Origin of the sequence: Gordonia malaquae NBRC 108250 (genome assembly GCF_000344135.1) — a bacterium.
GTDB lineage: Bacteria > Actinomycetota > Actinomycetes > Mycobacteriales > Mycobacteriaceae > Gordonia > Gordonia malaquae.
In genome coordinates this window covers 1-56897 of sequence record NZ_BAOP01000002.1, presented here as the reverse complement: position 1 = coordinate 56897, position 56897 = coordinate 1, and the positions used below count along the sequence as shown (strand labels likewise).

Sequence of the window (56897 nt, the reverse complement as noted above, 5' to 3'; positions counted from 1 at the left end):
CGACAACGCCCAGTTCCTCACCGCCTACCGCCGTGCGGACCTGTACTTCCCCGACCGCACGATGAAGCGCCTCGTGACCGATCCTCGCTGGACGTTCGGCCCGACTCCGCAGGCGAGCGACCTGGTGACCCTGCTGATGCGCGGCCCGTCGCCCGATCTGTCAGGCGCCGTCGGCACCGGCGCGGACAAGGGGGCGACCCTGGCGGCGCCGGTCACGACCGACTCGGACTCGGTCACCGTCGACCTCGGGAACGTCGCCGACACGGACACCGGCAACCGGACGGTCCTCGCGGCGCAGATCGTGTGGACCCTGGACGCCGCCGGGATCAGTGGCACGTACAACATCAACGCCGACGGTGCGCCTCTCGTGGCCGACCAGGACGGCGGTTGGCGGACCGCCGACGTCAGGTCCTTCGAACCCGATGCCGAACAGACCACACAGCCCGTGCTTCATCTCATTCGCAACGGAGCGCTGGTGAGGTCGACCGGACAGCGTTACGTGACCGTTCCGGGACCGCTCGGCACGGCGCGCGATGTCCGCCTCGCCGCCATCACCGGCGATCTGAGCCGGACGACAGCCGTCGTTCAACGTGGGGATCGGCAATTCTTGGTGGAGGGGCCGTACGGTGCGTCGACCGCGGACGTGACCTCGGGCAGAACGATCACGTCACCGTCGTTCGGGGCGGGCGGCGCCATCGGCTATGCGATCGTCGACGGCCGACCGGTCCAGTGGTCACGCGATGCCAACGGTGTCGCCAGGTCTGGTCTCATCGATGTGCGCGCGGTCTCCGACGCCGCGCCCGGGGAGATCACGTCGATGAACGTGGCGCCCGACGGAGTGCGCGTGGCGCTTGTCGTCGGCGGCAGGCCGATGCTGGCGGTGGTGTCGACCAACGAGCGGGGTGTGCCGTCGTTGACCGGGGTCCGGCCCGCGGCCATCGACATCGACACTCCCGTTCTTGACGTCACGTGGGCCACGTCGAGTGTGCTGTACGTGATCCGCAGCGGCGACGACACGCCGGTGATGCGGATCTCGATCGCGGGCGGTGCGTCGTCAGGTCTTGTCGGAGGCAATCTGAAGCCTCCGCTGAGCGCGATCGCGGCGTCGTCCCGCAGTGTCTTCGTCACGGACTCCCAGGGGGTGCTGCAACTCGGCACGGACTCGTCACGCCCGGACCAGTACTGGACGAGCGTCGGGACGTCGATCCCGGCGGGCACGGTCCCGGTGGTTCCCGCGGGCTGACCGACCGATCCCGCCTGTGGACACCGAGCCTGACATTTCGGGTCCGGTCGGTCATGCTGCAGGGATGGGTTGGCCTGCGAGCCGGGTGCGGCAGATCGCGCTGGCGGTCGGAGATCTCGCTGTGCCTCTGGTGTGCGGTGGCTGCGGCAGGCCCGGCACACAGTGGTGCCCGCGCTGCGCGGCCGCGCTCGTCGACGCGCCGCGGGCGGTGCACCCGCGGTGTGAACTCGATGTCCCGGCATGGTCTGTCGGTCGGTACGACGGCCCGCTCCGCGCCGCGATCCTCGCGCTCAAAGAGCACGGCAGGCGCGACCTCGCGCCGATACTCGGCGACGCCCTCGCGTCCGCGCTGATCGTGCTCGCCGACTGGGGCGAGCTCTCCGGGAGCGGTGCACTGGTGTTGGTGCCCGCACCGACCCGGGCCGCGTCGGCCCGTCGGCGCGGCGGAGACCCGGTCACCCTCACCGCGGAGGGCGCGGTGAGTCGCCTCGGCGACCGCGTGCATGTGACCGCACTGCTTCGCAGCGGCCACTTCACTCGCGATTCCGCGGGGCTGAGTGCCGGGGCGCGGTCGTCCAATCTCGCGGGTGCGGTGACTCTGACCGGCCGACCGCCGCGGGCCATGCGAGAGGGGCGAACGGTCACGGTGCTCGTGGACGACGTCCTCACCACCGGAGCGACTGCGGCCGCGTCGGTCCGTGTGCTGCGTCGTGCCGGAGTCCACGTGGCCGCCGTTGTCGTCTTGGCGAATGCATAAGGGCCGACGTTCGGCTAAAACGTGGCCGGGCGGGGAGTTTGCGGATACCTTCGGAAGTGGCAGTGATGAACGTGAGATGCCGGGAGGTGAACACTCGCTGACATAGCAGCGACACTGCCGCGCGCACGGGTTTCACGCAGCGGATCCTGCAGTGCGCCAAGCGAATTGGTATCCCATCTCGGGCGCTGGTCCGATGGGAGCTATCTGAGGAGGAACACGATATGACGGTTGTTCACCGCAAAGGTCAGCGCGAGCCCAAGGGCCCGGAACCTCAGAGTCGAGAAGAACTGGCGGCCGCCTTCACGCCGCCGGCGAACTCCACCGACGCAGGCGAACTCGCCGAGCCTCGAGCCGATGTCTCCTGGAACGGCAGGAACGTGGAGATTCCCGATCACTTCCGCAGTTACCTCGGCGACAAACTCTCCCGCCTCGAACATTTCGACGACTCGATCTACCGGTTCGACGTCGTCCTCTTCCACGAACCGAACCGGCGCCAGGCCAAGCAGAGTCAGGTCGTGGAAGTCACAGGCATCGGACGCGGACCGATCGTCCGCGCACAGGGCAGCGGTGAGAACTTCTACGCCGCCACCGAACTCGCCTTCGACAAACTCCACAAGCGACTGCGTCGCTCCAAGCGGCGCAAGCAGGTCCGCAAGGACGGACAGCGTCGGGCCACCTCGCTCGCCGAGGCCACCGCGGACGCACTGCCGCCGTTGCCCGAGGTGACATCAGTGAACGGCGTCGACCCGTGGGACGACGGACTCGACGGTCACCAGCCGGGGCAGGTGGTTCGCGTCAAGGATCACCCCGCCGTCCCGATGAGCGTGGACGACGCGCTCTACGAGATGGAACTCGTCGGACACGATTTCTTCCTGTTCCACGACTCCGAGACCGATAAGGCGTCGGTGGTCTACCGTCGTCACGCCTTCGACTACGGCCTCATCCGACTCGCGTAAACCGCGCGCTCACTCTGCCGCCCCCGCCGATCGGCGGGGGCGGCAGAGTGCTGTTCCGGTGACGTGTGCCATGCCTTCGGGTGTCCGCTGCGTATCATGGGACCAGGTCTGTCCGGTCCACCGTCCGACGGCGGGTGGGGCCGACGGAGAACTCGACCGCCTATCAAGAGGATTACCGTTGCTCAACAAGCTGCTCCGACTCGGCGAAGGCCGTCTGGTCAAGCGACTGGATTCGTACGCGACGAGCGTGGAAGCGCTCTCCGACGAGATGGAAGCCCTCAGCGATGACGAACTGCGCGGCAAGACCGAGGAGTTCCGCGGTCGGCTCGAGAAGGGTGAGACTCTCGACGATCTTCTCCTCGAAGCCTTCGCAGTGGCCCGCGAGGCGGCCTGGCGTGTCCTGGACCAGAAGCACTTCCACGTGCAGATCATGGGTGGCGCGGCGCTGCACTTTGGCAACATCGCCGAGATGAAGACGGGTGAGGGCAAGACCCTCACCTGTGTGCTGCCGGCCTACCTGAACGCACTGTCGGGCAAGGGCGTCCACGTGGTCACCGTCAACGACTACCTCGCCAAGCGTGACGCCGAGTGGATGGGCCGCGTGCACCGCTTCCTCGGCCTCGAGACGGCCGTCATCCTCACCGGGATGTCGCCCGATCAGCGTCGGGTCGCGTACGCCGCCGACATCACGTACGGCACGAACAACGAGTTCGGCTTCGACTACCTGCGCGACAACATGGCGCACTCGCTCGACGACCTCGTGCAGCGCGGGCACAATTTCGCCGTCGTGGACGAGGTCGACTCGATCCTCGTCGACGAGGCCCGTACGCCGCTCATCATCTCCGGCCCCGCAGACTCGTCGAGCAAGTGGTACGGCGAGTTCGCTCGCATCGCGCCGCTGCTGGAGAAGGACGTCCACTACGAGGTGGACATCAAGAAGAAGACCGTCGGCGTCCACGAGGCGGGTGTCGCATTCGTCGAAGACCGTCTCGGCATCGACAATCTCTACGAGCCCGAGAACTCGCAACTCGTCGGCTACCTGAACAACGCGATCAAGGTGAAGGAACTCTTCCACCGCGACAAGGACTACATCGTCCGCAACGGCGACGTGATGATCGTCGACGAGTTCACCGGACGTGTCCTCGACGGCCGCCGCTTCAACGAAGGACTGCACCAGGCGATCGAGGCGAAGGAGGGCGTGGAGATCAAGGCCGAGAACCAGACCCTCGCCACGATCACGCTGCAGAACTACTTCCGCCTGTACGACACTCTGTCCGGCATGACCGGTACCGCCGAGACCGAGGCCGCCGAGTTCCAGCAGATCTACAAGCTGGGCGTGGTGACGATCCCGACGAACCGCGTGATGGCCCGCAAGGACCGCGCGGACCTCATCTACAAGACCGAAGAGGCCAAGTTCGACGCCGTCGTCGACGACGTCGTCGAACGCCACCGCGAAGGCCAGCCCGTGCTGATCGGCACGACGAGCGTCGAGCGGTCCGAGTACCTGTCGCGCAAACTCGCCGAAGCGGGGGTCGACCATTCGGTCCTGAACGCCAAGTTCCACGAGCAGGAAGCGCAGATCGTCGCCGAGGCGGGCCGCCTGAACGCCGTCACGGTCGCGACGAACATGGCGGGTCGAGGAACGGACGTCGTTCTCGGCGGCAACCCGGACGTCATCGCCGACACGCGCCTGCGCAAGGCCGGACTCGATCCTGTCACCACGCCGGAGGAGTACGAGGCGGCGTGGGACGAGGCGATCGACATCGCCCGCAAGGCCGCGGCGTCGGAGGCCGACGAGGTGCGTGAGGCAGGCGGCCTGTACGTGCTCGGCACGGAGCGCCATGAGTCGCGCCGCATCGACAACCAGCTGCGTGGGCGTTCCGGCCGCCAGGGCGACCCGGGCGAGTCCCGCTTCTACCTGTCGCTCGGCGACGAGCTCATGCGTCGCTTCAACGGCGCCGCGCTCGAGACCATCATGAACCGCGTCAATCTGCCCGAAGACGTGCCGATCGAGGCGAAGATGGTCACCCGAGCCATCCGCAGCGCTCAGACGCAGGTCGAGGAGCAGAACTTCGAGATCCGCAAGAACGTCCTCAAGTACGACGAGGTCATGAACTCGCAGCGCAAGGTGATCTACGGTGAGCGGCGTGAGATCCTCGAGGGCGAGGATCACCGCGAACAGATCCGCACGATGGTCGGTGACGTCGTCGGCGCGTACGCCGACGGTGCGACGGCCGAAGGATACGCCGAGGACTGGGATCTCGAGACCCTGTGGACGGCGCTCAAGGAGCTGTACCCGATCACGCTCGACTACAAGGACGTCGTCGGTGAGACCGACGAAGGCGACCGCGACGACATCTCGCGCGACGAACTGCGTGAGAAGCTCGTCGACGACGCGCTCGCGGCCTACGACAAGCGCGTCGAGGAGATCGTGGGCGTCGCAGGCGACTCCGGCATGGCCGACCTCGAGCGTTCGGTGCTGCTGTCGGTCCTCGACCGCAAGTGGCGCGATCACCTCTACGAGATGGACTATCTCCGCGAGGGCATCCACCTGCGGTCGATGGCGCAGCGCGACCCGGTGGTCGAGTACCAGCGCGAAGGCTACGACATGTTCACCGCGATGCTCGACGCGATGAAGGAGGAGACGGTTTCGATCCTCTTCAATGCTCGGGTGGAACTGCAGGCGCCCGCGCCGGCCCTCGGAACGTCGGTCAGCGACATGCTGTCCGGATTCGGCGGAGGAGACGACGCCGACGACGAGGAGGCTCGCACCTTCAGCGGTCCGGGCGAGGACGGTGTCGCCGAGATCCTGTCGCAGGCACAGGAACTCGCCGGTGCGGCGCCCGCACCGGCCGCTCCTTCGACGCCCGCCGCGGGCAGCCGCCGTGAGCGTCGCGAGGCCGAGCGCCGCGGTCGTCGTCGCAAGTAACGAATGTCAGGTGATGCCCGGCAGCGGAACTGTCCGCTGCCGGGCATTACTGTTAGTGCATGAGTGGAGGACTGGCGGCACTGCTGGACGACATCGCGGTGTTGGCGAAGATGGCGGCGGCATCGGTCGACGACGTCGCGGCGGCAACCGGCAAGGCGAGTGCGAAGGCGGTCGGCGTCGTCGTGGACGACACCGCGGTCACACCGCGTTACGTGCACGGTGTCCGGCCGTCGCGTGAACTGCCGATCATCGGGAAGATCGCCAAGGGTTCGCTCCGCAACAAACTGCTGATCATCCTGCCGGTCGCGCTGATCCTGAGTCAGTTCGTCCCGTGGCTGCTCACTCCGATCCTGATGCTCGGCGGAACATACCTCTGCTACGAGGGGGCCGAGAAGATCTGGGAGCTGGTCTCCGGTCACGGCAAAGCCGAGTCGACCACCGACGAAGTCGGAGCCGATCAGGAGAAGACCGTGGTCAGCGGTGCGATCCGAACCGACTTCATCCTGTCGGCCGAGATCATGGTCATCGCCCTCAACGAGGTGTCCGATGAGCCGTTCGTGATGCGCACCGTCGTCCTCGCGGTGGTCGCGATCCTCATCACGATCCTCGTCTACGGCGTCGTCGGCGTGATCGTGAAGATGGACGACGTCGGCCTCGCCCTCGCCAAGCGGGAGACCTCAGCGGTCGCCGCCACCGGGCGCGGCCTCGTCCGGGCGATGCCCGTCGTGCTGTCGACGTTGAGCGCGGTCGGCATCGTCGCGATGTGCTGGGTGGGCGGCCACATCGTCCTGGTCGGCGCCGATGAGCTCGGCTGGACGTCGCCGTACGGCATCGTCCATCACATCGAAGTGTGGTTCCACGATCTGATTCCGGCGATCGGGAGCGTGATCGGATGGATCGCGAACACCGCGTCGTCGGCGATCTTCGGTGTCGTCTGGGGCGGCCTGGTGGTCGCCGTTGTCCACGGCATCCCGTGGCCGTGGCGTCGTACCGCGCACTGACCGGTCTTGCCGCGGCGCGTCGCGGAACTCTGCACGGCGTGTCGTGCGTCCAACCTTGTATGAACACCATCGAGTTGCGGCCCGCCCCGGAGTCGTCGGGGCCGAGTGCCACGGCGACGCCCGCCCAGGTCGCGCAGTCTGCCCGTGTGGCAGTGATCGGCGCGGTCCAGCGCATACTCGAGGTGCTCGACGGTCGGCGGCCGTGCGAGCACGTCTCGGCAACCGTGTCGGCGGAGGTGTTCGGGCAGGTCGCCGTCGCGCTCAAGAAGCGGGAGGCGCAGACGGCGCGGGCCCCTGCCCGTGGTGTGGCGGTTCGACTCCGACGTGTGCACCTGCAGATGCGGTCCGCACGAGCCGCCGAGTTCTTCGGGACCGTGGAACGCGGCGGTCGGATGCACGCCGTCGCCGGCCGGGTGGAGCTTCGGCCGCTGCTGCTGCCCGGACGGATGCGTCGTCCCGAAGTGCACTGGGTGCTCACCGAATTCGGCCTGATCTGAGGCTCGCTACACTCAATCGCATCATGGTGAAACGACTGTCGGCGGAAGACGCGATGTACTACTTCCTCGACGGGTCGGGGACCAGCGCGCACATGGGTTCGCTGCTGGTGGTCGATCCGTCGGCGGCGGCCGATGGAGCTCGGCTCAACTACCATTCCCTGGTGTCGCTCGTGGAGCGCAGGCTCCAATTGATGCCGCGCTACCGCCAGGTCGTCAAAGAGGTCGCGCTCGGGCTCGGGCGGCCGCTGTGGGTGGACGACCCGGACTTCGACGTCAACTTTCACGTTCGACTCTCGGCACTGCCGAACCCTGGTTCGATGGGACAGCTTCAGGAGCTGATCGCGCGGATCATGTCGCGTCCGCTCGGCCGGGAGCGGCCGTTGTGGGAGATGTACCTGATCGAGGGGCTGTCGGGTGGGCGCGTCGCGGTGCTCACGAAGTCGCATCGCTGCCTGGTCGCGGGGGAGGCGAATCGGGAGATCGGCGAGGTCGTGTGCGACACGGGCGTCGTGCCGCCGGAACTGGCCGAAGACCTGTGGATGCCGGGGTCGCCGCCCGGTCAGGCATCCATGACTGTCGGAGCCCTCGCCGACGCGATGGCGCGCCCCGGTGAACTCGTCGACTCCCTGCTCCGCGGCAACGGCCCAGTGGCCGACATCTGGTCGGTCGCCGACAAATCCGCTCGATTCGTGGCGTCCACCGTCCAACAGGTCGTCAACACTGCGCCCGACAGCCCGTTGAACTCGGTGACGACGTCGTCGCGGCTGTTCGCGTGCGCGCAGGTCTCGCGCCGAGACTGCATGAAGATCGCGACCCGGTTCGACTGCACGTTCAACGACGTCGTGCTCGCGGTGCTCGCCGGCGTCCTGCGCAGATGGACGCTGTCGACGAAAGACACTGTGACGCACGGCGAGACGATCCGGGTGATCGTCCCGCTTCGGGCGCGAGAAGCGGACGTCGCCACGACCGGCCCGGGGCACTGGGTCCCCGAGTACGAGCCTGAGTTCGTCACCGATCTCCCGATCGGCGAGGACTCGCCCGCTGTCCGGCTCATGCAGGTGGCCGGGCTCGCCGACCGCTACTCGGGCTCCACACGCAGACTCGCACCGGAGATGAAGCCGTTGCTCCCCGAGCTGGGGATGGTGCCGTTCGCGGATTTCTCGACGCGGGCGTTCTCCCAGATCTTTCAGCGGACGTACAACGTGCCGATCTCCATGAGCGACTCGGTGTCACAGCGCTATCTCGCCGGTCACCCGGTGGAGGAGATCTACACGATCCCGACCCTCGCGGCGCAGCGCGCGATGGCGATCAGTGTCAATGAGTACGGTGGGGCGGTGCAGTTCGGCTTCGTCGCCGACCGCGCGGTGGTGTCCGATCTGCCTGCGATGGCAGGCTACACCGCTGAATCGCTCGACGAGCTGCTGACCAGCGGCCTTCCCCAGGATTGATGAGGAGTACCGATGCGGGTGTATCTGCCGGCGACGCTGGCCATGATCGTGGACCTGACCGCGGGTGACGACGGGTTCACGCCGGTCGGCGGAACCGGCTTCGCGGTGACGCCGTCACTGCGGGAGGCCTACACGTCCGGCGACGACGAAGAGCTCGGCGAAGTCGCGCTCCGCGAAGCGGCTCGCGCGTCGCTGCGACTGCTGTCGTCGGAGGACACCGGTGATGCGCCGCTGCCCGCGCGTCGCGTCGTGGTGGTCGCTGACGCGGACGCCACCGTGCGGCCGGACCTCGACGACGCCGTTGTGCGCTTGTCCGCGCCTGTCGCCGTCGGCGACATCGTCGCCGTGCACATCGACGGCGCCGCAGCTGAGCCCGCAGTTGTCGCCGCGGTCGCCGCCGTCGACGCGGCCGATCTCGGCGACGAGGACGCGGAACTGACGATCGGAGACGTTGAAGACCACGACCTCGGTTGGTACGCGACACAGGAACTTCCGTTCCTCCTTGAACTCCTCTGACAGAAGCGGACAGAAACTGACCGCATAGTTCGTCACACTGAGTGGGAACCTCAACAGGGGCCACCACAACTCAGGAGGACGCCATGTATGCACCCGCTCAGGACAACGAGATCACCGGACTGGCCAACTACATCGATCAGCAACTCGACGCCATCCGTGCAGCGGCTTTCGGTCTCACCGAAGAGCAGGCCTGGGCGACGCCGTGCCGGAGTGCTCTCTCGGTGGCGGGAATCATCAAGCACGCCGAGTACGGCATGCGCGGCGGGGTGAACCGACTGACGTCCGGCCCCAGCGACTACGCTCTCGACGAGGCTGGATTCGCCGCCTACCTGGGGAGTTTCACCGCGGCCGACGGCGAGTCGGCGTCCGACGTCATCGCTCGCTTCGACGCCACGCGAGCGGAGTACCTCGACGTCGTCCGCAGCGTAGACCCCGATGCGGACTCGGTCGAGCCGCCCGCGCCGTGGGACGGGGTCTTCGACGCTCGCCCGATCAAGGTCCGGTACTACCTGGCGCACCAGGTGGAGGAGTACGCGCGCCACGCAGGCCACGCCGACATAATCCGCGAGCAGATCGACGGCCAACCGGTTCCCGGGCTGGTGCTGTCGCTGGCCGGTGCTCCGGCCAACGACTTCTTCGCTCCATTCCATGCAGCGCCCGGAACGCTGCTGTCGTGACGTCCGTTCGCCCTCTGCGCGTCGAACCGCTAACCTACGGGAGCGTAAGTTAGGAGTTCCGGGGGACCGGAACCGGTAGAGGAGACGAACATGGGCTGGCGGGAACGTTTCGAGGCACCGGTCGCGGGAGTCGCGGGCGGAAAAGGCGGGAACTGGGTGCGGGCCGCGGTTGCGCGCGTGACCACGCCGCTGCTGCCGGACGACTATCTCCACCTGGTGAATCCGCTGTGGTCGGCCCGCGAGCTGCGCGGCCGCGTGGTCTCCGTGACGCCGGTGACCTCGGACAGTGCGACGATCGTGATCGCTCCCGGCTGGGGCTTCTCGTTCGACTATCACCCGGGGCAATACATCGGGATCGGCGTGCAGAAGGGCGGTCGTTGGGCGTGGCGGTCGTACTCGCTCACCTCGGAGCCGGACAGCTCGGTGGCCGACCGTACGGTGGCGATCACCGTCAAGGCGATGCCGGAGGGCTTCCTGTCGTCGCATCTCGTGAGCGGTCTGACGCCGGGCACGGTGGTCCGGCTCGCCGCTCCAGCCGGTGAATTCGTCCTGCCCGACCCGCTCCCGGAGAAGCTGCTCTTCGCGACGGCCGGCAGTGGCATCACCCCGATCATCTCGATGCTGCGGACGATGGCCCGTCGTGGTCAGCGGGTGGACGCGGTGCTGGTGCATTCGGCGCCGGAGGAGTCGGACGTCTTGTTCGCCGATGAACTCCGCGGCTACGCCGACGCCGGGCTCATCGACCTGAAGCTCCGACTGACCCGGACCGACGGGCGCGTGGACGCGACCGCATTCGACGATCTGGTGCCGGACTGGGCGGAGCGTCAGACGTGGGCGTGCGGGCCGAGTGGATTCGTCGACATGCTGACCGGACTCTTCCACGACGGCGGCCGCGAGGATCGACTGCACGTGGAGCGCTTCGCGCTGGAACGCGGCGCCGCGGGTGCGCAGGGCGGCACTGTCACCTTCGGGCGTGGTGGTAAGACGATCGAGGTCGACGGCGCGTCGACTCTGCTTGAGGCGGGCGAAGAAGCGGGCGTGCTGATGCCGTTCGGCTGTCGAATGGGAATCTGCCAGAGCTGTGTCGTGATGCTCGACAAGGGATGTGTTCGCGACCTCCGAACGGGTGTGGAACACGTTGAAGGGGAACGGATTCAGACGTGCGTCAGTGCGGCTGCGGGGGACTGCACGCTCGACGTGTGACACGTCACTGGACAACTTACGGACGCGTAACCTACGATTGCGTAAGTTAGTTTCCATCACGAGAGGAGTTGCCGTGGCCATCGCCGACGTACCCGAGTACGCGCACCTGACCGACGCCGACGTGGAGGCGCTGCAGGCCGAACTCGACGCCATTCGCGCCGACATCGAAGCCGACCGCGGTGAACGCGACGCGCGCTACCTGCGCAACACGATCCGTTTCCAGCGTGGTCTCGAGTTCACCGGACGCCTCCTCACGGTCGGCGCCCGCAAGCGTTCGCTGTGGTGGGCCGGCGCCGCGACCCTCGGCGTTGCGAAGATCGTCGAGAACATGGAACTCGGCCACAACGTGATGCACGGCCAGTGGGACTGGATGAACGACCCGGAGGTCCACTCGACCTCGTGGGAGTGGGACAACACGGGCCCCAGTGCCCATTGGAAGCACACGCACAACTTTGTGCACCACAAGTACACGAACGTGCTCGGCATGGACGACGACGTGGGCTACGGCCTCCTCCGCGTGACGCGCGACCAGCGGTGGCGGCCGTTCTACCTGGGCAACCTCGTGTACAACACAGCGTTGGCGCTGTTCTTCGAATACGGTGTGGCCGCGCAGCACCTCGAACTCGGCAAGAAGCGCAAGACTCCCGAGGCCAAGGCAGAGCTCAAGCGGAACTTGCGCGACGTGGGCCGCAAGATCGGTCGACAGGCGGGTAAGGACTACGTGCTGTTCCCGGCGCTCGTCGGGCTGGCGACCCGCTCGCCCGAGGCTGCTCGGAAGACCGCGACTGCCAATCTGCTCGCCAACGTCATCCGCAATGTGTGGACCAATGCCGTCATCTTCTGTGGTCACTTCCCGGACGGTGCGGAGAAGTTCACCAAGGCCGACATGGACAACGAGACGCAGGGTCAGTGGTACCTGCGGCAGATGCTTGGCAGCGCCAACTTCCGATCGGGTCCGGTTCTCGCGTTCATGAGCGGAAACCTGTCGTACCAGATCGAGCACCACCTGTTCCCGGACCTGCCGAGCAACCGGCTCGCGGAGATCTCCGTTCGAGTGCAGGCGATCTGTGCCGAGTACGACCTCCCGTACACGACGGGCTCGTTCCCGGTTCAGTACGCGAAATCGTGGCGAACGATCGCGAAGCTGTCGCTCCCGAACAAGTATCTTTCCGCTACCAGCGATGATGCGCCGGAGACTGCGTCGGAGCGCCGGTTCCGGGCGGACGGTCAGCCTCGACTGGTGTCGTCCATCGATGAGGCGACAGGACGACGTCGTGGACTCAAGACGGCGATCGTGGACAGCCGCGCGCGCCGCAAGGACCGTACCAGCGCATAATGGGGCCTGATGGCGATCTCGGATATCAATGAGTATGCACACCTGACCGACGCGGACGTCGAGGCGCTCGGCGCCGAACTCGACGCTCTGCGCCGGGAGGTGGAATCGAGTCTCGGCGAGCGCGACGCGCGCTACCTGCGACGCACGATTGCGGCCCAGCGCGGGTTGGAGTTCCTCGGGCGAGTCGCGCTTCTCGGAAGTCACCGTCGGTCACTGTGGTGGCTCGGCACCGGCGCGCTGTCGGCGGCCAAGATCATCGAGAACATGGAACTCGGCCACAACGTGATGCACGGCCAGTGGGACTGGATGAACGATCCCGAGGTGCACTCCACGACGTGGGAGTGGGACATGGTGTGCGCGTCGCCGCATTGGAAGCACTCGCACAACTACATTCACCACAAGTACACGAACGTGCTCGGCATGGATCACGACGTGGGCTACAAGATCCTGCGCGTGACCCGCGACGAGCCGTGGGAGCCGCGTCGCGCGTTCCAGCCGTTCTTCAACATCATGCTGGCCACGACCTTCGAGTGGGGCATCGCCCTCCACGACCTCGAGCTCAAGGAGGTCATCGCCGGCCGCAAGCCGATGGAGACCGCGCGTCCGGAGATCCGCAAGTTCGTGCACAAGGCCGGTCGCCAGATGGCCAAGGACTACGTGCTGTTCCCCGCGGCGTCGGGCCCGAACTTCGTGCACACGTTGAAGGCGAATCTCGCCGCGAACTTCATTCGGAACCTGTGGGCGTACGTCGTGATCTTCTGTGGTCATTTCCCCGACGGAGCCGAGAAGTTCACGATGGAGACGCTGGAGAACGAGACGCAGGGACAGTGGTACCTGCGGCAGATGCTCGGCAGCGCGAACTTCGAGGCAGGGCCGGCGCTGGCGTTCATGAGCGGCAACCTATCGTACCAGATCGAGCACCACTTGTTCCCGGATCTGCCGAGCAACCGATACGCCGACATGTCGGTGCGAGTCCGCGAACTCTGCGACAAGTACGACCTCCCGTACAACACCGGGTCGTTCACCATGCAGTACCTGCGGACGCTGCGCACGATCAACAAGCTGGCCTTGCCCGACTGGATGCTCACCGCGACCACCGACGACGCTCCGGAGACGGCGTCCGAGCGTCGTTTCGACTCGATTCAGCCTCGTGCTCGCGGTCTGCGGACCGCGATCGCGACCCTCAAGGAACGTCGTCGCGCCGCTAAGGCGTGAGGGCCGGGCAGTGTCAGTCGTCGACGTCCGCGTCGAGTGACGCGAGGACGAGTCGGCGGAGTGCGGGAAGCGCTGCGGCGGGGTCGGTCCCGTCCTCGATCGCGGAGGCGATCACCTCGTTGAAGCCGGAGACGAGGAACATCGCGGCGATCGGAGTCGCGGATTCGCCGTCGATGTGCGATGTGACCAGGTCGGCGAACCGCGTGAGCATCTCGCGCCGCTGACGCATCCCGGCTGCGCCGAGCGCGGGAAGCTCGCGGTGCAAGGACAGAGTGATGCCCGGTGCGGCAGCCGCGACCGTGACGAAGGTTCGCAGCGCGCGTTCCACCCGGTCGTCGAGCGGAGCGTCGGCCACCGCGTCGAATGCGGCTCCGACCGCATCGACCATCGTCGTGTTGATGTGATCGGCGAGGGCGAGATAGCAGGAATCGCGATCCGGGAAGCTCTCGTAGAACGTCCGACGTGAGACCCGTGCCCGACGAACGATGTCGGCGACGGTGGTCGCGGAGTAGCCGCTCTCCTCGACTTCGGCGGCGAGCGCTTCGAGGATTCGCATGCGGTTGTCTGTCATCGGGACATGAGACTACCCGCCGTCGGGGCTCGAGTGCCGGATCACTTCGATCTCGCCGCCCCTGCCCGGGGAGTAGGTGACGCCGCGGAACCGCGTGGGTTCGCGCCGGGCCGTCGTCGGAGCGAGGTCGACCCCGCGGAGGACTTCACGGAGAACGATGTCCATCTCGGCCTGCGCGAACGACGCGCCGATGCATCGGCGCAGGCCGCCGCCGAACGGGATCCAGGTGGACGGGTCCACGCGTGAACCGACGTACCGATCGGGGTCGAAGTCGCCTGGCCGTTCGTGATTGGCTGCGTCGTCGTGGATGGATCGTGCGTCGACCACGATCGTCTGGCCCTCGTCGATCAGGTAGTCGCCGAGAGGGAACGGCGCCATCGCGCGCCGGAGGGTCTGCTGAACGATGGGCCGGGTGCGCTGCACCTCGGCGAGGGTGGCCGCGCGGAGGTCGTCCGAGTCGCCGGAACGTGCCTCGACTTGAAGCCGTCGCAGGAGGTCTGGGTGCCGAGTGATGCGCTCGAGCGTCCACGCCAGCGTTCCGGCCGTGGTCTCGTATCCGGCGATCACCAGTGCCAGCAGATTGTCGACGAGTTCGTCACGAGACAGCGGTAGCCCGTCGGCGTTGCGGGCGGCCACCAGTATCGACAGGATGTCAGAGCGTTCACGTCCCGCGTCGAGATCGTGCCGAGCCTGCTCGGCCAGCTCGTCGATGACCGCGGCGTGCTTGCGTCGGAACCGGGTGAGCGATCCGCCGGGGGAAGAAGCGGCCGAAGTCCCGCTGGAGGAACGTACTGAGAGCGAGTGCCTGCCCTACCTGCACGAATCGGGGGAGATCCTCGGCGAGTGCGGAGAATGCGGGGCCGCCGTGGTTCATTCCGTAGACCGCGCGCAGGATCACCCGCATCGTGATGGCGTTCATCGATGGAAGTGACGCGAAGCGCTCGCCGACCGGCCAGGTGGCGATCTCGCGTCGTGCCTCGTCGAGCATGACCTCGTGATGCCTGCGCAGTGCCGCACCGGTGAACGGAGGCGTCAGCATCTTGCGCTGGGTGCGGTGTTTGTCCTCGTCGAACGAGAACAGAGAGTGGCCGCCGAGGACCGGTCCGATGGCGTTCGCGGCGTGCAGCACGGTGGGATCGGCCCGGTACACCTGGCGGGCGAGGTCCTTGTCGCTCACGACCACGAGGTCGCCCAACCCGACCACCTTGACGTGGTACGCGTCGCCGTACCTCTCTCGGAGATGTCGCCTCGCCGCCCGGCTGCCCGATCCCAGGGTGAGCGTCCCGGTGAGCAACGGGAAGGGGGCGGTCGGCGGACGGCGGGTGGATCCGGTGTGCGTCGAAGTCATGTTCGTCCTTTGCGGTTCCCGATGGTACATGTGCGTACCACGTGGTGACGAACCTACGCACTCGGGACGAGAGAGGCAAGGGGCGAGCGGTTGATCAGGGGGCAGCGTCGACCGGCGGCTCGTCGGCCGGGCCGGTCGCACTGACTGATGCGAGGAGTTCACGCACTGCCATGGCACGGCGATACGACGCGCCTTCGAGAGCGTCGAGTGCACATTCCGGATCGGCGGGCGGACCGAGGTGGGTGCATCCGCGGGGACAGTCGTCTGTCGCATCGCGGAGATCGTCGAAAGCGTCGATGATCTGATCCGGCGTCACGTGGGCGAGGCCGAATGAACGGATGCCGGGGGTGTCGACCACCCACCCGCGACCGCCGGGGAGTGCAAGCGCGACGGACTGCGTCGACGTGTGCCTGCCCTTTCCGACTCCGGACACGACGCCGGTCGCACGATCGGCGTCCGGCACGAGGCGGTTGACGAGCGTCGACTTGCCCACACCGGAGTGCCCGATCAGGGCGGTGAGTTTGTGGTCGAGCGTCTCCCACAACTCGTCGAGCGGATCGTCGCGGCCGGCGACGATGACGGGGAGATCGAGATCGGCGAAGTGCGCCGAGAACTCGGCGGGCGCTGCGAGATCCGACTTGGTGAGGCAGAGGACCGGCGACAGTCCACCGGCGTACGCCGCTGCGAGCGCGCGTTCGACGAATCCGGTCCGCGGGGGCGGATCGGCGAGTGCGGTGACGATCAGCAGTTGGTCTGCGTTGCCGACGACGATCCGTTCGTACGGGTCGGTGTCGTCCGCGGTCCGCCGGAGGACGGTTCGTCGGTCCTCGACGCGGACGATCCTGGCGAGGGTGTCGGGTCTGCCGGACAGGTCGCCGACCACGCCGACCCGGTCGCCGACGACTATCGGGGTCCGGCCGAGTTCCCTGGCACGCATGGTCACTACCCGGCGATCTGGATCGTCGTCGAGCACACACCCCCACCGTCCCCGGTCGACGGACACGACCATCGCGGTCTGGGCGTCGGCGTGTGCGGGTCGTGTCTTGGTGCGTGGTCGAGTGCCCTTGCCGGGTCGGATGCGGACATCCGACTCGTCGTACGCCTGAGCGCTCTTGTTCTTGGCGCCCCGACTCAAGAGGCAGTCCCGGCCATCGTCTCCCACATCGACACGAAGTCGGGCAGGGTTTTTGCGGTGGTGCCGACGTTGTTGATCTCGACTCCCGGAACCCGCAGCCCGAGCAGGGATCCCGCCGTCGCCATTCGATGGTCCGCGTATGTCTGCCACACGCCCGCACGGAGCGGGACGCCGGTGATCACGAGTCCGTCGTCGGTCTCCCGGCAGTCGCCGCCGAGCCTGTTGATCTCCATGGTGAGGGCCGCGAGCCGGTCGGTCTCGTGGCCGCGCAGGTGCGCGATGCCGCGGAGCGTCGACGTGCCGTGCGCCAGTGCGGTGAGTGCTGCGATCGTCGGTGTCAGTTCGCCGACATCCCGCAGGTCCGCGTCGATCGGCGACAGGACATCGGGGCCGGTCACGGTGAGCAGGCCGTCGTCGCCGCGCGACGCGACGGCGCCCATCCGCTCGAGGATGCCGACGATCTCCGCTCCCGGTTGGGTGGTGGTGGACGGCCAGCGGGGGACGCTGACACGTCCGCCGGTTGCAGCAGCGGCGGCGAGGAACGCGGCGGCGTTGGAGAGGTCGGGTTCGATAGCCCAGTCGACGGCCGAGATCGAACCGGGGTAGACCGTCCACGACGTGTTGTCGGCGGTGGCTTCCACGTGCACGCCTGCGGTGCGGAGCATGTCGACTGTCATGTCGATGTGCGGCATGGACGGCACCGGCGCACCGGAGTGCGTGATCTGCACTCCATCTGTGAAGCGTGCGGCGGACAGCAGCAGCGCCGACACGAACTGCGACGACGCCGACGCGTCGATCGTGACTGGACCGCCTGTCACCGCGCCGGTGCCGTGGACGGTGAACGGCAGCGAGTCGCCGTCTATCGAGACGCCCAGGTCGCGAAGGGCGTCGAGAACCGTGTGCAGCGGGCGGGTCCGAGCCTGCTCGTCACCGTCGAACGCGGCGTCGCCGGTGGCGAGAGCTGCCGCGACCGGCAGGAATCGCATCACTGTCCCTGCGAGGCCGCAGTCGACCGAGCCTCCGTGCAGCGGTGCTGGTGTCACCTCGACGCTGGTCGGGTCCGCCGGGTCGGCGGTGATCCCGGTGCCGAGTGCGGCCAGGCCTGCGAGCATCAGGTCGGTGTCGCGGCTGCGCAGCGTGCCCGTGACGCGCGACGGGCCGTCGGCGAGCGCCGCCAAGATCAGAGCGCGGTTGGTGATCGACTTCGATCCGGGCAGGTCGACGACCGCGTCGACCGATCCTGTGACATAAGGCGACAGCCAGTTGCTCATGAGGTCCAGTCTTTCACGTCTGCGCGGGAGGCCTCTGGTCGCGGCGCAGCGGATGATCGGCGGGGATCTCAACGATGATGATCGTCCGCCCATCCGGGTCGGAGATCGACATCTCCACCAGCCCCCAGGGTTTGGTCTCCGGCTCGGAGCCGATCGGCACTCCGTCGGCCGCGAGACGGTCGCGTTCGGACCGGATGTCCCGGACCTGCAGCCACAGGGTGTCGCCGCCGGACTGCCCCGGTGGCATGTGCGCGGGGATCTCGATGTGGCTGGTCCCGGCGTGGAACACGACGCCGCCCGGGTATTCGCGGGCGATCGCGAGCCCGAGCCGGTCGCGGTAGAAGTCCGTGAGGGCAGCGGGATCGGATGAAGTCAGCAGAATGCGGCTGGTCAAGACCTCCATGTGTCCACGGTAGACGGGCGAGCGGCCGCCTCTGCGGCTTCCTGACCGATGCGTTCGAACTGGGCGCCCATGGCCTCTGCGAGGGCCTGCGCCGCGGTGAGTGGGCGGACCATCACCATGAAGTCGTCGATCTTGCCGTCGTCGTTCACGTGTATGAAGTCGGTGCCGGTAAGGGCTTTTCCGTCGATTGTCGTCTCGAACATCAAAGCGTGATCGCGGCCGTCGGCGCTGCTGTACTCGCGGACGTAGTGGAAGCCGTCGCCCATCACCCGGATCACTCCGCGCAGGATGGCGGCGGTGATGTGACGTCCGTGGTACGGCTTGAACGCGACCGGGCTGGTGAAGACGACGTCGTCGGCGAGGAGTCGGTCGATCGCCTCGTGGTCGCGGGCGTCGACGGCTTCGCGGAACTCGCGCATGGGTGCTCCTTAGTCAAAAAATTGATTACCTTCTCCGTTCGAGTATGGGCTTGCGGCTGTCGGCCTGTCCAGGGATCAGCCGTCAATTTGTTGACTAATCTGGTTGCATGGCACTTCGGCACGCGTTGCTGGCGACTCTTCTGACCGTGGGGGAGTCGTCGGGCTACGACCTCGCCAAGGAGTTCACTCCAGAACGTGCGACGTTCTGGGTGGCGTCGCCGCAGCAGATCTACCGCGAACTCGACGGCATGGAGGCTGCCGGGCTTGTGTCTGCGCGGGTTGTCGTCCAGGAGCGCAGGCCCGACAAGCGCATGCTCACGATCACCGATGCGGGCCTGGCCGAACTCGAGGCCAACGCACGCGACGGTGCCAAGCCGGTGGCGATCCGCGACGAGATGATGGTGATGGTGCAGAGTGTCGCCGCCGCCGACCGTGTCGCCGTCTGCACCGCCGTTCGTGATCGACTGGACGCCTCGCGGCGAAAGCTGGCGCACTACGAACGCCTCGAAGCGAAGTATCGGGCCGGACGGTCCGACGCCGCCCTGTATGCGGACGAGCGAGTGGCGGGACCGTACCTGACTCTGTTGCGCGGGCTGTCGTTCGAGCGGGAGAACATCGCCTGGAGCGAGACCGTGCTTCGGGTTCTGGAAAGGGAGGGCGACGATGCCTGAGGTGAGTGCCGGAATCCTGATGTATCGCACCGGTGCGCACGAGTTGGAAGTGCTGCTCGTGCACCCCGGCGGACCGTTCTTCGCACGCAAGGACGACGGCGCGTGGTCGATACCGAAGGGCCTGGTGGAGCCCGGCGAGGACTTGCTCAGCGCCGCTCGTCGCGAGTTCGCTGAGGAGACCGGGCATATCGCTCCCGAGGGCGAGACCGTCGACCTCGGCGGGGTCCGACTTCGCAGCGGCAAGGTCGTGCATGGATTCGCGGTCGAAGGCGATCTGGACTCAGACGCGATCGTCAGCAACGTCTTCGAGATGGCATGGCCGCCGAAATCGGGCCGCATGCAGACGTTTCCGGAGGTGGATCGGGCGGGATGGTTCTCCGCGACGGAAGCACGCGTGAAGCTCAACGCCGCACAATCGGACTTCGTCGACAGGCTGATCGAGAATCGTTGAGGTGGTTCAAAAGTCAGCCTCGTCATCGATAGCCGAGGGCAATCTTCCCTCGATCATCGATGACGAGGCTGATACTTGAGAACCGGCGTGAGTGCACCGAGCTCACTCGGCGGCAGGCAGTCCAGATACGAACTCCCCGAGGCGCTCGAGGCCGATGCGGAGGTCGGACTCGGCGGTGGCGTAGGACAGGCGGACGTACCGTTCGGCGCCGATGTCGCCGAAATCCTTGCCAGGGGTCAGAGCGACGTGAGCCGAAGCGAGCGCCCGCTCGCAGAACTCCGAAGCAGTCAGGCCGGTTGGACTGACATCGACGTACACGTAGAACGCGCCGTCCGGGGGAACCGGAACGTCTAAACCGATGCGCCGAAGACCGTCGAGGACCAGGTTTCGTCGGCCGTGCAAGGTGTTCCGACGTGCCTCCGCCTCGGCGATGGTCTGCGGATCGAAGCAGGTCAGCGCCGCCATCTGCGATGGTGTCGGCGGACAGATGTAGTAATTCTGCGCGAGGCGTTCGGCCACTGGGATCATCTCCTCCGGCAGCACCGCCCAACCGAGTCGCCAACCCGTCATCCCGAAGTACTTCGAGAAGCTGTTGATCACGATCGCGCCGGGATCGTCGGCGGCGACGCTCCGCCGCTCGCCGTCGGCGAGGCCGAGGTAGATCTCGTCGACGATCCGCCACCCGTCCCGGTCCTCGGCGCCGCGGCAGAGATCGAGCAGGTCGTCGTACGCGAGCGATGTGCCCGTCGGATTGGACGGCGACGCGATCATCACGCCGCGTGTGCGCTCCGACCACGCATCTGCGACGTCATCCGGCCTGAGCTGGAAGCGGGACGACGGTCCGGTGCCGAGCAGGCGGACGTCCGCGCCGAAGCTCTCCGCAAAGCGTCGGTTGCACGGGTATGACGGATCGCCCACCAGTACTTCGTCGCCCGGGTCGATGAGCGCCGCGCACGACAGCAGCAGCGCTGCCGACGCGCCCGTCGTGACCACCACACGACGGGCGTCGATCGGTGCACCGAACTGCGCGCCGCTGAACTGTGCGATGCGTTCACGCAGTTCCGGAAGGCCGAGCGCGCCGGTGTAGGCGAGCGGACGGCCGTCGGTGAGGCCACGAATCGCTTCCAAGAACGCGGGTGGCGCACCGAAGTCCGGCTCGCCGATGTTCAACTTCACGACGTGGACGCCGGTCGCCTCCAACTCGGCGGCGTGCTTGCCGAACTCCATGGCGTAGAACGGCGTGACTGCCTCGGCTCGGCGGGAGAAGCGCATGCGGTCATCGTATGCACCGCACGCCGGGAGCGACGATCAGGCCGGAACCCAATTGAAGGTGTCGGGATCCGGGCCCAGCCTGCGGTCGGCGTCGAGTGCGTCGATCCGGGCGACCTGCTCGTCCGACAACTCGAAGTCGAACAGAGCGCTGTTCTCGGCGGCCCGGGCTGGCGACGACGACTTCGGGAAGATCACGTCGCCACGCTGAATGTGCCACCGCAGTGTCACCTGTGCGACGGTGCGCGCCACCTGTCCCGCGATCTCGGCGAGCACGGGGTCGTCGAGGACGGCGCCCTGGCCGATGGGCGCCCACGCCTCGGTGACGATGCCGTGGTCGCGGTTGAATGCGCGCAGCGGGGCCTGCTGGAAGTAGGGATGCACCTCGATCTGGTTCACCGCGGGGACCACTTCGGTGTTCGCGAGCAGTCGCTCGAGGTGCCCCTGCTGAAAGTTCGAGACACCGATCGTGCGGAGGGCGCCCGACCGGTACTGGCCTTCGAGAGCGCGCCACGTGTCGACGAAGTCGCCGACCTCGGGCAGCGGCCAGTGGACGAGGTACAGGTCGATCGGACCCAGGCCGAGCTCGTCGGTCGAGCGGGCCACGGCGTCCACAGCGACAGCCGGATCATGGGCGTTGTTGTTCAGCTTGCTGGTGACGAACACGTCCGACCGCGACAGGCCCGACTCGCGGACCGCCTCGCCGACCTCACGCTCGTTGCCGTACATCTGCGCGGTGTCGATGTGGCGGTAGCCGGCCTCCAGGGCGGTCAAGACCGCGCCCTTCGTCTCGCGCGGGGGAATCTGGTACGTGCCGAATCCGAGCTGCGGGATGTCGACGCCGTTGTTGAGGGTGATGGACGGAATGGTGTTGTCTGCCATGACATGTTCAATGCGGTCGCGCGGTCCGAGTATTCCCGGATGGGTGAACACCCGGATCTTCTCCCTGGGATCGGCTCTGGACTGGTGCTTTCCGTCTCTGGCGGTGGCACCGTGAAGGCATGAGCACATTCACTGACAACACATCGTCCACCGGCGTCTCGATCTGGAAGATCGTGGCCATCGTCATCGCGATCATCGTCGCGGTGTCGCTGATCGGGCCGATTCTGCACGCGGCGTTCTGGATCGGACTGTTCGCCCTCGCAGCCGTCGGCGCCTACTCGCTGTTCAAGTCGAAGGGCTGACTCGCGGCCTACGATGGGCCGCATGACTCGGAAACTCGTTGCGACAGCATTCGGCGCACCCCGTGAAGTCCTCACCGTCGTCGATGTCGAACTGCCGACCGCGTCTGTCGGCACGGTGACCGTCGACGTCCGCGCCGCGGGGCTCAACCCGTTCGACGTGAAGAGCGTCCAGGGCGTCATGGGAGAGGACCCGGCGAAGCTGCCCTTGCAGATCGGAAACGAATGCTCCGGGGTGGTCCGGGAGGCCGCGGCGGGCACCGGGCCGGCGGTAGGCGATCGTGTGGTCGTCTACCCGGTGTCCGGCGCGTTCGCCGAGACCGTCGTCGCACCCGCGGCGTCGGTGCACACACTGCCCGACACCGTCGACTTCGACCAGGCAGCAGGGCTGCTCCTCGCCGGAGTCACGGCATACGACCTCGTCGAGACCCTCGACATCACCGAGACCGACACGGTTCTTGTGCACGGCGGCGCAGGCGCGGTCGGATCGATCGCGGTGGTACTCGCCGTCAGCCGCGGGGCCGCCGTCATCGCGACGGCGTCCCCGGCGAATCACGAGGCTGTCCGTGCCCTCGGCGCGACGCCAGTCGACCATCACTCGGTGCTGCTGGACGCCGTCCGATCAGCCGCGACGACCCCGGTGACCGCTGTGATCGACACGGTGGGGGTCGATGACGCGATCGACGTCTCGCTGGAACTGGTCGAACCGGGGCGGATCGCGAGCATCGCCGCCTGGGGTCGGGCGGGGGACGGCATCACGATCCTCGACGGTTCCACCGACGCGAGCAAGCGGCATCGCCGCGACGCGGTCCAACCGTTGCTCGCCGCTGCCGCCGACGGTCGGATCGTGATCGAGGTCGCGGGGACGTCCACGTTCGACGATGCGGCCGATTCGTTCGACGCGCTTGCCGGCAGGCATCCCCGCGGCAAGTACATCCTGCATCCGTAGGTCGTGGCTGTACCGAACGCCCAGATCGTGCGTGCCCTGCGCGCGATCGTCGGCGACACCCACGTCCTCACGGAGTCCGATGTCGCGGCACCGTATCTGACCGACTGGACGGGAGAGTGGCACGGCGACGCGGTGGTGGTCCGTCCCGCCGACACGGCAGAAGTGGCGGCCGTGCTCGGTTTGTGCACCGCACACGATGTGAAGGTGACCCCGCAGGGCGGAAACACCGGTCTCGTCGGCGGATCGACGCCGCCACCGAACGACTCACGACCGTGGGTGCTGCTGTCGCTGCGCAGGCTCGACACCATCGGAATGCCCGACGGCTCGGGGCAATGCATTGCGGCGGGGGCCGGTGCGACCTTGGCCGCGGTGCACACCGCCACCACTACGAGCCCCGAACTCGGCCTGATGTTCGGCGTCGACCTTGCGGCCCGCGACTCCGCGACCATCGGCGGCATGGTCGCCACGAACGCCGGCGGCATCCGCATGATTCGATACGGCGACATGCGGTCCCAGGTCCTCGGGCTCGAAGCGGTGCTCCCGTCCGGTGACGTGGTCACTCGGTGGCGGCCGCTGCGCAAAGACAACGTCGGATACCATCTGCCCGGACTGATCGCGGGCAGCGAAGGCACACTCGCCGTCGTCACCCGGGTGCTCCTGCGGCTTGTCCAGCGCACCTACCGGACTGCGGTCGCGCTGGTCGGCGCCGCAGACGTCGACGCGGCACGGCGCGTGCTGGTCGCCGTCCAACGGTTCGGCCACACTGTTGAGGCCGCCGAGATCATGACCCGAACCGGAGTCGATCTTGTAGCCGGCACCGGTGTCCGGACGCAGATCGACGCCGGTGCGACGCTGCTCCTGGAGATCGTCGGAGGAGTCGAGGAACTGTCCGAATCACTCGCGAGGGCGGGCGACGACGTGCTCGACGCCGTCGTCGACGCCGGACCGGCGAGCGACCTGTGGCGAGTGCGCGAATCGCACACCGAGACCATCGCGCGTTCGTCGACCACAGCTCCGGTGAAACTCGACGTCTCGGTGCCGATGGGCGATGTGCATCAACTCATCAGCAGGGTCGACGAATTCGCCGGACGATCGGGAGTCCGGGCGGTCCAGTTCGGTCACATCGGCGACGGCAACATCCACGTCAATCTGCTCGACGTCCCTGCTGGGAATCGTCAGACTGCTGCCGACTGCGTGTTGGGGATCGTCGTTGAGCTCGGCGGCAGCATCAGCGCCGAACACGGTATCGGCCGCGCGAAGGCGGCCTCGATCGGCCTCGGCCGCGACGCCGTCGACATCGCCGCGATGCGGGCGATCAAGGGCGCCCTCGATCCGCGGGACACGATGAACCCCGGGGTGATCTTCGGCGGATAGGAGGTTTGTCGTACCCGTCCGATAATGTCTCGGCATGACTTACCCGAATCCGTACTTTCAGCCGCCGGTCGCTCCTCCGGGGCCGCCGACTGTCGCCATCCGACGGAGCGTGCTTCTGCTCTTGTCCATTGTCGTGGTCGCCGGAACCGCGGCAGGCGCAGGTCTGATCGGATACTCGATCGGCAAGGGCCGCTCCGACGAGACGGTCGTCGCTGCGACGACATCGACGCACACGAACTCCGACTCCAGTCCGTCGACGGAGGAGTCGACGGTTCCGTCGGCCGATCGAAAGCAGATGGGTGAGGCGGCCACAAACGGTTCCGCGGGCGTCACACTGAATCGCGTCATGTCGCCGGCAACGATCGACTTCTACGACTCGGACTTCGTCGCGAAAAAGCCCCGCGCTGGCACTCGATTCGTTCTCGTCGCTCTGAAAGTCGCCAACAATGGTCAGAAGCCGATGAGTCCGCTCTACGTGATCGACGCGCGACTGACTGATGACCGCGGGCGCGAATTCTCGGTTGTCGAAGACAACGGGTTGATGCGCGAGAACTTCAGTAGAAACCTCTCCGACGAGCTTCCCGATGACCTGCAGCCGGGTCTGAGTGCCGAGGTCTACTACGCATTCGAAGTTCCGCTTGAGGCCGACATCGTCGCATTCGGATTCCGTGACGACGCCGCTGAATACGATGCACCCTGGACCGAGTACACGGTCGCGATTCGCTGACGCAGGAGGGTATTGGGTTTCGGGTCGAACCCGGTTAGCCTGTGACGACGGGTTACGGACAACTGGGGAGCTGTGATGAATGACCTGGCACTCGATCACCAAGCGATCATCGTCGGCGCCGGATTCGGCGGCATCGGGGCCGGGATCGAACTGAAGCGGCAGGGGATCTCCGATCTGGCGATCCTCGAGCGTGAAGACGACCTCGGCGGGACCTGGCACGTGAATCACTACCCGGGACTGGCAGTCGACATCGCCTCGGTCACCTACTCGTATTCATTCGAACCGAATCCGAACTGGACCAGGCTGTTTGCGCCCGGCGCTGAACTCAAGAAGTACGCCGAGCACGTCGCCGACACCTACGATCTCCGCCGGCACATGGAGTTCGGTGTCACCGTCGAACGGGCCGAGTGGGACGACGCCGGGTTCTGGACGGTTCACACCACGGACGGTGCCAGCCGAACAGCGCAGTTCCTGGTGACGGCCACCGGATTCCTGTCACAGCCGTACACCCCTGACTTCCCCGGCATCGAGTCGTTCGCAGGCGACGTCATCCACACGACCGCATGGCAGGACGGCTACGACTTCGCGGGCAGACGTGCCGCGGTGATCGGAACCGGCGCCACCGCGGTCCAGTTGATCCCTGAGATCGCGAAGTCGGCTCGTCACTTGACGGTGTTCCAGCGAACCCCGATCTGGGTGGTGCCGAAAGTCGACTTCCCGATCCCGGCTCCGATCCGTCGACTCTTCGGCGCAGTGCCGGCGACGCAGAGGGCGGCCCGAGCGATCAACACGTCGATGCTCGAGTTGCTGATGGTCGTCGGCGTGCTCCATTACCGCCAGGCCAAGCCTGGAAATCGGCTCGCTGCTCTGCTCGCCAAAGCGCACATGCGTGCGCAGGTGCGTGACGCGAACACCCGCCGACAGCTCACCCCCGCCTACGACTTCGGGTGCAAACGCCCGACGTTCAGCAACACGTACTTCCCGGTGTTCAACCAACCGGACGTCGACCTCGAGACGTCGTCGATCGTCCGAGTGGAGGCCGACGGGATCGTCGTCGAGGGCGAGAAGAAGATCCCGGTCGACACGCTGGTCCTCGCGACGGGCTTCAACCTGTGGGACGTGAACTTCCCCGCCTTCCAGGTGATCGGGCGAGACGGTCGGGACCTCGGGAAGTGGTGGCGCGACGGCCGGTTCCAGGCGTACGAAGGTGTGGCCGTCCCGAAGTTCCCCAATTTCCTCACCTTGAACAGCCCGTACTCCTACAGCGGCCTCTCGTACTTCACGACCATCGAGGGCCAGATGCGACACATCGCCCGACTGTTCGGGGAGCTGCGGAAGCGCGGCGCGGACCGTTTCGAGGTCACCGAGCAGGCGAACTCCGCCTACCTCGACAAGTCGACCGAAAGACTCGGCGACTCGGTGTTCTACGCAGGCGACTGCGCGTCGTCGAGGAGTTACTACTTCAACCAACACGGCGAAGCGACCCTGCTCCGCCCCCAGGCGACGCTGTCGACCCTGCGCGAGATGGAGAACTTCCCGCTCGACGACTACACGTACGCCTGACTACGGCGTGCCGTCGCTCAGCGACCGAAACGTTGGCGGTAGTCGTCTGCGACGGCGTCGGCGCGCTGGATCTGGACTGCGTCGACAAGCGAGGCGTCCAACCCGTTGTTGATGAGGAGATGACGGCGGTAGACGCGGATCAGCGCGATCTGGAAGTACACGAACGGGATCAGGATCAGGAGCATCATTCCGCCGCGAAGCAGGAGCGGGCCGGGGATGAACCAGAATCCGACGAGCAGTGGAATCAGAGGGATCAGCCCGCGGACGATGTACCGGCGCACGTGGCCGGGCCCGGTGAGATCGTTGCGCACCCACTCGCGCATCGAGGTGGGCAGCGGGCGTCCCAGCAGGTAACCGATCTTCTGCAGCAGTCCAGGACGTGTCGCGCTCATAGGGGAATCATCCCATGTCGCGAACTTCGTCCAGCAACTCGGGACCGTTGTTCGACACCCGGTTGACCAGCGGTGACACCTGCCGGATCGCGATCCGCTCCACGAGTTCGAGCGCGGGCGGCGCCAACAGGGCCGGGTCGGCGGGGGAGTCGGGGTCGAGCCACGCGTCCCAATACTCGATCGGCATGATCAGCGGCATCCGATGGTGCACGTCGGTCAACGGGCCCACGGCGTCCGTCGTGACGATGGTGGTGCTGGACACCCACGCGGAGTCGTCTCCGGCGGCCCGTGCCTCGGCAGGCCGCCACGCCGCCCACAGACCGCCCATGAACAGTCGGGTGTTGTCGTCGGGCGACATGAAGTAGGGGACCTTCGTCGGCTTGCCGTTCGCGCCGACCGGCCCCGCTTTCCACTCGTACCAGCCGTCCATCGGGACCAGGCAGCGCTTGCCCTTGAGGGAGTTGCGGAACGCGGGCTTCTCCGAGAGCGACTCGGCGCGCGCGTTGAACAACAGCGGCCCCTTGCCCAACTCCTTCGTCCACGACGGCACCAGGCCCCACCGCATCGCCCGGACCCGTCGAGCCGGGTCGTCGTCGGGACTTCCGTGTTCGTGGCGGTCGACGACCGTCATCACCGTGGTCGTCGGGGCGACGTTGTAGTTCGCCGGAGCGAAGGATTCGGGGACCACCTCGTTCCGCGCGTCGAGTTCCGCCGCCAACTTCGCCGGATCGGTTGTCACCGCATAGCGTCCGCACATGCCGTCCATGCTGGCACGGAACAAGTAGCGGTCGCGAGGCGTTGCACATCCCGCAGCCGTCGAAATCACGACGGAGAACGACCAGGAGGTGAGGGACCCGGTGACGACAGCGACCGTGACAGCCCTGGAACCGAAGATGTTGATCGGGTGGCCGGTAGACTCGTCCGAACAAGCGTCGAGTGAAGGGAACCCCGTGGCTGAAGAGAGCGAGCGCGACCAGACGCAGGCCGAGCTCACCGAGCGGTTCGAACGTGACGCGCTTCCGCTGCTCGATCAGTTGTACGGCGGCGCCCTGCGGATGACCCGTAATCCGGCCGATGCCGAGGATCTCGTGCAGGAGACGTTCGTGAAGGCGTTCTCCGCGTTCGCGTCGTTCCGCGAAGGCACGAACTTGAAGGCGTGGATGTACCGCATCCTCACCAACACGTACATCAACTCGTATCGGAAGAAGCAGCGGCAGCCCGCGCAGTACCCGACCGAGGAGATCACCGACTGGCAACTCGCCGCCACGGCCGAGCACACGTCGACGGGACTTCGCTCCGCGGAGATCGAGGCGCTAGACGCCCTTCCCGATCAGGAGATCAAAGACGCCCTGGCCCAACTGCCCGAGGACTTCCGGATGGCCGTGTACTACGCGGACGTGGAGGGCCTGCCCTACAAGGAGATCGCCGAGATCATGGACACTCCCATCGGAACCGTGATGTCCCGACTCCACCGTGGTCGTCGCCAGCTGCGCGACCTTCTCGCCGACGTCGCGCACGAGCGTGGCATCGGCCGCACCGACGAGGTAGTCCGATGAACGCAGGCATTTCCGATCGTGACGAGCAGTTCGAGAACCTCGACTGCTCCGCCGTCGTCGCAGACATCTGGCTGCTGTTGGACAACGAGTGCGACGCAGGGGCGCGGGAGCGCTTGCAGGGGCATTTGGACGGCTGCCCGTCGTGCTTCGAGCATTTCGGCGTGCAGCGTCAGCTGAAGGCGCTCGTCAGCCGCAAATGTGGCGGCGACTCCGCTCCCGAAGGTCTCCGCGAACGCCTCCGGATGGAGATCCGCACGTCGGTGACCATCCGGCAGACTCCCGGATAACGATCCAGACAGCGAACGGCCCGGTCCTCGATGAGGGCCGGGCCGTTTCCGCGTGGTGACGCGTGAGCTGAAATCGCTCAGGCGTTGGGACGCTTGCCGTGGTTGGCTGCGTTCTTCTTGCGGCTGCGCTTCTTACGTCCGCGCTTACCCATGACGGACCTCCTTCTCCTGATTCACGTGCGTCGGCCATTGTTTCACGTCCACAGCCCGGTGTGTTAATCGTGCGCACTCGCGACGTACGATCGGACCATGCCTGAAGACGTCGTCGCTGAAATCGTCGCCACCGTGCTCGAAGTCTCCGTGGACGCGGGAGCCGAAGTCGCGACCGGCGACACCCTGGTGCTCCTCGAGTCGATGAAGATGGAGATCCCGGTCGTGGCCGAGGACCCGGGGACCATCGACTCGGTGCAGGTCAAGGTCGGTGACGTGATCCAGGCAGGCGACGTCATCGCCTCCTACCGCGACTGACCCGTCCCCGTGGCGACTCTCACCGAACTGCTCGCCGAGCACACGACGCTGTCCGACGAGGCCGCCGCACATCTGCAGCGCCTGGTCGCCGAATGGCAGTTGCTCGCCGACCTCTCCTTCGCCGACTACCTGTTGGCCGTCCGCGGCGACGAAGGCGAATTCGTGTACGTCGCGCAGGTGCGACCCAACACGGCGTCGACGGTGTTCCAGCACGACGAGGTCGGACACCCGGTGGAGGACACCGAGAGCGCACAGGGCGCCAACCCGCTGATCCATCCGGCGTTCGCGACCGGCCGCATCATGCAGGAGGGCCTCGCCACCCGCTACGGGAACCTTCTCGTGACCCGGGTGGCGATTCCGGTGACGTTCGAGGGCCGGGTCATCGCGGTTCTCGGCAGGGCGGTCGAGGCGTCCGAGACGCGCCCGCCGTCGCCCCTGGAGGCTGCTTACCGCGACGCTGCGCAGGCACTTTGCGAGATGGTCGTGGAGGGGACGTTCCCACTCGACGAGGCCAACACGATGGGCCTGTCGACACCGCGCGCCGGAGACGGCTTCGTCCGGCTCGGGCCCGCGGGTGTCGTCGAGTACGCCAGTCCGAATGCGCTGTCGGCGGTCCACCGCATGGGGTGGACGACGGATCTGTCCGGAGTGGTCCTGGCTGACCTGTTTCGACGGCTTCTCAACGACCCGTTCGAGTCGACCGACGCCGCGGCGATGCTCGCGATGGCCGCGGGCGCCGCGGACGACTCCGACGTCCCTGTCCGCGGACTCCGCATGGAGTTCGACGCACGGCGGGCCACGGTCCTGGTCCGGGCCGTGCCCCTCCGGTCACGCGGTCGTTCGCAGGGCGCCGTGCTGCTGATCCGCGACGTCACCGAGGTGAAACGGCGTGACCTGGCGTTGATCAGCAAGGACGCGACGATCCGCGAGATCCACCATCGCGTCAAGAACAACCTCCAGTCGGTGTCGGCGCTGCTGCGCCTGCAAGCGCGTCGCTCAAACAATCCAGAGACGTCCAAGGCGCTCGAAGAAGCCGTGCGCCGGGTCGGGTCGATCGCTCTCGTGCACGAGATGCTGTCGGGCAGCGTCGACGAAGAAGTGGACGTCGACGCGATCGTCGACAGGGTCGGCACGTCGATCGTCGATGTCGCGCTACCGGACGGCGGTGGGTCGCGCGTCGTCGTGACGCGAGTGAGCCGCTTGGGCGTCCTCGCGGCCGACCTGGCGATGCCCCTCGTCATGGTGCTCACCGAAGTGTTGCAGAACTCGATCGAACACGGTTTCGCGACGGGACAGAAGGGCGCGCGGATCGTGATCGACGCGGAGCGTGACGTGCGGTCGTTGGCCGTGCACATCACCGACAACGGTCAGGGGCTGCCGGACGGCTTCGACCTCGAGAAGTCCGACCGCCTCGGACTGCAGATCGTGCGGACTCTCGTCTCGAACGACCTCGGCGGACAGATCCGAATCGGTCCGTCGCCGGACGGAACGGGCACACGTGTCGACCTGACCATCCCCTTGCACTGACACGCCCCCGCAATGACAAAGACCCCGACCGGAGAATCCGGTCGGGGTCTTCTTCGACGTGCTGCAGGTCAGACGGCGCTGCGGGCGCGGGTGCGCGCGTTGCGGCGCTTGAGCGCGCGACGCTCGTCTTCGCTCATGCCACCCCAGACGCCTGCGTCCTGGCCGGTCTCAAGTGCCCAGGACAGGCAGTCGGCGGTCACCGGGCAGCGCTGGCAGACGAGCTTCGCGTCTGCAACCTGAGCAATGGCCGGTCCGCTGGTGCCGACCGGGAAGAACAGCTCGGGATCCTCATCGCGACAGATGGCCTTGTGACGCCAATCCATGACAAAACTCCTTCAAAAATGCATCGCTGTGCGCAGGGCACACGAAATCACGTCAGTTCGTATTGTGTGGGCTGCAACGAGGAATCCTCCTCGATGTCTGAGCGGGGCGGCGCGCAGAACTGGGGGCCGGTCGTTGCGGTCACTATCTGTTGTACTACTGTGCACCGACGTTTGGCTATAGGTCGCCAGCGAATGCCGGATACGTCACAAGGGGTTGGCATCGTGGCCAACGTATGTCTACCGGCGGGTAACTAGTGGGTTACGAGCCAAGCGGAGGCGCCACCACGTCGAGCACATGCCGACGGTGACCGAAGTCGAGTGAGGTGTATTCACCCAGGTAGTCGCCGTCCATCTGGACATCGGCCGGCTTGTCGCTGCGGAATCGGACCCACTCGACGTCGTCGTCGCGGAACACGTGCTTGGCGGTCGGTTCCACACCGCGGAGAAGTTTGGAACCCAGCACGATGTTGCGGGGGACTGACACGGATGTTGCTGCGAAGATGCCCAACCCGTGTTCGAAGTCGGTGCCGGGGTTCGTCCGGATGGCGCGGGTGCCCAGGTACGTCCAGGGCCCGGTGTTGCTGACGAAACCGAACCGCACCCCCTCGACCGGTTCATGGTCGGGAACTTCGACCGTGAACGACGGAGGTGTCACCGAGGGACGGAAGAACGAGCCGACAGTGGTCCGCAGATAGCGGCCGGCCGTCGCGCGCCGACCCTTGTGCCGCAGTTCTTCCATCCGCCGCACGACGATCGCGTCCATGCCCATTCCCGCGTTGAACAGGAACCAGCGGTTGAGTGTGTGGCCGAGGCTGATCGGCCTGCGGGCACCGGAGTCGAGAAGGGTCATCAACTGTGCGGTCGCGGCCAGCGGGTCCCGGCTGACTCCGAGGGCCCGCGCGAAGACGTTCGCGCTGCCGCCGGGGACCACGCCGAGCGCGGGCAGCGACGCGGAGTCAGGAGTGTCGGCGTCCGGCGCGCCCAGGATGCCGTTGGCGACCTCGTTGACCGAACCGTCGCCGCCGTGCACCACCACGGCGTCGTAGCCCTCGCGGACGGCCATCGCGCCCAGCTCGCCCGCGTGGCCTCGGTGCGTGGTGCGTTCGACGTCGACGCTGAACCGGGAGTCGAGCGTGTTCGCCAGCGCATCGCGACCCTCAGCGGTGGTGAAGGTCGCATACGGGTTGGTGATCAGCATGACACGCACGGCTCCACACGATATCGGCTGCGGGGCCGGTGTCCCAATCGGCGGGAGTCCGACCTACTCTTGAGTATGTGAGCAGTACCGATCCCACGCCCGAGTCCGCCGTCGTTCCGTCGACGCTGCGCTGGGCCGGATGGGCCATCGCAGCAGAGGGTCTCCTCGGCCTCATCGTCGCCGTGGTCTACGTGGTCCGCGAAGCCACCGGCCACCACGAGGAGTCGATCAGCGGGTACGGCACCGCTGTGTGGTTCACCGTGATCGGCGGCGCCGTGATGGCGGGCGGGATCGGCTTGAGCCTCGGCAAGCGGTGGGGTCGCGCGATCGGTGTGATGGCGCAGATCCTTCTGCTCCCCGTCGCGTACGCCCTGCTGACGAGCAGTAACCTGCCATCAATCGGCGCTCCCGTCGGAATAGTCGCGCTCGGTGTGCTCGGCCTGCTGTTCTCGCCGCCGTCGTTGCAGTGGCTCAACGCCGAATCGCTGCCGCCGGACGCCGAGGAGTAGAGGCCCGATGTGGGCCGTGCCACGCGATGCCCCTTGTGTAACCGGGTGAACGTATGGTTGGGGCCATGACGCGCACTCTCGCCATCGCGAACCAGAAGGGCGGCGTGGCGAAGACCACGACCACAGCGTCGGTCGGGGCAGCGCTCGCCGACCAGGACGTCTCGGTCCTCGTCGTCGATCTCGACCCCCAGGGCTGCCTCACCTTCTCCCTCGGACACGACCCGGATCAGATCTCGAAGTCGGTCCACGACGTGCTGATCGGCGCCGAGGACATCGCAGACGTCCTCCTCGACACCGACGACGGCGTGACCCTGCTGCCCGCGACGATCGACCTCGCGGGTGCGGAAGCGCTGCTCCTGATGCGTCCGGGCCGTGAGTACGCACTCAAGCGAGCGCTCGCCGAAGTGGCGCAGGACTATGACGTGATCCTCGTCGACTGCCCGCCGTCGCTCGGCGTCCTGACTCTCAACGGACTCACCGCGGCCGACGAAGTCGTGGTTCCTCTGCAGTGCGAGACCCTCGCTCACCGCGGAGTGGGGCAGCTCCTGCGCACCGTCACCGAGGTGCAGCAGATCACCAACCCGAACCTGACGATGCTCGGGACCGTGGCGACACTGTTCGACGCGCGAACCACACACAGCCGTGACGTCTTGGCCGACGTGTCGGACCGGTACGACATGCCGGTCCTGAACCCGCCGATCCCGCGCACTGTGCGTTTCGCGGAGGCCTCGGCGTCCGGTGCGTCGGTAATGCGCGGACGCAAGAACAAGGGCGCCACCGCATACCGCGAGCTCGCCGACAATCTGCGGGCATACTGGAACGGCGCGGACATCGCGACGTACGAGATCAGCGAATAGCCGCTACGAGAGGGCGGCGATGACCGGGCCGCGCTGTTCGACCACCCACCGTCCGAGGACTCGGACGGCGACGGGATGCGTGCCGTCTGTGTCGTAGCCGCCGCGGTCGACCCTGATCGTCCGGACTTCGCGGCCGTCCGACAGTTGGCGGACGCTGATCCGCCCGGGCATGGGGAGCAACAGCTCGCCCGCCATCACCGATCCCGGGCCGACCGTGCCCGGGATCTGGTACATCGGGACGGTCGACGTGCCGTCGAGGACAACGGTGCCCGTTCCCGTCCAGACGGTGATCACGCCGGAGTCGACGATGGGAGCGGTCGACGTGGGCAATGCGACGTCACCGGCGACGGAGTGCGCCGACACGGGTTCGGCCTGCGGCGAGTACACGCGGATCCGGGGGCCGGACGGCCGTGTCGCCTCCCCGGTGTCGTCCACGCCGCCGTCGTATACGGCGAACGCCTGGTTGCTGCCGCCGATGATCGCGGGCGCCGGGCCGTGCGACGTGGACGTCAGCATCGTGGTGCCCCACTGGATGATCCGCTCATCGGAGTCCTGATCGGTGCCGATGACGGTCAACCGGTAGCCGAGGTCGCCGTCGCAGCGTTCGACGATGCCGACACGGCTTCCTCCGGGCACCGCGGAGTAGAGGTGACAGTTGGTCCGGCCGGGGGTCTTGCCAGGGTTCACGAGCGCCGATCGGCCGTACTCGATGCCGCGGACGAGATTGGTCCCCCACGTCTCCAGGCGAGTGCCGCCTGCCGAGACGACGTAGTCGCCGTCGTACGAGAGTGTGACGTCGTCATCGGCGTCACTGGTGCGGCTGCCGGACCGAAGGCCGGTGTCGCCGCGGAGACCGGTCACCTCGCTGCACCCGCGACTGTTCCGATAGACGGCGAGAACCTTGTCCGCGCCGCCCGGCCATGCCGCGAGCGCCGCGCACAGGTCGTCGGCGCGGCTGTACGACCAGCGGGACGCTCCGGTTGCGGGATCGTGTGCGGTGACGGTCCCGCCGTCGGCGGTGATCACCGATGCGGCTGTCAGCTGCGGGATCTTCGTCGCGGCCGACCGCGCCGTCCACACGGGTGTCAGGGCACGGGGACTCTCCTCGGCGGCCGCCGGAGTGGGCGGCGCCGTCGCAGCGGTCTGCAGGTCGGTCTGCCGGGCGTCACTCATCGCCCACACCACCAGAGCGCCCACGACGACCAGGACGACGATCACCGCCGTCACGATCAGGTCGACGCGGGTCCGGCGCTCCGGCGGATGAGAATTCCCCATGCTGGAGACAGTACGGAAACAGTCAGTCCGACGCGCCGTCGGACGGCGCCGAGGCCGCGGCGTCACCGGCGGGCTTGCCACCCGAACGGCGACGACGTCGGCGGGGGCGGCGCGGCTTGTCGTCGGTCGCCGACTCCTGCGCCGGTGCGGCGTCGTCGGAATCGGCGGGCGCCTGCGTGTCGGCAGACGACTCCGATGAGCTTGCGGACTCGCCGCCACGGGTGCGTCGACGGGTGCGGGTGCGCTCACGCTTCGGGCGGTCGGCCCGAGCCTCGCGACGTTCCTCCGACGTCTGGCGGGCGCCCTCGACGCGACCGTCGGCGTTCTCCGGGATCGACAGTTCTTCACGGAGGTGATCGGACGTCGAGTACGTCTCAACCGGCTCGGGGATGCCGAGTCCGAGGGCCTTGTTGATCAGTTCCCACCGGTGGATTTCGTCCCAATCGACGAGGGTCACCGCGATGCCGGTGCGGCCGGCGCGACCGGTGCGACCGATGCGGTGCACGTAGGTCTTGTCGTCTTCGGGGCACTGGTAGTTGATCACGTGAGTCACGTCGTCGATGTCGATGCCGCGGGCGGCGACGTCGGTGGCGACGAGCACGTCGACGGTACCGTCTCGGAACTTGCCGAGCGACTTCTCGCGGGCCACCTGGCCGAGGTCGCCGTGCACCGCGCCGACCTTGAAGCCGCGCTCGGCGAGATCATCGGCCACCTTCTGCGCGGTTCGCTTGGTACGGGTGAAGATCATCGTGGCGCCGCGGCCGTCGGCCTGCAGAATGCGGGCGACGAGCTCGGCCTTGTCGAGAGCATGTGCGCGGTACACGTACTGCTTGGTGCGCTCGTGGACGGCGGAGTCGTTCGCCTGCTCGGCGCGGATGTGCGTCGGGCGGTTCAGGAACGTGCGCGCCAGCGTCACGATCGGGCCCGGCATGGTCGCCGAGAACAGCATCGTCTGGCGGTCGGCGGGCAGCGCGCCCATGATTCGTTCGATGTCCGGGAGGAATCCGAGGTCGAGCATCTCGTCGGCCTCGTCGAGGACGAGGATGCCGACCTTTCCGAGGATCAGGTGGCCCTGCTGTGCGAGGTCGAGGAGACGGCCGGGCGTGCCGACGACGACGTCGACTCCGCCCTGCAGCTCCGCGATCTGCTGCTCGTACGGGCGGCCGCCGTAGATCGAGGTGATCTTCAACGGGCGAACGGCGCCGTCCGAGAGGGTCACGTCGACGCCCTTCGACGCCGTGACGAGATCCTCGGTCACCTGGACGCACAGTTCGCGCGTCGGGACGATGATCAGAGCGCGCGGAGTGGTGTCGAGGGCGCGCAGCCCGGACGCCTCGGCGGTCACCAGGCGGTGCAGCAGGGGGACGCCGAAGCCGTAGGTCTTGCCCATGCCGGTGCGGGCCTGACCGATGAGGTCGGAGCCTGCGATCGCGAGCGGGAGGGTGAGCTCCTGGATGGCGAAGGTGCGTTCTTTGCCGTCGGCGGCGAGTGCTGCGACGATGGCGCCGTCCACGCCCAATTCGGTGAAGGTCGGGGCCTGGTGATCCTCGTCGACGATCGTCGTCTGGATCGAGTCGTCCACGCTGGTGTCGGTTGTCATGTGCGGTTGTATGCCTCTCGTGTGCTGTGCACGCACACATCGGCTTCGCGGGGTCCTGCGGGGCAGGCCCTCGGCGTGGCATCTGCGGTGCGCGCTCAAGGTGTGACGCGGTCGTCTGGTCCGGCGGCGCCCGTTGAACTCGGCACCAGAGCGGCGGGATTCTTCCCCACGTCTGGCCCGAGTGTACCGCCTTGCATACTGTTGCTCCCATGTCGAACACGTCGAACGCCATCGTCAAGCTCTACGAAGTCCTCCTCGCAGGCGAGTTCGCCGCGTGTTACCGGCTGATCGACGAGTCGGCGATGGCGCCGACGACCTCCGACCGAGTCGCGATCGCCCGCATGATCGCGGCCGAGATGGGCCACTTCGAGGAACTCTCCGCAGAGTTGGTCAAAGCAGGCGGTGATCCCGACGACGCGGTCGCACGACACGCCAAGGTCTTCGATGAGTATCACCGAGTCACCATGCCGAGCTCGTGGCTGGAAGCCCTGGTCAAGGTGTACATCGGCGATGGTCTCGCCGCGGACTTCTACGCCGAGCTCGCTCACGCGATGCCTGCCGAGACGCAGACCGTGATGAAGGCCGTCATGGAGAGCACGGGTTCGTCGGAGTTCGCGGTCACTCAGGTGCGTGCGGCGATCGCCGCCGATCCCGCTCTGCGGTCGCCGTTGACCCTGTGGGCACGGCGCCTGCTCGGTGAGGCGATCACTCACATGCAGTGGGTTCTCGCCGAAGAGGACGAGATGATGGATCTCCTCTTCGCCAGTGACGCGACACTCGCCACCGCGGCCACGTTCTTCGATGCGATCGCCGAACGGCACGGGCAGCGGATGGCCGATCTGAATCTCGCGTAGAGTCGGTCGCCATGAGCGTTGAGGTGAAGATCGGCATCGACAACAACCCCCGTGAGCTGGCTGTGAACGCCACTGCGGCCATCGACGACGTGCAGGCCAAGGTGGCTGCGGCCCTCGACGGCACGGACGCAGTTCTGGAACTCGTCGATGAGAAGGGCTCGCAGGTCCTCGTCCCGTCGTCGAAGATCGCCTACGTGGAGATCGGCAGCGCCGAGACACGCCGGGTCGGCTTCGGCGCCTGACCCCGTCCCCTGACACCAAGAGACCGCCGGGTGCGCCCGGCGGTCTCTTCTCGTGTGTGGGACGTCCGAGTCAGCCGCGGCCCATCTCCTGCATCGGAACTCCCGACAGGCCGCTCCACAGAAGCGCCACGGTGGTCTCCACCGCAGCCGACTTGTCGATGGGGCGATTCGCCTCCACCCAGTAGCGGGCGTTCACCTGGCTTGCGCCGACCAGCCCCGCGGCGAGCATCCGGGACCGGTGCGGGTCGAGACCGGAGTCTTGCATGACGAGTCCGTAGACGGCGTCGACGCACGCGTCTGTTGCACCCTCGACCCGGCGGATCACTGCCGGGTCCATCGCGTCGGAGGCGAAGATCAAGCGGTAGCCGGAGTTGTCGTCGTCGATGAAGTCGAAGAAGGCCTTGACTGCGGCCTGCACGCGCTGACGGTTGTCCGTGGTCGTCAGGAGCGCACTGTTCACGTCGGCGACGAGCTTCTCCGCGTGCGAGTCGACGACTGCGATGTACATGTCGAGCTTCGACGGGAAGTGCTGGTAGAGGACGGGCTTGCTGACGCCTGCGTGGACGGCGATCTCGTCCATGCCGGCTGAGTGGTATCCGCGCTCGACGAAGATCTCGCTTGCGGCGTCCATCAACTGGCGACGACGGGCACTGCGCGGGAGGCGGGTGCCTCCGCGGGTCGGCGCAGCAGAGCCTGCCGCGGCGACGGGTGATTTGGCTGTCGACATTACTGAAGAGTACTCGGTGCTCGTCCGGTTGCCGCAGAGACCGGGGCGACACCGCGCGGGGGTGGATATCGGGGAGTGGGCGGTACCTGTGAGAAAGTTGAGGCGTGACCGGTAGAGGAGACCCTGGGGTGTCGCGCCCCCGACGCCCGCGGCCTGATCAGCCGCTGCGTGCGCGGTGGGACCCGACAGCCGACGACGACTCGGCAGACGACGCCGAGTCGACCAATCCGTTCGCCCGGTTCGTGCGCACCTACGGGTGGCGCGCGTACGCGATCCCGGTGCTCGCGGTCTTGACGATCGCATTGCTCGTGGTGACGATCCGGGGCGGCGACTCCAAGGGCGACGGCGCCGCGGAACCGGACCCGGACGCGCGGAACACCAAGGTCAGTGAAGAGACCCACGCGATCGGTGCGCCGACCGGCGACATCCAGGTGGACGCTCTGCCTGCGGGCGCACTGCCCGACGGGCCGCCGTTCACCACCAAGGGCACCACCGAGTTCCGCCTCGTCCGCGGAACCGGCCCTCGCCTGGGCACCGGGGGACAGGTCTACACCTACTCGGTCGAGGTCGAGAAGGGCATCGACCCGACGCAGTACAGCGGCGACCGATCGTTCGCGAAGATCGTCGACGCGACACTCGCGACCAACCGCAGTTGGATCGGAGACGGAAAGGTGTCGTTCCGCCGAGTCGACTCCGGCGAACCGGACCTGCGGATCTCGCTCGCGTCCACGAAGACGGCACGTGAGTTGTGCGGCTACCAGATCAAACTCGAGACGTCCTGCTATTACCCGCCGGACAACCGCGTGGTGCTGAACGAAGCACGATGGGTTCGCGGAGCCACGGCATTCGCGGGAGACGACATCGCGTACCGCCAGTACCTCGTCAATCACGAGGTCGGCCACGGCATCGGATACGAGCACCACAAGCCGTGCCCCAAGAACGGTGAACTCGCGCCGATCATGATGCAGCAGACGTTCGGTACGGCGAACAGCGACATCATGGCGCTCGACCCGGACATGAAAGCGGACCGGTCCCTCGTCTGCCGACCGAATCCGTGGCCGTTCCCGACCAACGGGGAATGAGCCTTCCCCCGCTCGTCGCGCCGAGCGCTGAACTCTCCCGCGACGAGGTGGCCCGCTACAGCAGGCACCTGATCATTCCCGACGTCGGTGTCACCGGACAGCGCCGACTCAAGAACGCACGTGTCCTCGTGCTCGGCGCAGGCGGCCTCGGTTCGCCGACGTTGCTCTACCTCGCAGCCGCGGGAGTCGGAACGATCGGGATCATCGACTTCGACACCGTCGACGAGTCGAACCTGCAGCGTCAGGTGATCCACGGTGTCGCCGACCTCGGACGGCCCAAGACGCACAGTGCGCGCGACTCGATCGCGGCGGTGAACCCGCTCGTCGACGTCGTCGTCCACGATCAGCGTCTGGAAGCGGCGGACGCCGTGGAGTTGTTCGCGGACTATGACGTGATCGTCGACGGCGCCGACAACTTCGCCACCCGCTACCTGTGCAACGACGCCGCTGTTCTCGCGCGAAAGCCGGTCGTGTGGGGATCGATCTTCCGGTTCGACGGGCAGGTGTCGGTCTTCTGGCAGAACGCGCCGGATGGGCGCGGGCGCAATCTGCGGGATCTGTATCCGCAGGCCCCGCCGCCGGGTTCGGTGCCGTCGTGCGCCGAGGGCGGAGTGCTGGGCGTCCTGTGTGCGTCGATCGGTTCGATCATGGCGACCGAGACCGTGAAGTTGATCTGCGGTCTCGGTGACTCGCTGCTCGGCAGGCTGATGGTCTACGACGCGTTGGCGATGACGTACCGGACCGTCCGTCTGGAACGAGACCCGGCGGGCGCTCAGATCACCGAGCTCATCGACTATGACGATTTCTGCGGCGTGGTCTCGGACGACGCCGCCGCCGCTGCGGTCGGCGCCACCTGGACGGCCCGTGAGCTGCGCGACGCGCTGGACGGCCCTGCTGCGCCCGCCGTCATCGACGTTCGTGAACCCGTCGAGTTCGAGATCAACAGGATCGACGGCGCGACGCTGATCCCGCTGGACGACGTCCTGTCCGGACGTGCGTTGGGAGACATCCCGCACGACCGCCGAATAGTCCTCTACTGCAAGACCGGTGTCCGTTCGGCGCAGGCACTCGCCGCGCTGCGCCGTGAAGGCTTCGCCGACGCCGTCCACTTGGGCGGCGGAATAGCGTCCTGGGCGGCGACTGTCGATCCGACCATGCCCGTCTACTGATCTGACTGTTTCGAAGCACTGGTCGCGCGACGGTGCACGGGGCACGATGGAGGCAGAGGAAAGGGATTCGATCATGTGCCGCAACATCAAGCCGTTGTTCAATTTCGAGCCGACCGTCACCGACGACGAGGTGCGGGCAGCGAGCCTGCAGTTCGTGCGCAAGGTGTCCGGCTACAACGCGCCGAGTCAGGCCAACGCAGAAGCGTTCGAGCGGGCCGTCGACGAGATCGCGGGGATCACGCGGCGCCTCATGGATGAACTGACGACGGCCGCGCCCCCGAAGGACCGTGATGTCGAGGCCGCCAAGGCTCGCGAGCGCGCAGCCAAGAGGTATGCGACACAAGCGAGCTGACGTCTACGTGTTTCACGGTGTCGCTGCGCGATAACCACTCAATGCGTGGGTAGTCTGGCGACGTGACCACCATCGTCGAACCGCCCGCGCAGGTTCTGACCACGTTCGGACTGACCGCGCACCCGCCGATCGCGATGGAAGGTGTCGGCTGGCGGGTCGGCGAAGTGGTCTTGACGTTGGTTCCCGACCGCGCGCGTGCAGCATGGTCTGCGACGGCGCGCGAGAACCTGTACGTGGAGGGCATGCGCATCGCGCGCCCGATGCGGGCGTCCGACGGACGTTACGTGGTGTCGGGGTGGCGAGCGGACACGTACGTCGCAGGCTCGCCCGAGCCGAGACACGACGAGGTCCTGGCCGTCGCGGATCGCCTTCACGCGGCGACAGCGAAGCTCGAGCGGCCGCGTTTCCTCCTTCAGCCGCCCGCACCGCCGTTCACCGACGTCGACGTGTTCATCGCCGCCGACCGCGCCGCATGGGAGGACACTCCGCTCCGTTCGGCGAGAGCTGCGGGAATGCCGGAGCCCGAGTCGGAGGACGGCCGTCGAAGCCTGTCCGAACTGAAGACTCTCGCAGGCTTCCGTCGCCCCGTCGACCTGCCGTCCCAGTTGGTGCACGGCGACCTGTTCGGCACCGTTCTGTTCGCGGGAGCGGCGGCCCCCGCCATCACCGACATCGTTCCGTACTGGCGTCCGGCGTCGTGGGCGTCCGCGGTGATCGTCGTGGACGCCCTCGCCTGGGGCGGAGCCGAGGACGAACTCGTCGAACGCTGGTCGGACAACCGCGAGTGGTCGCAGATGATGCTTCGGGCCACCATGTTCCGTCTCGCCGTCCACGCGATGCACCCGCGTTCGACGTCCGGCGCTCTGCCCGGCCTGCTCCGGGTCGTCGACCTCGTCCGAATGATGGTGTAGCCCACTCCTCCTGCCCGTTGAGCAGGCGGACTCCTCCTGCTCGCTGAGCGAGCCCGCTTCTCCTGCCCGTTGAGCGAGCGAAGCGAGTCGAAACGTCTTGTCGGCTACAGCCGAGCCGACTTCATCACGACCCGATCGTCGACGATCGGGACGCCTTCGGCGCGGAGCTTCTCGAGTTGGCGGGATCGGAGACCGGAGGCGGGACGGCCAGACGCGGGGACCACTCGATGCCAGGGCAGATCCGCCGAGTCGGTCCGCATGATCCAGCCGACGATCCGGGGGCTGGCGAGTCCGACCTCTGAGGACAGGTCGCCGTACGTCCGCACACTGCCGGGCGGTATGGCGGCGACGAGCGCCCGGACCGCCTCGACTTGATCCTCGGTGACCGGGGCCACAGTCAGATCTGCGCGATCAGGTCACGGACGAGTCGAGCTGTCACATCGGGCGCGAGGAACGGGACCATGTGCTCGGTGTCGACGTGATGGACTGTCACCGAACTGCCGCGTTCCTCCGCACACGCGGTCAAGAAGTCCGGGCGCACGAACGCCGGTTGAACACGATCGGCGACCACGACATGAGTGGGCAGGTCGGCCGGAGGAAGGGTAAAGGGTCGCGCCATCTCACTCCATGCGACCGCGGCGCCGGGGGCCGACACGCGCCAGGCCGTTCCGGAATCGGTCGGTGCCAGGTGCTCGGCGATCTCGGCATCGAGCATGTGTGGCGGGACGTTCTCCCATCCCTCCATCCGCTTGGCCGCGGCGGCCGCGGCGGCGTCGGGATAACCCCAGTGTGCGAGGGACGACTCCGCGTACTCGCGGGCCGTCGCGGGGTCGAGGCCCTGGGCCGGATCGAGCAGGACCAACCCGGAGACCACATCCGGCCGGGCGTGGGCCAGCCGGATGGCCACGGCGCCACCGTACGAATGCGCTACGACCACAGCGCGCCGACCTGCGGGTACATGGGCGTCGATCACTTCTGACAGCGCCGCCACCTGGTCGGCGATCGCCCACGGCGGCTCCCACGAACTGGAGCCGTGGCCGAGCAGGTCCGGCGCGATCATCCGGACCTCGGGCAGATGGTCCGCAGCGAGGAACTGCCATCGTTTTCCGTGCCCGGTGAGCCCGTGCAGTGCGACGACGATCGGCGCGTCCGGTTCGTCCGAACCGATCAGGTGGGTGTGCATCGTCTGATGTCCGGTGGAGGCGTCGACCATGGGAGCCAGTCTACGGACGCGAACCCCGCGCAGAACTGTCGCAGGGCCGTGGTTCCATGTGTGCATGGCCCGCTCCGAGACTCGACTCATCGTCGCCGCCGCGTCGACGAACGTGGAGTTGCGAACCTGGCCCGACCATGTCGCTCCGGTGCTGCACGGGCCGCACGTCGCCGATCCGGCGAGGCCGTGGCACCCGTACCGCGTCCACGGGGGACCGGGCACCGGAAAGACGGCGCTCATCGTGGACGCCGCGGTGAATCGACTGATGGACCGGTCGATCGACCCGGAGTCGGTGCTGGTGTTGGCGGCAAATCGGCGGGCGGCCACAGCGCTCCGAGACGAGATCACCAGACGGGTCCTGTCCGCAGGCGGCCGCCTCGGCGGCGCACTGCGCGAACCACTGGTGCGCACTGTCCACTCGTACGCCTTCGCGGTCCTGCGTCTGCAGGCGCAGGCGCACGGGAATCCGCCGCCTCGACTGGTGACCGGATCGGAGCAGGACGTCGTCCTGCGCGAATTGCTTGCGGGCGACGTCGAGGACGGTGCGCACTACTGGCCTGCGTCGTTGCGTCCGGCGCTGACCACAGACGGGTTCGCGCAGGCGCTGCGAGACCTGTTGATGCGCGCTGCCGAACGTGGGCTCGGACCCGAAGATCTTGCTGAACTCGGGCAGCGATTCAACCGTCCGGAGTGGGTCGCGGCAGGCTACGCGTATCGCCAGTACGAGGAAGGGATGCTCCTGCGGGGCGCCGTAGGGCTCGACGCGCCCCTCGCGAGTGCAACCGCCGTCGACGCCGCCGAGCTCATCGGTTCGGCACTGTCGGCATTCGCGACAGACGACGGACTGCTCTCCGCACAACGACAGCGCATCCGCCATCTCCTCGTCGACGACGCTCAACATCTCGATCCGCAGGCCGCCAGGCTCGTGGAGGCGGTCGGCACCGGGTCGGACTCCACAGTGGTCGCGGCCGACACCGACCAGTCGGTGTTCGGATTCCGCGGCGCCAGCCCACGATTCGCCGACGATCTCGCAGGCGACGGTCTTCGCGACGTGATGCTCGACGTCGACCATCGGAGCAGTCCTCAAGTCAACGCCGTCAGCCGGGTGCTCGCTTCGCGCCTGCCCGGAGCACGTCCCCATCCGTTCCCCGTGGCAGGTGACGCAGCTGGTTCCGGACATGCGAGTGTGCGGGTGTTCTCGTCGACCGCGAAGGAGGCGACAGCCGTCGCCGATGCGCTGCGTCGAGCGCACCTGTTCGACGGGGTGGCATGGTCCGACATGGCGGTCATCGTCCGCTCCGTGCCTCGTGCGCTGCCCGCCCTGCGCCGCGCGTTCTCGTCGGCGGGAGTCCCGATGGCGACACCGACGAGTGATGTGCCGATCCATCGGCAGCGGGCCGTTGAGGCGTTCACTCTCGCGCTCCGTCTGGCGTCCGGTGGAACGATCGAGTCGGATGAGGTGATCGCCCTGCTGACCGGTCCGGTCGGCTCGGCCGACCCGGCTCAATTGCGTCGACTACGGCGCGGAGTCCGACGGATCGACGACAAGGCCGGAATCGATCGCGACTCGTTGACGTCCCTCGCGCTCGCCCTCGGCGTGGACGGCGCCGCCGACGACTACCTCGACGGCATGTCCGATTTCGAGGCGATGTCGCTGAAGCAGGTCATCAAAGTCGTGGGCGCCGCCAGGCGCGCGGCGGCGGCAGGCGTCGGAGTCGAAGAGACCCTGTGGCGAGCGTGGCAGGCCAGCGGGCTGGAGCGGCGCTGGAGAGCGCGGTCGTTGCGCGGCGGACGCACTGGCGACCAGGCCGACCGCGACCTCGACGCCATGCTGTCCATGTTCGAGGCGGCAGGCGCGTTCACCGACAATCTGCCGTCGGCATCGCTCACCGAATTCGTCGACTATCTCGCTCAACTGCAGATCCCGCGAGAGTCTCGGGTGGCGGTGGCCGCGTCCGACACCGTCGCCGTGCTGTCGGCGCACGCGGCGTCCGGTCGTGAATGGGAGGTCGTCGCGGTCCCCGGGGTGCTCGACGGCCTGTGGCCGTCGCTGCGCAGCCGCGGCAGCATCCTGCACACGCCGGCATTGCTCGACCTCCTCGACGGTGTGGACGCCGACGCACTCGACTCCATCTCGCGCGGATCAGTGATGCTCGCCGACGAACGCAGACTCCTGCTGGTCGCGTGCTCTCGTGCGCGGTCGAGACTGCTCGTGACGGCCGTCGAGGACGGTACAGGCGATGCGTCGCCGTCCCGGTTCATCCCGGAGATCGCCGACGCGCTCGGCGGGTACGGAAACGATTCGACCGACGAAGGCGCACCCGACGAGGTACCGCTCGATCCGGGCGTCTCTCGAGTGTTGTCACTCCCGTCGCTGGTCGCAGATCTGCGAGCGGCCGTCGTCGCGGGAACAGAACAGGTACTCGCAGGCATCGCCGACGGCCCCGATGAGCGGACGTCGGCCGCGGCGACGCTGATCGCTCGACTTGCCCAAGCCGGAGTTCCCGGCGCCGATCCGGCCGAATGGTTCGGGCTCGTCGGGCCGAGCACCGATGAGCCGCTGTGGACTCCGGACCGCGGGGCGCGGTCGCTGTCGCCGTCGAATGTGGAAGCCCTCAGCAGGTGCTCCCTCCGCTGGATGATGGAACGTCACGGCGGACGCGACGGTGACGCCGAACAAGCCGTCACCGGAACCCTCGTCCACACCCTGGTGCAGGCCGTCGCGGGCCGGATGGACCCGGCAGATGTGACCGCAGCGCTTCACGAGGTGTGGGGGCGGGTGAGTTCACCCGCCGAGTGGTACTCCGCTCGGGAGCTCGAACGCGCCGAGGCCATGCTGACGCATTTCCGCGACTGGCTCCGGATCTCGCGCGGTGAACTCACCGAGGCGGGCGTGGAGGTGGAACTGAGCGCCGACCTGCCGCAGGACTCGCCGGACGCCATGCCCGTCCGGCTGGTCGGCCGGATCGACCGCCTGGAGACCGACGACGCGGGACGCCCGGTGATCGTCGACGTGAAGACCGGCAAGACCGTGATCAGCGTGGCCGACGCGGGTCAGCATCCCCAGCTCGCCGCATACCAGTTGGCGCTGCTGCTGGGTGGAGTCGACGGGGTGCCCGCCACCCAACCGGGCGGCGGACGCCTCGTCTACGTGAACTCGGCGAACAAGAAGACGGGCGCTGCCGAACGACTGCAGGAGCCGCTGACACCGGAACAGGTGACCGAATGGCTCGACGTGGTACGCGACGCCGCGAAGTCGAGCGTCGGGCCGATTTTCACCGCGACGCCGAACCCGGGATGCGGGCACTGCTCGCTGACGGCGGCCTGCCCGGCGAAGCTCCGTGGAAAGGCGGTGATCGATGACTGATTCTCGACTGCGCTCGAATAGCGGGAAGATCGGTGCGCGGTCGCTCGCCGCGGCGCTCGGTCTGCCGCCACCCACCGACGAACAGGTCGAGGTGATCGAGGCTCCGATGGAGCCGATGCTCGTCGTCGCGGGCGCGGGCGCCGGCAAGACCGAGACCATGGCGTCCCGCGTGGTGTGGCTTGTCGCGAACCAGCTCGTCGGGCCTGATGAGATCCTCGGTCTCACGTTCACACGCAAAGCGGCGAGCGAACTGGCCGCCCGCATCCGGCGCAGGTTGTCGATGCTCGCGGGCAACCCGGCCCTTCTCGAATGGGATCCGAGCGGTGTGCTCGCGGCGCGTCTGCGCAGCGCCGACACCGAGGTCAGCACCTATCACGCGTACGCGGGAAGGCTGATCGCCGACTACGGACTCCTCCTTCCGGTGGAACCGACGTCGACGCTCCTCAGCGAGACCGAACTGTGGCAACTGGCGTTCTCTGTCGTCGCGTCGTGGCCCGGTGAGCTGACCACGGCGAAAGTGCCGTCGTCGGTGACCGAGGCGGTCTTGCGGCTGTACTCGGAGATCGCCGAACATCTCGTCGACATCACCGACCTACAGGCGTCCGGGCAAGACCTGTACACCCTTGTCGACACTCTCCCCAAAGGTCCTGGCCAACGCGCCGAGCCCAGTCAGAAACTGCGCGGCTACCAGGCTGTCATCGATGAACGCCGAGAGTTGATTCCGCTGGTCATCGCTTTGCGCGAGGCGATGACGGCGCAGGGCGCGCTCGATTTCGGCAGTCAGATGTCGCTCGCCGCACGTCTTGTCGCAACCCATCCCGAGGTGGTCGCAGCGGAACGTTCGGGCATCCGTGCCGTGCTGCTCGACGAGTACCAGGACACCGGCCACTCGCAACGGATTCTGCTGTCGAAACTGTTCGGAGGCGTGCAGCCGACGGGAACACCGTCGATCGCGGTGACCGCCGTGGGCGACCCGATCCAGTCGATCTACGGGTGGCGTGGCGCGTCCGCGGCCAATCTGCCGCGGTTCGCGCTCGACTTCCCTCGCAACGACGGCACGGGAGCACACCGTCGTGAACTGCTGACCAGCTGGCGCAACTGTGACGCCGCGCTGTACTTGGCGAATCGAACGTCCGACGAACTCCGGCGCAGGGGTGTTCCGGTGAGCACGCTGCGTGCTCGTCCGGACGCGCCCGAGGGAACGGTCCGCCTCGCACTCACCGACACCGTCGTCGACGAACGCGTGTGGATCGCCGACCGCATCGAGGACTACTACCGGTCGGCCGAACGGGACTCGGTCTCGCCGCCGACCACCGCGATCCTGGTCCGGCGGAACGAGGACTCGGCGCCGCTCGCCGCGGAGCTCGAACGTCGTGGGATCCCCGCCGAAGTGGTCGGCATCGGCGGGCTGCTGCACGTCCCGGAGATCACCGACATCGTCGCGACGCTTCGTCTGATGGCCGATCCGATGGCGGGCACCGCGGCCATGCGACTGCTGACCGGCGCCCGCTGGCAGCTCGGAGCAGCGGACCTCGCCGCGCTGTGGCGACGCGCCAGGGAACTCGCTGCAGGCACTGGAGCGCCCACGACCGGCGCCGTCACGACGCCCGACGCACTGGGCGACGCTCTCGACGCGGCGCTGCCGGGTGAGGCCGTCGACTCGGCGGGGTTGTGCGACGCGCTCGCCGACCCGGGGCCCGAAGGGCGCTACAGTGCGGCGGGCTACGAGCGGATCGTCACGTTCGGCAAGATGCTCGAAGGCCTCCGTCGTCGCATCGGACAGCCGCTGCCCGAACTCGTCGCCGACGTCGAACAGACGACGGGAGTGGCCGTCGAAGCGCAGATCCGGGCCCGTCGCATGCGCGGACGTGTGACCGGTCGGGAGCATCTCGACGCGTTCGCCGACTACGTCACGCACTACTCCGAGCGTTCCGGCGCGACACTTCCCGGGCTGCTCGCGTTCCTCGACACCGCGGAAGTCGTGGAGAAGGGATTGGAAGCGGGTCGGGTCGAGGTGGCCGAGGAACGCGTCCAGATCCTCACGGTGCACGCAGCGAAGGGACTGGAGTGGGACGTGGTGGCGATGCCGCACGTCGCCGAGAGGATCTGGCCGAGCGGAAAGGCCGAGACCACGTGGCTGGGCTCGGCCCGGGAACTGCCCGCGTCGTTGCGCGGCGACCTCGCCGACCGGATCGGTGGGGAGGGCTACCCGCCGATCGACCTCGCCGGTCTAGCCGACCGGAAAGAGCTCGAAGCGGCCATCGACGAACACAAGGAAGCCGTCGCCGACCGCAGGCTCGACGAAGACCGTCGCCTGCTCTACGTGGCGCTGACCAGGGCGAAGCGCACCTTGTTGGTGTCAGCGCATCACTGGTCGGAGACCGGGGACAAGCCGCGTGGCGGATCCCCGTTCTTCGTCGAACTGGCCGAACTCGTCGCCAGTGCCGCGGCCGGGGAGGTCGAGGGAGTGGACGCGACTGCATTCAGCGTCGACGTCGAAGCGCCCGCACCCGACCCGGACGTCAAGAACCCGCTGACCGCGCAGCAGGTGTCGGTGAGTTGGCCGGTCGACCGCCTCGGGGAACGGCGGGCGCCGATGGCGGCGGCCGCCGACTTGGTCGCCGCGGCCCGCGCAGCACAGGGACTGTTCACCGTCGACGACGCCGACACCGACGATCCCGACGTCCTCGCGTGGCGCGCCGAGGTGGAGGTTCTCCTCGACGAGCATTCACGTGACCATGATCCGGTCGTCGACATCGAACTGCCTGGGCACCTGTCGGTGAGCCAGCTCGTGGAACTCGAGACAGACGAGCAGGCGTTCGCAGCCAGACTCCGGCGTCCCGTTCCGTTCCGGCCCAATCCGCTCGCACGACGGGGAACCGCCTTTCACGCATGGGTGGAACGACGCTTCGGAGCCACGCGGCTGCTCGACATGGACGAACTCCCCGGAGCCTCCGATGCGGCGACAGGCGACGTCACCGACGACGAACTCGCGGTTCTGCGGGCCGCGTTCCTCGCGTCGTCGTGGGCCGACCGCACCCCGGTCGAGGTCGAGGTCGGCTTCGAGACCGTCATCGGTGAGACCGTCGTCCGCGGACGGATGGATGCGGTGTTCCGTGACGGCAACGACTGGCTGGTCGTCGACTGGAAGACGGGGTCGGTCCCCGAACCCGCCAAACGCGGATCGCTGTTCGTCCAGCTCGCCGCCTACCGAGTCGCGTGGGCGCAGCTCATGGACGTCGACATCAACCGCGTGCGTGCGGCGTTCCACTACGTGCGCCACGATGTGACGCTCGAACCGGACGACCTTCCAGACGCCGACGGACTTGCGGACATGCTGCGCACGCCGGGCAACAGTCAGTAGTAGCCTGACGCCTGTGCGTAAACGACTGCGCCGCCGGAAGGGCGGCCTCGTGGACGAGCCCGACTACGCGCTCGTCGGCGTCGTCCGGATCCCCGAGATCGAGAAGAGTCCGGCGCGTGCGATCGGGCGGCGAGTCCTCTGGGCGCTGATCGCGCTGTTCGTCTGCTCGATCGTCGTCTACCTGGACCGGGACGGGTATCGCGACGTCAAGGAGTCGCCACTCAGTTACCTCGACGCCCTCTACTATTCGGCCGTCACCCTGTCGACCACGGGATACGGCGATGTCACGCCGGTCACCGAGTCGGCACGACTGATCAACGTCGTCTTCATCACGCCGCTGCGCGTCCTCTTCCTGATCGTGCTGATCGGCACCACCCTCGAGGTGCTGACCGAGCGGTCGCGGCAGGCCATCAAGATCCAGAACTGGAGAAACCGCGTGCGTAACCACACCATCGTCGTCGGCTACGGCACCAAGGGCCGCACGGCCGTCGACGCGGTCATCGCCGACGGCGGCAAGCCCGCCGACATCGTCGTCGTCGACAACGATCACGGTGCACTCGAAGCCGCCGCGACGCACGGTCTGGTCACCGTCCGCGGCGACGCCACGAAGTCGGATGTCCTGCGCCTCGCCGGAGTTCAGTACGCGTCGGCCATCGTCATCGCGGCCAACCGCGACGACACCGCTGTCCTCGCGACGCTCACCGCACGCGAGATCAATCCGCGCGCCAAGATCGTCGCGTCGATCCGCGAGGCCGAGAACACGCACCTCATGCGGCAGTCGGGAGCGAACTCCGTCGTCGTGTCGTCGGAGACCGCCGGCCGACTCCTCGGCATCGCGACCATCACGCCGTCGGTCGTCGAAGTCGTCGAAGATCTCCTCAGCCCGGAGGAGGGATACGCGATCGCCGAACGCGAAGTGGAGCCGTCCGAGACCGGAGGCTCGCCCGCACACACGAAAGACCTGGTCCTCGGCGTGGTGCGGGAAGGCAAGCTGTACCGGGTCGGTGAGCCCGAAGTGGAGGAGATCGAAGTGGGCGACCGTCTGCTGTACGTCCGTCAGGGTGGACCGGCCTGATGGCCTCATTCGAGTTCCATGAGCCGCCGATGCTCGCCCGCGGCGACTTCGATCGCGGCGACGAGATCCGCAAGAGCCCCGAGGGGCTCGTCGCGGGCTGGGCAGACGCACGGGTTCTCCACATCGATCACAAGGGCCGCTACCCCGTGACCGACGACGGCGCCCTCGCGTGGACCGCGTCCACCGGGGTCGAGCCGCCGCCGGACGCCGTGTTCGTGGGTGTCGTGGACAGTCATCGGTGGGCGATCCGCGTCGACGAGGTCGCAGGCCGATCGGCCGATGCCCGCACCGGTGCTCATCTGCTGTCGCACGACGAGGCGGGGATGCTCGCGACCGCGGTCGGCATGCTCAACTGGCATCGTGCGGCCCGCTTCTCCCCGGTCGACGGAAAGCCGGTGACCACGGCGAACGGCGGCTGGATTCTTCGAACCGACGCGGGCGACGAGTTTCCGCGCACCGATCCCGCCGTCATCATGGTGATCCACGACGGCGCCGACCGGGTGCTGCTCGGGCGTCAAGCGGTGTGGCCGGACAAATGGTTCTCGACCCTCGCAGGCTTTGTCGAGCCGGGGGAGTCGCTCGAACAGTGTGTGCAACGCGAAGTGGCCGAAGAGGCGGGCATCAGCGTCACCGCCCCTCGCTATCTGGGGTCGCAGCCGTGGCCGTTTCCGCGTTCGTTGATGCTGGGCTTCGAAGCGGTCGCCGACCCGTCTGAACCGCTGGTGTTCCACGACGGCGAACTCGCCGACGCGCAGTGGTTCCACCGCGACGACGTGCTCGCCGCGCTCGAACGTCGCGCTGACTGGGGCGTTGACGATCCCGACGTCCGGCTCATGCTGCCTGCGTCGATCTCGATAGCGCGGAGCCTGATCGAGGCCTGGGCCCACGCGCCACGGTAGATTCGTCTCCATGACCGACGTCGCGAACCCCTCTCTCACGCTGTACACGACCACCTGGTGCCCGTTCTGCAACAGGCTGAAGGCAGGCCTGGACCGGAACAACGTCGAGTACACCGAGATCGACATCGAGGCGAACCCCGACGCCGCCGAATTCGTCGGCAGCGTCAACAACGGCAACCACGTCGTCCCGACAGCGCTCTACGGCGACGGCTCGACGGCAACCAACCCCGCCGTCGGCGAGGTCATGTCCAAGCTCGGCCTGCTCTGACGCATACTCCCGCTCGACGATCGGCGGGCCGGCCAATCTGTCGGACCCTCGTGAGATCGTGTCTGCGTGGTGATGACGACGTTTGAGACGGGTGCGCTCGCGGGCCTCGACCCCGAGCAGCTGGAAGCGGTGACGGCCCCGCGGGGCCCGGTGTGTGTGCTCGCAGGTGCGGGCACAGGCAAGACTCGGACCATCACTCGTCGTATTGCGCACCTCATCGAGTCCGGACAGGTCAACCCGAGCCAGGTGCTGGCCGTCACCTTCACTGCGCGAGCCGCAGCGGAGATGCGCGAACGGCTCGCGGGACTGGGAGTGTCGGGGCCAGGTGGCAACGTCGTCGCGCAGACGTTCCACGCTGCGGCTCTGCGACAACTGCGGTACTTCTGGCCGAGCGTCATGGGATCGACCCAGTGGGAACTGCTCGACCACAAGTTCCGGCTGGTGGCGCGGGTGGCCCGCGACGCGGGACTCGACTCCGCCGACCGCGATCTCATGCGAGATCTGGCGTCGGAGATCGAGTGGGCCAAATCGTCGGACATCGGTCCGGCCGCCTACGTCCAGGCCGCCAAGACCGGCCACCGCGACCTCCCGACCGACCCGCGGACTGTCGCACAGATATTCGCGGCGTACGAGGACACGAAGGCGTCGTACGACGGCGTCCGTCTCCTCGACTTCGAGGATCTGATCATCTTCACCACCGCGATCCTGCAGTCCGAGCCGTCGATCGCCGACGAGTTCCGCTCCCGGTACCGGAGCTTCGTCGTGGACGAATACCAGGACGTCACCCCGATCCAGCAGAACCTGCTCGACGCGTGGCTCGGCGACCGCGACGACCTCACCGTCGTCGGTGACGCGAACCAGACCATCTACAGTTTCACCGGCGCAACCCCCGACCACCTGCTGAACTTCACTCGGCGGTTCCCCGACGCCACGCTCGTCCGGTTGCAACGGGATTACCGGTCGACGCCCGAGGTCGTCGAGCTCGCGAACAATGTGATCGGCAAGGCCAGCGGTCGCATCGCCGGGACCAGGCTCCGGCTTGTCGGGCAGCGTGACTCCGGTCCTGCGCCGGTGTTCTCCGAGAACGAGGACGAGGCGACCGAGGTCGGAACCGTCGTCGGTCAGGTGAAGAAGCTCCTGCGGGCCGGAGTGCCCGCCACCGAGATCGCGATCCTGTATCGCGTGAACGCACAGTCCGAGCAGTACGAGGAAGAACTGTCCGCCGCTGGCATCGACTACCAGGTTCGCGGCGGCCAGGGCTTCTTCTCACGACCGGAGATCGTCGCGGGAATGCGCCGGCTCGTGGCCCTCGCCGAAGGCGCGCCGCCGCCGATGCCGGTGATCGACGCGGTTCGGCGTGCGCTCTCCGCAGTCGGCCTCACCGACACCGAGCCCGCGGGCGCCAATGCGAAGGCCCGCTGGCAGCAGTTGCTGCGACTCGTCGAACTCGCTGAGACCGTCGTCGCCGAACAGCCGGCCGCCGACTTCGCCGCCGTCGTCCGGGAACTCGACATGCGGTCGAAGAATCGGCACGCACCGACGATCGACGGCGTCACCCTCTCGTCGATGCACGCTGCCAAGGGCCTCGAATGGGACGCAGTGTTCCTCACCGGACTCCACGAGGGGTCGGTCCCGCTGGGACGTGCGACCGGCACCCAGGACGAGGTGGAGGAGGAGCGCAGGCTCTTCTACGTCGGTGTCACCCGAGCCCGCGAGCACCTACACCTGTCGTGGAGCCTGTCCCGGGGCGACGGTCGGCGGGCCACCCGCAAGCGATCACGCTTCCTCGATGGAGTTCTGCCCGTGCCCGTCGACATGCGCGACGAGCCTCGGCAGGAACCCGACAAGGACGTGTTCCGCAGTCTGCGCGCCTGGCGGAAAGACTTCGCCGACCGCAACGACATCATGCCCGCGAACGTCCTCAGCGAGGCGATGCTCCGGACCATCGCGATCGAGCTCCCCGTTGACGTCTCCGAACTCCTCGCCATCCGCGGCTTCGGCTCCGAACGGGTCGACGTCATCGGACAGGAAGTCCTCGACGCCGTCGACAGGGGTCTCGGCGGGGCATAACCGCAGGTAGAAAATAGGTTGTGCGTATCGGTAGGCGGCACCTAGAGTAGTGCGAGTAAGTGACACGCCTATCTCGGCGTGTGGTGGAGACCTGGAACGGAAGGGAGTCGATCAACGTGATTGCAGTGCATTGGCGTTTGGCAGAAGCAGCAGCGCCAACAGGAGCTGTGGCGCGAGCGCGCCGGCGATTCCCCGTGACCCGTCCAGGCTGTCGACAGCCGTTCCGACAAGGCTAGTTCGAGTACTAGCTCGGAATTCTCGAGGCCACGGCGAATCGCGAAACGCGAACCGTGGCCTTTCTCGACAACTGAGGTCGAGTCGGCCGGGGTTCATCCGAAACACCCGTTCGTCTTCCGATGAGAAAGCCCGACTTCATGAGTATTTCCACCCTTCCACCCACTATCGACACCACCAGGCGAAGAGCTGTTGAGCTCCCGTGCCAGAGCGGCGACGCCGACCTCTGGTTCGCCGATCAGCCGAGTCTCCTCGAAGAGGCCAAGACCCTGTGCGGGTCCTGCCCACTCCAGGCTCAGTGCCTCGAACTCGCCCTCGAGCGCGCAGAGCCGTGGGGCGTCTGGGGAGGCGAGATCTTCGACGGGGGCGTCGTGATCGCCCGCAAGCGTCCCCGCGGGCGCCCGCGCAAGAACGCGGTCGCCTGAGCCGCATGACCGAATGGCGACTGATACAACGGGACGAGCTGCGAACCGCGGTGGGGCGGGTGGTATCGGTTTGAGAGCCCTCCGCAGCGTGCGAGCCGATAGGCGAGCCCGCGAGGACTGCCGAACAAACCGATACCACCCGCCCCACCGCACTACGCGTTCAGCGGAACGCCGGAGAAGATCAGGCGATACCGGGAACCCACTCCGCCATGATCTCCCGATACGGGGCTTCGGCGTTGAGCTGTGCGGCGATGCCGACACAGCCGATGAGGACGCGGAACACCATCACGTATTCGCGAGGGACGTTGAGATTGCGGGACGTCTTGTACACGTCGCCCGACAGGTCGGTCGCCTTGCCTGCGGCCCGCTGCAGCCACTTGCGGGTGAAGTGGAATGTGTCGTTGTACAGCGGATCGACGTAGGGCTGGAGATACTTGGCGAGATCGTCCGGCGTGACGCGGTCGGCGTGTGACGCGCGGATGAAGTCCGCTTCGACCATCAGGTCGCGGAGTTCGTCGTACTTCTTGTCGCGTGCCAGAGCGAGGATCGGGCCGGTCTTGGGCGGAAGCCCTCCGGGGTAGTGGCCGATCGCGCCGAAGTCGAGGACGCCGAAACGGCCGTCGTCCAGAACGAAGAAGTTGCCCGGGTGAGGGTCGCCGTGGAGCAGTCCGACACGAGACGGGGAACTGACCTCGAAAGTGGTCATCTTGGTCGCGGCGGCGTTGCGTTCTTCTTGAGTTCCGTCGGCGATGATCTGTGACAGGCGTCGGCCTTCCACCCATTCGGAGACGATCACTTTGGGCGCGCTGGCGACCACCTTGGGGATCACGAAGTCGGGGTCGCCGTCGAATGCCTTGGCGAATGCTCGCTGGTTGTCGGCTTCGCCGATGTAATCGAGCTCGTCTTCGGTCCGGTCGATCAGCTCGTCGAACATGCCTTTGACGTCGGTGCCGGGTGAGAGCTTCTGGATGAGGCCCGACATGCGGCTGAGCGTCTTGAGGTCTGCTTTGAGTGCGTGATCGGCGCCCGGGTACTGGACTTTGACGGCGACGGTGCGGCCGTCTTTCCACACGCCTTTGTGGACCTGTCCGATGCTGGCTGACGCGGCGGGCTCGTCGTCGAATTCGAGGAAGCGTTCCCGCCACCGGGTGCCGAGCTGTTGGTCGAGGACTTTGTGCACGGTCTTCGCCGGCATCGGCGGTGCTTCGGCTTGGAGTTTGGTGAGCGCTTCGCGGAACGGCTCGCCGAACTCGTCGGGGATGGCGGCCTCCATGATGGAGAGGGCCTGCCCGACTTTCATGGCTCCGCCCTTGAGCTCGCCGAGGACGGCGAACAGCTGTTCAGCGGTCTTGTTCATGAGCTCGGCGTTCACTTCGTCTTTGCTCTTGCCGGTCATGCGTTTGCCGAGTCCGCCGACGGCGCGGCCTGCCATGCCGAGCGGCAGTGCAGCAAGTTTCGCGTTGCGTCGGCCTTGGCCGCGGGTGATCTCGCTCATGGTGTCCTTTCCCCTCTGTCGAGGATAGTGGACAGCCCGTGGCTAGGG

The 56897-nt window shown here is 67.2% G+C and carries 56 protein-coding genes and 1 pseudogene (1 of these 57 running past the window's edge); 38 read left to right on the top strand and 19 right to left on the bottom strand.

Annotated features, from left to right (window positions below; all coding sequences use genetic code 11):
• The 12 genes from GM1_RS01015 to GM1_RS00960 form a co-directional block, all read left to right on the top strand.
• Window positions 1–1243: the 3' portion of an LpqB family beta-propeller domain-containing protein gene (locus GM1_RS01015; protein WP_008375895.1), read on the top strand. 485 nt of this gene lie to the left of the window's left edge; only the last 1243 of its 1728 coding nucleotides appear in the window; its start codon lies off the left edge, out of view; the stop codon is at window positions 1241–1243.
• A gap of 64 nt (window positions 1244–1307) precedes the next feature.
• On the top strand, window positions 1308–2000 hold the full coding sequence (locus tag GM1_RS01010; RefSeq protein WP_008375894.1) for a ComF family protein: 693 nt from the start codon (window positions 1308–1310) through the stop codon (window positions 1998–2000).
• Window positions 2001–2221: 221 nt separating this feature from the next.
• A complete protein-coding gene (gene hpf / locus GM1_RS01005) occupies window positions 2222–2956 on the top strand; it encodes a ribosome hibernation-promoting factor, HPF/YfiA family (protein ID WP_008375893.1) in 735 nt (244 codons plus the stop codon).
• A 178-nt stretch (window positions 2957–3134) separates the two neighbouring features.
• Window positions 3135–5885 carry a preprotein translocase subunit SecA gene (gene secA / locus GM1_RS01000; RefSeq protein ID WP_008375891.1) on the top strand — a complete coding sequence of 917 codons (2751 nt, stop codon included), beginning with the start codon at window positions 3135–3137 and terminating at the stop codon, window positions 5883–5885.
• A 59-nt stretch (window positions 5886–5944) separates the two neighbouring features.
• Window positions 5945–6886 (top strand): DUF808 domain-containing protein, encoded by a 942-nt coding sequence (locus tag GM1_RS00995; protein WP_008375889.1) that lies wholly within the window; start codon window positions 5945–5947, stop codon window positions 6884–6886.
• Window positions 6865–7383: an Rv3235 family protein gene (locus GM1_RS00990; protein ID WP_223291405.1), complete on the top strand. Its 519-nt coding sequence runs from the start codon at window positions 6865–6867 to the stop codon at window positions 7381–7383. The genes GM1_RS00995 and GM1_RS00990 overlap by 22 nt, the downstream gene beginning before the upstream one ends.
• Window positions 7384–7406: 23 nt before the next feature.
• Window positions 7407–8831, top strand: a complete 1425-nt coding sequence (locus tag GM1_RS00985; protein ID WP_008375887.1) for a wax ester/triacylglycerol synthase family O-acyltransferase — start codon at window positions 7407–7409, stop codon at window positions 8829–8831.
• Window positions 8832–8843: 12 nt separating this feature from the next.
• The gene (locus tag GM1_RS00980; protein WP_008375886.1) at window positions 8844–9347 is read left to right on the top strand and encodes a DUF6912 family protein; all 504 of its coding nucleotides are present in this window, start codon (window positions 8844–8846) and stop codon (window positions 9345–9347) included.
• Between the two features lie 83 nt (window positions 9348–9430).
• Complete coding sequence (locus tag GM1_RS00975; protein WP_008375885.1) at window positions 9431–10024, top strand: mycothiol transferase; 594 nt, start codon at window positions 9431–9433, stop codon at window positions 10022–10024.
• 90 nt (window positions 10025–10114) lie between these two features.
• Window positions 10115–11227 carry a ferredoxin reductase gene (locus tag GM1_RS00970; protein ID WP_008375884.1) on the top strand — a complete coding sequence of 371 codons (1113 nt, stop codon included), beginning with the start codon at window positions 10115–10117 and terminating at the stop codon, window positions 11225–11227.
• Between the two features lie 73 nt (window positions 11228–11300).
• Entirely contained in the window at window positions 11301–12563 is a 1263-nt protein-coding gene (locus GM1_RS00965; protein WP_008375883.1) for a fatty acid desaturase family protein, read from the top strand.
• 9 nt (window positions 12564–12572) lie between these two features.
• Complete coding sequence (locus tag GM1_RS00960) at window positions 12573–13778, top strand: fatty acid desaturase family protein (RefSeq protein ID WP_008375882.1); 1206 nt, start codon at window positions 12573–12575, stop codon at window positions 13776–13778.
• 13 nt (window positions 13779–13791) lie between these two features.
• Here the strand turns inward: GM1_RS00960 and GM1_RS00955 are convergent, their stop codons facing one another.
• The 6 genes and pseudogenes from GM1_RS00955 to GM1_RS00930 all read right to left on the bottom strand — a co-directional run bounded on the left by GM1_RS00955 (window position 13792) and on the right by GM1_RS00930 (window position 18925).
• The gene (locus GM1_RS00955) at window positions 13792–14349 is read right to left on the bottom strand and encodes a TetR/AcrR family transcriptional regulator (protein WP_008375881.1); all 558 of its coding nucleotides are present in this window, start codon (window positions 14347–14349) and stop codon (window positions 13792–13794) included.
• Between the two features lie 12 nt (window positions 14350–14361).
• Window positions 14362–15697 (bottom strand): annotated as a pseudogene (locus GM1_RS22865) (cytochrome P450).
• Between the two features lie 94 nt (window positions 15698–15791).
• Window positions 15792–16832 carry a ribosome small subunit-dependent GTPase A gene (gene rsgA / locus GM1_RS00945; protein ID WP_008375877.1) on the bottom strand — a complete coding sequence of 347 codons (1041 nt, stop codon included), beginning with the start codon at window positions 16830–16832 and terminating at the stop codon, window positions 15792–15794.
• Window positions 16829–18103 (bottom strand): 3-phosphoshikimate 1-carboxyvinyltransferase, encoded by a 1275-nt coding sequence (gene aroA / locus GM1_RS00940; protein WP_008375876.1) that lies wholly within the window; start codon window positions 18101–18103, stop codon window positions 16829–16831. Before aroA ends, rsgA begins: the two co-directional genes overlap by 4 nt.
• Before the next feature lie 13 nt (window positions 18104–18116).
• A complete protein-coding gene (locus GM1_RS00935; RefSeq protein ID WP_008375874.1) occupies window positions 18117–18506 on the bottom strand; it encodes a VOC family protein in 390 nt (129 codons plus the stop codon).
• The gene (locus GM1_RS00930) at window positions 18494–18925 is read right to left on the bottom strand and encodes a nuclear transport factor 2 family protein (protein ID WP_008375873.1); all 432 of its coding nucleotides are present in this window, start codon (window positions 18923–18925) and stop codon (window positions 18494–18496) included. The genes GM1_RS00935 and GM1_RS00930 overlap by 13 nt, the downstream gene beginning before the upstream one ends.
• A gap of 107 nt (window positions 18926–19032) precedes the next feature.
• Between GM1_RS00930 and GM1_RS00925 the strand changes: the two genes are divergently transcribed.
• Window positions 19033–19596: a PadR family transcriptional regulator gene (locus tag GM1_RS00925; RefSeq protein WP_008375872.1), complete on the top strand. Its 564-nt coding sequence runs from the start codon at window positions 19033–19035 to the stop codon at window positions 19594–19596.
• Entirely contained in the window at window positions 19589–20047 is a 459-nt protein-coding gene (locus GM1_RS00920) for an NUDIX hydrolase (protein WP_008375871.1), read from the top strand. The genes GM1_RS00925 and GM1_RS00920 overlap by 8 nt, the downstream gene beginning before the upstream one ends.
• A gap of 102 nt (window positions 20048–20149) precedes the next feature.
• On the opposite strand, the gene GM1_RS00915 is transcribed toward GM1_RS00920, so the two are convergent.
• Window positions 20150–21319, bottom strand: a complete 1170-nt coding sequence (locus tag GM1_RS00915; protein ID WP_008375870.1) for an aminotransferase class I/II-fold pyridoxal phosphate-dependent enzyme — start codon at window positions 21317–21319, stop codon at window positions 20150–20152.
• 36 nt (window positions 21320–21355) lie between these two features.
• Window positions 21356–22198: an aldo/keto reductase gene (locus tag GM1_RS00910; RefSeq protein ID WP_040519222.1), complete on the bottom strand. Its 843-nt coding sequence runs from the start codon at window positions 22196–22198 to the stop codon at window positions 21356–21358.
• Window positions 22199–22317: 119 nt separating this feature from the next.
• On the opposite strand from GM1_RS00910, the gene GM1_RS00905 reads away from it, so the two are divergent.
• The 5 genes from GM1_RS00905 (at window position 22318) to GM1_RS00885 (ending at window position 27110) form a co-directional block, all read left to right on the top strand.
• Window positions 22318–22500 carry a hypothetical protein gene (locus tag GM1_RS00905; protein WP_008375868.1) on the top strand — a complete coding sequence of 61 codons (183 nt, stop codon included), beginning with the start codon at window positions 22318–22320 and terminating at the stop codon, window positions 22498–22500.
• 22 nt (window positions 22501–22522) lie between these two features.
• The gene (locus GM1_RS00900; protein WP_040519261.1) at window positions 22523–23446 is read left to right on the top strand and encodes a quinone oxidoreductase family protein; all 924 of its coding nucleotides are present in this window, start codon (window positions 22523–22525) and stop codon (window positions 23444–23446) included.
• A 3-nt stretch (window positions 23447–23449) separates the two neighbouring features.
• Window positions 23450–24820 carry an FAD-binding oxidoreductase gene (locus GM1_RS00895; RefSeq protein ID WP_008375866.1) on the top strand — a complete coding sequence of 457 codons (1371 nt, stop codon included), beginning with the start codon at window positions 23450–23452 and terminating at the stop codon, window positions 24818–24820.
• A gap of 34 nt (window positions 24821–24854) precedes the next feature.
• A complete protein-coding gene (locus tag GM1_RS00890; RefSeq protein ID WP_008375865.1) occupies window positions 24855–25547 on the top strand; it encodes a DUF4352 domain-containing protein in 693 nt (230 codons plus the stop codon).
• A 75-nt stretch (window positions 25548–25622) separates the two neighbouring features.
• Complete coding sequence (locus tag GM1_RS00885; RefSeq protein ID WP_008375864.1) at window positions 25623–27110, top strand: flavin-containing monooxygenase; 1488 nt, start codon at window positions 25623–25625, stop codon at window positions 27108–27110.
• A 17-nt stretch (window positions 27111–27127) separates the two neighbouring features.
• Here GM1_RS00885 and GM1_RS00880 read toward each other — a convergent pair whose 3' ends face one another.
• Window positions 27128–27502: a DUF5313 family protein gene (locus GM1_RS00880; protein WP_008375863.1), complete on the bottom strand. Its 375-nt coding sequence runs from the start codon at window positions 27500–27502 to the stop codon at window positions 27128–27130.
• 7 nt (window positions 27503–27509) lie between these two features.
• Window positions 27510–28259, bottom strand: a complete 750-nt coding sequence (locus GM1_RS00875) for an SOS response-associated peptidase (protein WP_040519221.1) — start codon at window positions 28257–28259, stop codon at window positions 27510–27512.
• A 136-nt stretch (window positions 28260–28395) separates the two neighbouring features.
• Here GM1_RS00875 and GM1_RS00870 point away from each other — a divergent pair, with 136 nt between their 5' ends.
• Complete coding sequence (locus GM1_RS00870; RefSeq protein WP_052005271.1) at window positions 28396–29058, top strand: sigma-70 family RNA polymerase sigma factor; 663 nt, start codon at window positions 28396–28398, stop codon at window positions 29056–29058.
• On the top strand, window positions 29055–29345 hold the full coding sequence (gene rsrA / locus GM1_RS00865; RefSeq protein WP_008375860.1) for a mycothiol system anti-sigma-R factor: 291 nt from the start codon (window positions 29055–29057) through the stop codon (window positions 29343–29345). The genes GM1_RS00870 and rsrA overlap by 4 nt, the downstream gene beginning before the upstream one ends.
• A gap of 77 nt (window positions 29346–29422) precedes the next feature.
• Here the strand turns inward: rsrA and GM1_RS23240 are convergent, their stop codons facing one another.
• A complete protein-coding gene (locus GM1_RS23240) occupies window positions 29423–29497 on the bottom strand; it encodes a 50S ribosomal protein bL37 (protein WP_371865352.1) in 75 nt (24 codons plus the stop codon).
• A gap of 97 nt (window positions 29498–29594) precedes the next feature.
• Between GM1_RS23240 and GM1_RS00860 the strand changes: the two genes are divergently transcribed.
• Both GM1_RS00860 and GM1_RS00855 read left to right on the top strand, forming a co-directional pair.
• Window positions 29595–29813 carry a biotin/lipoyl-binding carrier protein gene (locus GM1_RS00860; protein WP_008375858.1) on the top strand — a complete coding sequence of 73 codons (219 nt, stop codon included), beginning with the start codon at window positions 29595–29597 and terminating at the stop codon, window positions 29811–29813.
• Window positions 29814–29822: 9 nt separating this feature from the next.
• Window positions 29823–31340, top strand: a complete 1518-nt coding sequence (locus GM1_RS00855) for a sensor histidine kinase (RefSeq protein ID WP_008375856.1) — start codon at window positions 29823–29825, stop codon at window positions 31338–31340.
• A 68-nt stretch (window positions 31341–31408) separates the two neighbouring features.
• On the opposite strand, the gene GM1_RS00850 is transcribed toward GM1_RS00855, so the two are convergent.
• Window positions 31409–31663 (bottom strand): WhiB family transcriptional regulator, encoded by a 255-nt coding sequence (locus tag GM1_RS00850; protein ID WP_008375855.1) that lies wholly within the window; start codon window positions 31661–31663, stop codon window positions 31409–31411.
• A 259-nt stretch (window positions 31664–31922) separates the two neighbouring features.
• On the bottom strand, window positions 31923–32870 hold the full coding sequence (locus GM1_RS00845; protein WP_008375854.1) for a diacylglycerol/lipid kinase family protein: 948 nt from the start codon (window positions 32868–32870) through the stop codon (window positions 31923–31925).
• Window positions 32871–32938: 68 nt separating this feature from the next.
• Between GM1_RS00845 and GM1_RS00840 the strand changes: the two genes are divergently transcribed.
• Window positions 32939–33370, top strand: coding sequence for a hypothetical protein (locus GM1_RS00840; protein WP_008375853.1), 432 nt, complete (start codon window positions 32939–32941; stop codon window positions 33368–33370).
• A 65-nt stretch (window positions 33371–33435) separates the two neighbouring features.
• A complete protein-coding gene (locus GM1_RS00835) occupies window positions 33436–34227 on the top strand; it encodes a ParA family protein (RefSeq protein ID WP_008375852.1) in 792 nt (263 codons plus the stop codon).
• A gap of 3 nt (window positions 34228–34230) precedes the next feature.
• Here GM1_RS00835 and GM1_RS00830 read toward each other — a convergent pair whose 3' ends face one another.
• A complete protein-coding gene (locus GM1_RS00830; RefSeq protein WP_008375851.1) occupies window positions 34231–35502 on the bottom strand; it encodes an Rv3212 family protein in 1272 nt (423 codons plus the stop codon).
• A 22-nt stretch (window positions 35503–35524) separates the two neighbouring features.
• Window positions 35525–37102 (bottom strand): DEAD/DEAH box helicase, encoded by a 1578-nt coding sequence (locus tag GM1_RS00825; protein ID WP_008375850.1) that lies wholly within the window; start codon window positions 37100–37102, stop codon window positions 35525–35527.
• A gap of 209 nt (window positions 37103–37311) precedes the next feature.
• Between GM1_RS00825 and GM1_RS00820 the strand changes: the two genes are divergently transcribed.
• Complete coding sequence (locus GM1_RS00820) at window positions 37312–37956, top strand: ferritin-like fold-containing protein (RefSeq protein ID WP_008375849.1); 645 nt, start codon at window positions 37312–37314, stop codon at window positions 37954–37956.
• An 11-nt stretch (window positions 37957–37967) separates the two neighbouring features.
• Complete coding sequence (locus tag GM1_RS00815; protein WP_008375848.1) at window positions 37968–38198, top strand: DUF3107 domain-containing protein; 231 nt, start codon at window positions 37968–37970, stop codon at window positions 38196–38198.
• A gap of 70 nt (window positions 38199–38268) precedes the next feature.
• Here GM1_RS00815 and fasR read toward each other — a convergent pair whose 3' ends face one another.
• Complete coding sequence (gene fasR, locus GM1_RS00810) at window positions 38269–38925, bottom strand: HTH-type transcriptional activator FasR (RefSeq protein ID WP_008375846.1); 657 nt, start codon at window positions 38923–38925, stop codon at window positions 38269–38271.
• 128 nt (window positions 38926–39053) lie between these two features.
• Between fasR and GM1_RS00805 the strand changes: the two genes are divergently transcribed.
• The 4 genes from GM1_RS00805 to GM1_RS00790 all read left to right on the top strand — a co-directional run bounded on the left by GM1_RS00805 (window position 39054) and on the right by GM1_RS00790 (window position 42439).
• Entirely contained in the window at window positions 39054–40007 is a 954-nt protein-coding gene (locus GM1_RS00805; protein WP_008375845.1) for a DUF3152 domain-containing protein, read from the top strand.
• Window positions 40004–41176: an adenylyltransferase/sulfurtransferase MoeZ gene (gene moeZ, locus GM1_RS00800; RefSeq protein WP_008375844.1), complete on the top strand. Its 1173-nt coding sequence runs from the start codon at window positions 40004–40006 to the stop codon at window positions 41174–41176. Before GM1_RS00805 ends, moeZ begins: the two co-directional genes overlap by 4 nt.
• A 73-nt stretch (window positions 41177–41249) precedes the next feature.
• The gene (locus GM1_RS00795) at window positions 41250–41528 is read left to right on the top strand and encodes a DUF2277 domain-containing protein (protein ID WP_040519255.1); all 279 of its coding nucleotides are present in this window, start codon (window positions 41250–41252) and stop codon (window positions 41526–41528) included.
• Window positions 41529–41590: 62 nt separating this feature from the next.
• Window positions 41591–42439 (top strand): TIGR02569 family protein, encoded by an 849-nt coding sequence (locus tag GM1_RS00790; protein WP_008375842.1) that lies wholly within the window; start codon window positions 41591–41593, stop codon window positions 42437–42439.
• A gap of 104 nt (window positions 42440–42543) precedes the next feature.
• Here the strand turns inward: GM1_RS00790 and GM1_RS00785 are convergent, their stop codons facing one another.
• Window positions 42544–42834, bottom strand: a complete 291-nt coding sequence (locus GM1_RS00785; RefSeq protein ID WP_008375841.1) for an MGMT family protein — start codon at window positions 42832–42834, stop codon at window positions 42544–42546.
• A 2-nt stretch (window positions 42835–42836) separates the two neighbouring features.
• The gene (locus GM1_RS00780) at window positions 42837–43652 is read right to left on the bottom strand and encodes an alpha/beta fold hydrolase (RefSeq protein ID WP_008375840.1); all 816 of its coding nucleotides are present in this window, start codon (window positions 43650–43652) and stop codon (window positions 42837–42839) included.
• Between the two features lie 64 nt (window positions 43653–43716).
• Here GM1_RS00780 and GM1_RS00775 point away from each other — a divergent pair, with 64 nt between their 5' ends.
• The 7 genes from GM1_RS00775 (at window position 43717) to GM1_RS00745 (ending at window position 55354) form a co-directional block, all read left to right on the top strand.
• Window positions 43717–47019, top strand: a complete 3303-nt coding sequence (locus tag GM1_RS00775) for an ATP-dependent helicase (RefSeq protein WP_040519220.1) — start codon at window positions 43717–43719, stop codon at window positions 47017–47019.
• The gene (locus tag GM1_RS00770; RefSeq protein ID WP_008375838.1) at window positions 47012–50383 is read left to right on the top strand and encodes an ATP-dependent helicase; all 3372 of its coding nucleotides are present in this window, start codon (window positions 47012–47014) and stop codon (window positions 50381–50383) included. The genes GM1_RS00775 and GM1_RS00770 overlap by 8 nt, the downstream gene beginning before the upstream one ends.
• A 13-nt stretch (window positions 50384–50396) precedes the next feature.
• A complete protein-coding gene (locus tag GM1_RS00765; protein ID WP_008375837.1) occupies window positions 50397–51458 on the top strand; it encodes a potassium channel family protein in 1062 nt (353 codons plus the stop codon).
• Complete coding sequence (nudC, locus tag GM1_RS00760; RefSeq protein ID WP_008375836.1) at window positions 51458–52357, top strand: NAD(+) diphosphatase; 900 nt, start codon at window positions 51458–51460, stop codon at window positions 52355–52357. The genes GM1_RS00765 and nudC overlap by 1 nt, the downstream gene beginning before the upstream one ends.
• A 10-nt stretch (window positions 52358–52367) precedes the next feature.
• A complete protein-coding gene (locus GM1_RS00755) occupies window positions 52368–52625 on the top strand; it encodes a mycoredoxin (RefSeq protein WP_008375835.1) in 258 nt (85 codons plus the stop codon).
• Window positions 52626–52697: 72 nt separating this feature from the next.
• Window positions 52698–54695, top strand: a complete 1998-nt coding sequence (locus GM1_RS00750; protein WP_040519252.1) for an ATP-dependent DNA helicase UvrD2 — start codon at window positions 52698–52700, stop codon at window positions 54693–54695.
• A gap of 374 nt (window positions 54696–55069) precedes the next feature.
• Window positions 55070–55354, top strand: a complete 285-nt coding sequence (locus tag GM1_RS00745) for a WhiB family transcriptional regulator (RefSeq protein WP_008375833.1) — start codon at window positions 55070–55072, stop codon at window positions 55352–55354.
• 181 nt (window positions 55355–55535) lie between these two features.
• On the opposite strand, the gene GM1_RS00740 is transcribed toward GM1_RS00745, so the two are convergent.
• Complete coding sequence (locus GM1_RS00740; protein WP_008375832.1) at window positions 55536–56849, bottom strand: ABC1 kinase family protein; 1314 nt, start codon at window positions 56847–56849, stop codon at window positions 55536–55538.
• Window positions 56850–56897 lie beyond the last annotated feature (48 nt).

Excerpts from the sequence above, each read along its gene's own strand:
- GM1_RS01010 (WP_008375894.1), top strand. The coding sequence starts at position 1,308 with ATGGGTTGGCCTGCGAGCCGGGTGCGGCAGATCGCGCTGGCGGTCGGA.
- hpf (WP_008375893.1), top strand. The coding sequence starts at position 2,222 with ATGACGGTTGTTCACCGCAAAGGTCAGCGCGAGCCCAAGGGCCCGGAA.
- GM1_RS00995 (WP_008375889.1), top strand. The coding sequence starts at position 5,945 with ATGAGTGGAGGACTGGCGGCACTGCTGGACGACATCGCGGTGTTGGCG.
- GM1_RS00985 (WP_008375887.1), top strand. The coding sequence starts at position 7,407 with ATGGTGAAACGACTGTCGGCGGAAGACGCGATGTACTACTTCCTCGAC.
- GM1_RS00980 (WP_008375886.1), top strand. The coding sequence starts at position 8,844 with ATGCGGGTGTATCTGCCGGCGACGCTGGCCATGATCGTGGACCTGACC.
- GM1_RS00975 (WP_008375885.1), top strand. The coding sequence starts at position 9,431 with ATGTATGCACCCGCTCAGGACAACGAGATCACCGGACTGGCCAACTAC.
- GM1_RS00970 (WP_008375884.1), top strand. The coding sequence starts at position 10,115 with ATGGGCTGGCGGGAACGTTTCGAGGCACCGGTCGCGGGAGTCGCGGGC.
- GM1_RS00960 (WP_008375882.1), top strand. The coding sequence starts at position 12,573 with ATGGCGATCTCGGATATCAATGAGTATGCACACCTGACCGACGCGGAC.
- GM1_RS00955 (WP_008375881.1), bottom strand. The coding sequence starts at position 14,349 with ATGACAGACAACCGCATGCGAATCCTCGAAGCGCTCGCCGCCGAAGTC.
- aroA (WP_008375876.1), bottom strand. The coding sequence starts at position 18,103 with ATGAGCAACTGGCTGTCGCCTTATGTCACAGGATCGGTCGACGCGGTC.
- GM1_RS00935 (WP_008375874.1), bottom strand. The coding sequence starts at position 18,506 with ATGGAGGTCTTGACCAGCCGCATTCTGCTGACTTCATCCGATCCCGCT.
- GM1_RS00930 (WP_008375873.1), bottom strand. The coding sequence starts at position 18,925 with ATGCGCGAGTTCCGCGAAGCCGTCGACGCCCGCGACCACGAGGCGATC.
- GM1_RS00925 (WP_008375872.1), top strand. The coding sequence starts at position 19,033 with ATGGCACTTCGGCACGCGTTGCTGGCGACTCTTCTGACCGTGGGGGAG.
- GM1_RS00920 (WP_008375871.1), top strand. The coding sequence starts at position 19,589 with ATGCCTGAGGTGAGTGCCGGAATCCTGATGTATCGCACCGGTGCGCAC.
- GM1_RS00915 (WP_008375870.1), bottom strand. The coding sequence starts at position 21,319 with ATGCGCTTCTCCCGCCGAGCCGAGGCAGTCACGCCGTTCTACGCCATG.
- GM1_RS00910 (WP_040519222.1), bottom strand. The coding sequence starts at position 22,198 with ATGGCAGACAACACCATTCCGTCCATCACCCTCAACAACGGCGTCGAC.
- GM1_RS00905 (WP_008375868.1), top strand. The coding sequence starts at position 22,318 with ATGAGCACATTCACTGACAACACATCGTCCACCGGCGTCTCGATCTGG.
- GM1_RS00900 (WP_040519261.1), top strand. The coding sequence starts at position 22,523 with ATGACTCGGAAACTCGTTGCGACAGCATTCGGCGCACCCCGTGAAGTC.
- GM1_RS00890 (WP_008375865.1), top strand. The coding sequence starts at position 24,855 with ATGACTTACCCGAATCCGTACTTTCAGCCGCCGGTCGCTCCTCCGGGG.
- GM1_RS00885 (WP_008375864.1), top strand. The coding sequence starts at position 25,623 with ATGAATGACCTGGCACTCGATCACCAAGCGATCATCGTCGGCGCCGGA.
- GM1_RS00880 (WP_008375863.1), bottom strand. The coding sequence starts at position 27,502 with ATGAGCGCGACACGTCCTGGACTGCTGCAGAAGATCGGTTACCTGCTG.
- GM1_RS00875 (WP_040519221.1), bottom strand. The coding sequence starts at position 28,259 with ATGTGCGGACGCTATGCGGTGACAACCGATCCGGCGAAGTTGGCGGCG.
- GM1_RS00870 (WP_052005271.1), top strand. The coding sequence starts at position 28,396 with ATGTTGATCGGGTGGCCGGTAGACTCGTCCGAACAAGCGTCGAGTGAA.
- rsrA (WP_008375860.1), top strand. The coding sequence starts at position 29,055 with ATGAACGCAGGCATTTCCGATCGTGACGAGCAGTTCGAGAACCTCGAC.
- GM1_RS00860 (WP_008375858.1), top strand. The coding sequence starts at position 29,595 with ATGCCTGAAGACGTCGTCGCTGAAATCGTCGCCACCGTGCTCGAAGTC.
- GM1_RS00850 (WP_008375855.1), bottom strand. The coding sequence starts at position 31,663 with ATGGATTGGCGTCACAAGGCCATCTGTCGCGATGAGGATCCCGAGCTG.
- GM1_RS00835 (WP_008375852.1), top strand. The coding sequence starts at position 33,436 with ATGACGCGCACTCTCGCCATCGCGAACCAGAAGGGCGGCGTGGCGAAG.
- GM1_RS00830 (WP_008375851.1), bottom strand. The coding sequence starts at position 35,502 with ATGGGGAATTCTCATCCGCCGGAGCGCCGGACCCGCGTCGACCTGATC.
- GM1_RS00825 (WP_008375850.1), bottom strand. The coding sequence starts at position 37,102 with ATGACAACCGACACCAGCGTGGACGACTCGATCCAGACGACGATCGTC.
- GM1_RS00820 (WP_008375849.1), top strand. The coding sequence starts at position 37,312 with ATGTCGAACACGTCGAACGCCATCGTCAAGCTCTACGAAGTCCTCCTC.
- GM1_RS00815 (WP_008375848.1), top strand. The coding sequence starts at position 37,968 with ATGAGCGTTGAGGTGAAGATCGGCATCGACAACAACCCCCGTGAGCTG.
- fasR (WP_008375846.1), bottom strand. The coding sequence starts at position 38,925 with ATGTCGACAGCCAAATCACCCGTCGCCGCGGCAGGCTCTGCTGCGCCG.
- moeZ (WP_008375844.1), top strand. The coding sequence starts at position 40,004 with ATGAGCCTTCCCCCGCTCGTCGCGCCGAGCGCTGAACTCTCCCGCGAC.
- GM1_RS00795 (WP_040519255.1), top strand. The coding sequence starts at position 41,250 with ATGTGCCGCAACATCAAGCCGTTGTTCAATTTCGAGCCGACCGTCACC.
- GM1_RS00780 (WP_008375840.1), bottom strand. The coding sequence starts at position 43,652 with ATGGTCGACGCCTCCACCGGACATCAGACGATGCACACCCACCTGATC.
- GM1_RS00775 (WP_040519220.1), top strand. The coding sequence starts at position 43,717 with ATGGCCCGCTCCGAGACTCGACTCATCGTCGCCGCCGCGTCGACGAAC.
- GM1_RS00770 (WP_008375838.1), top strand. The coding sequence starts at position 47,012 with ATGACTGATTCTCGACTGCGCTCGAATAGCGGGAAGATCGGTGCGCGG.
- nudC (WP_008375836.1), top strand. The coding sequence starts at position 51,458 with ATGGCCTCATTCGAGTTCCATGAGCCGCCGATGCTCGCCCGCGGCGAC.
- GM1_RS00755 (WP_008375835.1), top strand. The coding sequence starts at position 52,368 with ATGACCGACGTCGCGAACCCCTCTCTCACGCTGTACACGACCACCTGG.
- GM1_RS00750 (WP_040519252.1), top strand. The coding sequence starts at position 52,698 with ATGACGACGTTTGAGACGGGTGCGCTCGCGGGCCTCGACCCCGAGCAG.
- GM1_RS00745 (WP_008375833.1), top strand. The coding sequence starts at position 55,070 with ATGAGTATTTCCACCCTTCCACCCACTATCGACACCACCAGGCGAAGA.
- GM1_RS00740 (WP_008375832.1), bottom strand. The coding sequence starts at position 56,849 with ATGAGCGAGATCACCCGCGGCCAAGGCCGACGCAACGCGAAACTTGCT.